This is a genomic window from Pseudomonas sp. TYF_14 (assembly GCF_043105275.1).
GTDB classification, from domain to species: Bacteria; Pseudomonadota; Gammaproteobacteria; order Pseudomonadales; family Pseudomonadaceae; genus Aquipseudomonas; species Aquipseudomonas alloputida.
Map to the genome: position 1 here is coordinate 1 of NZ_JBICLK010000057.1, position 56,868 is coordinate 56,868.

The 56,868-nt window shown below is 63.0% G+C and carries 49 protein-coding genes (1 of these 49 only partly in view); 28 read left to right on the forward strand and 21 right to left on the reverse strand.

Annotation, left to right across the window (positions count from 1 at the left end):
• The coding region (locus ACF8O8_RS15495) for a T6SS effector BTH_I2691 family protein (protein ID WP_392509942.1) at nt 1-2,327 on the forward strand (2,327 nt) is incomplete at its 5' end.
• The gene (locus tag ACF8O8_RS15500; RefSeq protein WP_392509943.1) at nt 2,327-3,457 is read left to right on the forward strand and encodes a DUF6708 domain-containing protein; all 1,131 of its coding nucleotides are present in this window, start codon (nt 2,327-2,329) and stop codon (nt 3,455-3,457) included. The genes ACF8O8_RS15495 and ACF8O8_RS15500, both read left to right, overlap by 1 nt.
• A 56-nt stretch (nt 3,458-3,513) precedes the next feature.
• Here the strand turns inward: ACF8O8_RS15500 and ACF8O8_RS15505 are convergent, their stop codons facing one another.
• Nucleotides 3,514-4,437, reverse strand: a complete 924-nt coding sequence (locus ACF8O8_RS15505; RefSeq protein ID WP_064490993.1) for a LysR family transcriptional regulator — start codon at nt 4,435-4,437, stop codon at nt 3,514-3,516.
• 269 nt (nt 4,438-4,706) lie between these two features.
• Between ACF8O8_RS15505 and ACF8O8_RS15510 the strand changes: the two genes are divergently transcribed.
• From ACF8O8_RS15510 to ACF8O8_RS15545, 8 genes are all read left to right on the forward strand, one after another.
• Complete coding sequence (locus tag ACF8O8_RS15510) at nt 4,707-5,150, forward strand: acetyltransferase (protein WP_392509944.1); 444 nt, start codon at nt 4,707-4,709, stop codon at nt 5,148-5,150.
• Nucleotides 5,151-5,169: 19 nt separating this feature from the next.
• Complete coding sequence (locus tag ACF8O8_RS15515) at nt 5,170-5,994, forward strand: AraC family transcriptional regulator (protein ID WP_010953074.1); 825 nt, start codon at nt 5,170-5,172, stop codon at nt 5,992-5,994.
• Between the two features lie 108 nt (nt 5,995-6,102).
• Nucleotides 6,103-6,489 carry a cupin domain-containing protein gene (locus tag ACF8O8_RS15520; RefSeq protein WP_010953073.1) on the forward strand — a complete coding sequence of 129 codons (387 nt, stop codon included), beginning with the start codon at nt 6,103-6,105 and terminating at the stop codon, nt 6,487-6,489.
• A 169-nt stretch (nt 6,490-6,658) separates the two neighbouring features.
• Nucleotides 6,659-7,369: an AraC family transcriptional regulator gene (locus ACF8O8_RS15525; RefSeq protein WP_392509945.1), complete on the forward strand. Its 711-nt coding sequence runs from the start codon at nt 6,659-6,661 to the stop codon at nt 7,367-7,369.
• A 103-nt stretch (nt 7,370-7,472) separates the two neighbouring features.
• Complete coding sequence (locus tag ACF8O8_RS15530) at nt 7,473-8,891, forward strand: efflux transporter outer membrane subunit (protein WP_392509946.1); 1,419 nt, start codon at nt 7,473-7,475, stop codon at nt 8,889-8,891.
• Nucleotides 8,892-9,080: 189 nt separating this feature from the next.
• Complete coding sequence (locus tag ACF8O8_RS15535; protein ID WP_392509947.1) at nt 9,081-10,226, forward strand: HlyD family secretion protein; 1,146 nt, start codon at nt 9,081-9,083, stop codon at nt 10,224-10,226.
• Nucleotides 10,216-11,730: a DHA2 family efflux MFS transporter permease subunit gene (locus ACF8O8_RS15540; protein ID WP_004577446.1), complete on the forward strand. Its 1,515-nt coding sequence runs from the start codon at nt 10,216-10,218 to the stop codon at nt 11,728-11,730. The genes ACF8O8_RS15535 and ACF8O8_RS15540 overlap by 11 nt, the downstream gene beginning before the upstream one ends.
• A gap of 81 nt (nt 11,731-11,811) precedes the next feature.
• A complete protein-coding gene (locus ACF8O8_RS15545; RefSeq protein ID WP_392509948.1) occupies nt 11,812-12,549 on the forward strand; it encodes a GntR family transcriptional regulator in 738 nt (245 codons plus the stop codon).
• Between the two features lie 53 nt (nt 12,550-12,602).
• Here the strand turns inward: ACF8O8_RS15545 and ACF8O8_RS15550 are convergent, their stop codons facing one another.
• Both ACF8O8_RS15550 and ACF8O8_RS15555 read right to left on the reverse strand, forming a co-directional pair.
• On the reverse strand, nt 12,603-15,686 hold the full coding sequence (locus ACF8O8_RS15550) for a MexW/MexI family multidrug efflux RND transporter permease subunit (RefSeq protein WP_392509949.1): 3,084 nt from the start codon (nt 15,684-15,686) through the stop codon (nt 12,603-12,605).
• The gene (locus tag ACF8O8_RS15555) at nt 15,683-16,780 is read right to left on the reverse strand and encodes an efflux RND transporter periplasmic adaptor subunit (protein ID WP_010953066.1); all 1,098 of its coding nucleotides are present in this window, start codon (nt 16,778-16,780) and stop codon (nt 15,683-15,685) included. The genes ACF8O8_RS15550 and ACF8O8_RS15555 overlap by 4 nt, the downstream gene beginning before the upstream one ends.
• Nucleotides 16,781-17,087: 307 nt before the next feature.
• Between ACF8O8_RS15555 and ACF8O8_RS15560 the strand changes: the two genes are divergently transcribed.
• The 4 genes from ACF8O8_RS15560 (at nt 17,088) to ACF8O8_RS15575 (ending at nt 20,026) form a co-directional block, all read left to right on the forward strand.
• On the forward strand, nt 17,088-17,867 hold the full coding sequence (locus ACF8O8_RS15560; protein ID WP_235436908.1) for an RHS repeat-associated core domain-containing protein: 780 nt from the start codon (nt 17,088-17,090) through the stop codon (nt 17,865-17,867).
• Between the two features lie 298 nt (nt 17,868-18,165).
• Nucleotides 18,166-19,044, forward strand: coding sequence for an RHS repeat-associated core domain-containing protein (locus tag ACF8O8_RS15565; protein WP_350297555.1), 879 nt, complete (start codon nt 18,166-18,168; stop codon nt 19,042-19,044).
• A gap of 131 nt (nt 19,045-19,175) precedes the next feature.
• Nucleotides 19,176-19,631 (forward strand): redox-sensitive transcriptional activator SoxR, encoded by a 456-nt coding sequence (soxR, locus tag ACF8O8_RS15570; protein ID WP_392509950.1) that lies wholly within the window; start codon nt 19,176-19,178, stop codon nt 19,629-19,631.
• A gap of 146 nt (nt 19,632-19,777) precedes the next feature.
• On the forward strand, nt 19,778-20,026 hold the full coding sequence (locus ACF8O8_RS15575) for a CsbD family protein (RefSeq protein ID WP_003247275.1): 249 nt from the start codon (nt 19,778-19,780) through the stop codon (nt 20,024-20,026).
• Nucleotides 20,027-20,078: 52 nt separating this feature from the next.
• Here ACF8O8_RS15575 and ACF8O8_RS15580 read toward each other — a convergent pair whose 3' ends face one another.
• From ACF8O8_RS15580 to ACF8O8_RS15595, 4 genes are all read right to left on the reverse strand, one after another.
• On the reverse strand, nt 20,079-21,332 hold the full coding sequence (locus ACF8O8_RS15580; RefSeq protein WP_010953062.1) for an OprD family porin: 1,254 nt from the start codon (nt 21,330-21,332) through the stop codon (nt 20,079-20,081).
• Between the two features lie 63 nt (nt 21,333-21,395).
• Nucleotides 21,396-22,700 (reverse strand): CitMHS family transporter, encoded by a 1,305-nt coding sequence (locus tag ACF8O8_RS15585; protein WP_010953061.1) that lies wholly within the window; start codon nt 22,698-22,700, stop codon nt 21,396-21,398.
• A gap of 114 nt (nt 22,701-22,814) precedes the next feature.
• Nucleotides 22,815-24,122: a dicarboxylate/amino acid:cation symporter gene (locus tag ACF8O8_RS15590; protein ID WP_239607974.1), complete on the reverse strand. Its 1,308-nt coding sequence runs from the start codon at nt 24,120-24,122 to the stop codon at nt 22,815-22,817.
• Between the two features lie 71 nt (nt 24,123-24,193).
• Nucleotides 24,194-25,273 carry a 4-oxalomesaconate tautomerase gene (locus tag ACF8O8_RS15595; RefSeq protein ID WP_010953059.1) on the reverse strand — a complete coding sequence of 360 codons (1,080 nt, stop codon included), beginning with the start codon at nt 25,271-25,273 and terminating at the stop codon, nt 24,194-24,196.
• Between the two features lie 147 nt (nt 25,274-25,420).
• Here ACF8O8_RS15595 and ACF8O8_RS15600 point away from each other — a divergent pair, with 147 nt between their 5' ends.
• Both ACF8O8_RS15600 and ACF8O8_RS15605 read left to right on the forward strand, forming a co-directional pair.
• On the forward strand, nt 25,421-26,314 hold the full coding sequence (locus ACF8O8_RS15600; protein ID WP_003247268.1) for a LysR family transcriptional regulator: 894 nt from the start codon (nt 25,421-25,423) through the stop codon (nt 26,312-26,314).
• Nucleotides 26,315-26,467: 153 nt separating this feature from the next.
• Entirely contained in the window at nt 26,468-27,172 is a 705-nt protein-coding gene (locus tag ACF8O8_RS15605; RefSeq protein ID WP_392509951.1) for an RHS repeat-associated core domain-containing protein, read from the forward strand.
• Nucleotides 27,173-27,264: 92 nt separating this feature from the next.
• Here the strand turns inward: ACF8O8_RS15605 and ACF8O8_RS15610 are convergent, their stop codons facing one another.
• Entirely contained in the window at nt 27,265-27,561 is a 297-nt protein-coding gene (locus tag ACF8O8_RS15610; RefSeq protein ID WP_004577437.1) for a DUF3144 domain-containing protein, read from the reverse strand.
• A 396-nt stretch (nt 27,562-27,957) separates the two neighbouring features.
• Between ACF8O8_RS15610 and mtlD the strand changes: the two genes are divergently transcribed.
• Nucleotides 27,958-30,081: a bifunctional mannitol-1-phosphate dehydrogenase/phosphatase gene (mtlD, locus tag ACF8O8_RS15615; protein WP_350297553.1), complete on the forward strand. Its 2,124-nt coding sequence runs from the start codon at nt 27,958-27,960 to the stop codon at nt 30,079-30,081.
• 79 nt (nt 30,082-30,160) lie between these two features.
• Here mtlD and ACF8O8_RS15620 read toward each other — a convergent pair whose 3' ends face one another.
• The 5 genes from ACF8O8_RS15620 to ACF8O8_RS15640 are packed head-to-tail and all read right to left on the reverse strand — an operon-like array spanning nt 30,161 to nt 36,001.
• Nucleotides 30,161-31,345, reverse strand: a complete 1,185-nt coding sequence (locus ACF8O8_RS15620) for an acetyl-CoA C-acyltransferase (protein WP_010953057.1) — start codon at nt 31,343-31,345, stop codon at nt 30,161-30,163.
• Entirely contained in the window at nt 31,342-31,794 is a 453-nt protein-coding gene (locus ACF8O8_RS15625; protein WP_010953056.1) for a thioesterase family protein, read from the reverse strand. The genes ACF8O8_RS15620 and ACF8O8_RS15625 overlap by 4 nt, the downstream gene beginning before the upstream one ends.
• The gene (locus tag ACF8O8_RS15630) at nt 31,794-32,957 is read right to left on the reverse strand and encodes an iron-containing alcohol dehydrogenase (RefSeq protein ID WP_392509952.1); all 1,164 of its coding nucleotides are present in this window, start codon (nt 32,955-32,957) and stop codon (nt 31,794-31,796) included. Before ACF8O8_RS15630 ends, ACF8O8_RS15625 begins: the two co-directional genes overlap by 1 nt.
• 33 nt (nt 32,958-32,990) lie before the next feature.
• Nucleotides 32,991-34,766 (reverse strand): acyl-CoA dehydrogenase C-terminal domain-containing protein, encoded by a 1,776-nt coding sequence (locus ACF8O8_RS15635; protein WP_392509953.1) that lies wholly within the window; start codon nt 34,764-34,766, stop codon nt 32,991-32,993.
• The gene (locus tag ACF8O8_RS15640) at nt 34,763-36,001 is read right to left on the reverse strand and encodes a 3-hydroxyacyl-CoA dehydrogenase NAD-binding domain-containing protein (protein ID WP_392509954.1); all 1,239 of its coding nucleotides are present in this window, start codon (nt 35,999-36,001) and stop codon (nt 34,763-34,765) included. The genes ACF8O8_RS15635 and ACF8O8_RS15640 overlap by 4 nt, the downstream gene beginning before the upstream one ends.
• An 84-nt stretch (nt 36,002-36,085) precedes the next feature.
• Here ACF8O8_RS15640 and ACF8O8_RS15645 point away from each other — a divergent pair, with 84 nt between their 5' ends.
• Together ACF8O8_RS15645 and ACF8O8_RS15650 are read left to right on the forward strand one after the other, a co-directional pair.
• Complete coding sequence (locus tag ACF8O8_RS15645) at nt 36,086-37,009, forward strand: LysR family transcriptional regulator (protein WP_010953052.1); 924 nt, start codon at nt 36,086-36,088, stop codon at nt 37,007-37,009.
• A 101-nt stretch (nt 37,010-37,110) separates the two neighbouring features.
• Nucleotides 37,111-39,072, forward strand: coding sequence for an alkyl/aryl-sulfatase (locus ACF8O8_RS15650; RefSeq protein ID WP_392509955.1), 1,962 nt, complete (start codon nt 37,111-37,113; stop codon nt 39,070-39,072).
• Between the two features lie 28 nt (nt 39,073-39,100).
• Here the strand turns inward: ACF8O8_RS15650 and ACF8O8_RS15655 are convergent, their stop codons facing one another.
• Genes ACF8O8_RS15655 through ACF8O8_RS15670 form a run of 4 tightly spaced genes read right to left on the reverse strand, consistent with a single transcriptional unit; the run spans nt 39,101 to nt 42,959 of the window.
• Entirely contained in the window at nt 39,101-39,394 is a 294-nt protein-coding gene (locus tag ACF8O8_RS15655; protein ID WP_392509956.1) for a DUF202 domain-containing protein, read from the reverse strand.
• Nucleotides 39,387-39,773, reverse strand: a complete 387-nt coding sequence (locus tag ACF8O8_RS15660) for a YidH family protein (protein ID WP_020191763.1) — start codon at nt 39,771-39,773, stop codon at nt 39,387-39,389. Before ACF8O8_RS15660 ends, ACF8O8_RS15655 begins: the two co-directional genes overlap by 8 nt.
• The gene (locus tag ACF8O8_RS15665; RefSeq protein ID WP_392509978.1) at nt 39,773-41,083 is read right to left on the reverse strand and encodes a DUF1329 domain-containing protein; all 1,311 of its coding nucleotides are present in this window, start codon (nt 41,081-41,083) and stop codon (nt 39,773-39,775) included. Before ACF8O8_RS15665 ends, ACF8O8_RS15660 begins: the two co-directional genes overlap by 1 nt.
• Nucleotides 41,084-41,105: 22 nt before the next feature.
• Nucleotides 41,106-42,959 (reverse strand): DUF1302 domain-containing protein, encoded by a 1,854-nt coding sequence (locus tag ACF8O8_RS15670; protein WP_392509957.1) that lies wholly within the window; start codon nt 42,957-42,959, stop codon nt 41,106-41,108.
• 214 nt (nt 42,960-43,173) lie between these two features.
• On the opposite strand from ACF8O8_RS15670, the gene ACF8O8_RS15675 reads away from it, so the two are divergent.
• On the forward strand, nt 43,174-44,118 hold the full coding sequence (locus ACF8O8_RS15675) for a LysR family transcriptional regulator (RefSeq protein ID WP_003247253.1): 945 nt from the start codon (nt 43,174-43,176) through the stop codon (nt 44,116-44,118).
• A 12-nt stretch (nt 44,119-44,130) separates the two neighbouring features.
• Here the strand turns inward: ACF8O8_RS15675 and ACF8O8_RS15680 are convergent, their stop codons facing one another.
• From ACF8O8_RS15680 to ACF8O8_RS15690, 3 genes are all read right to left on the reverse strand, one after another.
• Nucleotides 44,131-45,384 (reverse strand): MFS transporter, encoded by a 1,254-nt coding sequence (locus ACF8O8_RS15680; RefSeq protein ID WP_049586654.1) that lies wholly within the window; start codon nt 45,382-45,384, stop codon nt 44,131-44,133.
• Nucleotides 45,385-45,488: 104 nt separating this feature from the next.
• Complete coding sequence (locus ACF8O8_RS15685) at nt 45,489-46,655, reverse strand: acyl-CoA dehydrogenase family protein (RefSeq protein WP_010953046.1); 1,167 nt, start codon at nt 46,653-46,655, stop codon at nt 45,489-45,491.
• A 14-nt stretch (nt 46,656-46,669) separates the two neighbouring features.
• Nucleotides 46,670-48,217, reverse strand: a complete 1,548-nt coding sequence (locus ACF8O8_RS15690) for an AMP-binding protein (RefSeq protein WP_033725201.1) — start codon at nt 48,215-48,217, stop codon at nt 46,670-46,672.
• Between the two features lie 245 nt (nt 48,218-48,462).
• Between ACF8O8_RS15690 and ACF8O8_RS15695 the strand changes: the two genes are divergently transcribed.
• The 4 genes from ACF8O8_RS15695 (at nt 48,463) to ACF8O8_RS15710 (ending at nt 52,818) form a co-directional block, all read left to right on the forward strand.
• A complete protein-coding gene (locus ACF8O8_RS15695) occupies nt 48,463-49,245 on the forward strand; it encodes an aldolase (RefSeq protein ID WP_003247249.1) in 783 nt (260 codons plus the stop codon).
• Between the two features lie 44 nt (nt 49,246-49,289).
• Nucleotides 49,290-50,177 carry a dihydrodipicolinate synthase family protein gene (locus tag ACF8O8_RS15700; RefSeq protein WP_392509958.1) on the forward strand — a complete coding sequence of 296 codons (888 nt, stop codon included), beginning with the start codon at nt 49,290-49,292 and terminating at the stop codon, nt 50,175-50,177.
• Between the two features lie 149 nt (nt 50,178-50,326).
• A complete protein-coding gene (locus tag ACF8O8_RS15705; RefSeq protein ID WP_014591859.1) occupies nt 50,327-51,541 on the forward strand; it encodes a benzoate/H(+) symporter BenE family transporter in 1,215 nt (404 codons plus the stop codon).
• A gap of 59 nt (nt 51,542-51,600) precedes the next feature.
• Entirely contained in the window at nt 51,601-52,818 is a 1,218-nt protein-coding gene (locus ACF8O8_RS15710) for an MFS transporter (RefSeq protein ID WP_392509959.1), read from the forward strand.
• A 35-nt stretch (nt 52,819-52,853) separates the two neighbouring features.
• On the opposite strand, the gene ACF8O8_RS15715 is transcribed toward ACF8O8_RS15710, so the two are convergent.
• Nucleotides 52,854-54,164 (reverse strand): T6SS phospholipase effector Tle1-like catalytic domain-containing protein, encoded by a 1,311-nt coding sequence (locus ACF8O8_RS15715; protein WP_392509960.1) that lies wholly within the window; start codon nt 54,162-54,164, stop codon nt 52,854-52,856.
• Nucleotides 54,165-54,392: 228 nt separating this feature from the next.
• Here ACF8O8_RS15715 and ACF8O8_RS15720 point away from each other — a divergent pair, with 228 nt between their 5' ends.
• The 4 genes in view from ACF8O8_RS15720 to ACF8O8_RS15735 are tightly spaced (at most 4 nt apart) and all read left to right on the forward strand, a layout consistent with a single transcriptional unit that may run on beyond the window.
• On the forward strand, nt 54,393-55,352 hold the full coding sequence (locus tag ACF8O8_RS15720) for a MoxR family ATPase (protein ID WP_003247242.1): 960 nt from the start codon (nt 54,393-54,395) through the stop codon (nt 55,350-55,352).
• Nucleotides 55,353-55,356: 4 nt separating this feature from the next.
• Nucleotides 55,357-56,301 carry a DUF58 domain-containing protein gene (locus ACF8O8_RS15725; RefSeq protein WP_020193144.1) on the forward strand — a complete coding sequence of 315 codons (945 nt, stop codon included), beginning with the start codon at nt 55,357-55,359 and terminating at the stop codon, nt 56,299-56,301.
• The gene (locus ACF8O8_RS15730; RefSeq protein WP_010953039.1) at nt 56,298-56,792 is read left to right on the forward strand and encodes a DUF4381 domain-containing protein; all 495 of its coding nucleotides are present in this window, start codon (nt 56,298-56,300) and stop codon (nt 56,790-56,792) included. The genes ACF8O8_RS15725 and ACF8O8_RS15730 overlap by 4 nt, the downstream gene beginning before the upstream one ends.
• A protein-coding gene (locus ACF8O8_RS15735) for a vWA domain-containing protein (protein ID WP_392509961.1) crosses the window boundary here: on the forward strand, nt 56,785-56,868 show its beginning. 993 nt of this gene lie beyond the right edge of the window; the window shows 84 of its 1,077 coding nt (coding positions 1-84); it begins with the start codon at nt 56,785-56,787; its stop codon lies off the right edge, out of view. The genes ACF8O8_RS15730 and ACF8O8_RS15735 overlap by 8 nt, the downstream gene beginning before the upstream one ends.

Consider the following 56,868-nt stretch of genomic DNA (forward strand, 5'->3'; position numbering starts at 1 on the left):
GCGACGCCCCCTGGGAGCCTGCCCCCAGCGCCGGCAATCTGGATGAGATCCTTCGCGGTTTCGGCTGGACCATCACCCTCTACGACCTGGATGACATCCAGGAGCTGCGCCCATTGTTCAGCCCTTCCCCGCTAACCCCGCGCATGCTCGACAACTACCGCCTGCTCGACGACGAATACCGCAGCAGCCTGCCCACGATCGATATCGCCCGCTTCATCCAGCCCTCCGACGCCCCGCCGCAGCCCCATGTGCTCAAGCACGACCAACTGAACTGGGTAGCCGACTTCAAGGCCCAGGACGATGCCGACCTGCAGGCGCTACTGGACCTGCAGCCGTTCAACAACGACCAGATCGTCTCGCCCCACGCCTCACGCCTGGCCCTGGCGCCGCCGGTGAACCAGACCAAACCCCGTGGCGCCGCCATCGTCATCGAAGACGCCATCGGCATTACCCAGGAGCTCAACGCCTGGCGCAATGCCGCCGTCGATGATGTGAAAACGAAATGGCTGGAACGCACCGTTGAACCCGGCGTGGACAACGAGCGCAAGCTTCTGGTCGCGCAGTCGTTCCTGGAAATCGAAAAACTCTACCCGCAGATGGTGGCCGAGCAGATCGTCAAGCGCGAAGTCATGGCCGAAAAAGTCCGCAACCAGCTCCACCTGCATCCCGAGATCTACTTGTTCTCCGAACGGGCCAGTCAACAGGCCGATGCCCATGATGAACGCATGAAGCCCCACCTGGCACAGTTCGAGCGCGAGGTCCGCAGCAAAGTCCAGGCCCGCCAGGATGCCGGCGAGTTCCGCAAGCGGTTCGATCAGAAATACGGCCACCTGGTCGACCGCCAGGCCATGCACGATCAGCTCGACGGTTTCGAGCAGGCCATGCAACACGCCCAGCAAGCCGCCGAAGACCGCGCCAAGGACCATACCCGCTGGGTGGTCAGCGAACGCTTGTTGCAAGCGCTGGACCGCTACGACAACGCCGACCTCATCAACGGCCTGGCCTTTGCCGAACAGACCGGCCAGTGCGTGATCGGCATCGAGTTGAGTGAAGGGGGCACGAAGGTGCTGGACCACTGGTGGCGCAGCGACGTGGCAGACCGGGGCAACCTGGCAATACGCGGCATCACCTACAACCAGGAGGACCTGCGGGAAGAACTGGCGGCGCTGCTGGAAGCCGCCAAGGCCGAACCGCCGTCAGCGTCATCCTTCGCCCTGCCGGAAGCGCTTGCCAGGCAAGCCCATGCCGCTGCCAATGCCTTTGGGCGCATCAACACACTGTACGAACAGATGCAGGCACAGAGCAGCACGGCCAGCATCGGCCTGTATGCCTGGTACGTAGCCCTGGGGCGGCAAGTGCTGCGCACCGCGACACCCAACAGCATGGACCGCGCGCTGCACCAGGGTTTGCGGCTGACCTTGTTCGCTTCGGTGCATGAAACGGCTGTCGATATTCGCCTGAGTGAAGCTGCACGTAGCGGGCAGCCCATCAACCCACAACGCAGCGCAGGCCAGGTATCAAGGTACCTCGACCAGGCCTGGGCTGAAGGGTTGATGCAGGCTCGGAACAGTGACTTCTACAAAGTGCGTGTTTCCGGGCTAGTGTGCCTGCTGGAGGGGATGCTGATGGCCTTCAAAGCGCGCGAACTGCCTGACAGTGATGCGCGGGTGAAGACCGAACTCCTGGCGGCCGCGATGACTACGGCTGCGGCGGGCTTCGAAGTTGGAGCCAGTTATGTGGACCAGGTGGTCGCGCGGTACGGCGCGAACAGTGTGACCGGACGAGGAGCAGCGGCCGCTCTAGGGCGTTTGAAACTATGGGGCGCCAGTTTAGCTGGCACCGGGGGGTTGGTACTCGCGTGGTGGGATTTCACTGACTCGATTGAGCATTACAAAAGCAGCCAGAGTGGCGCTACCAAGCAGGTTCAAAAAAACTCCAGACTCTTGGCGGCTACTTATTTTGTAAGAGGAGTCGCTACAGTGACTCTCTCACTTGCTGAGTTAGGAACGGCCGTTGCGACTGCAAAACCTTTTTTCGACTACCTTTCTCAAAATGCCAAGACCAAGCTCGTCAGGATGCTATCCACCTCATTGGGAGCACTTGCAAAAAAGCTCGGAACGCAGGCTGCTCGGTTATTACTTACCCGCCTCGTTCTTGGGGCGTTCTGGATTGGCTTGGTCCTCACATTGATTATTTACATATTTGAAGACGACGCTTTGGAAAAGTGGTGCAAACGCAGCAGCTTTCGCTTTGCAAAAAACTCAAGACCGTTTGAAGAACAAGAAGAGCTGAAGACCCTGCACTCCGCATTCAGCGAGGTATTGTGATGTATCTGATCGAATGGGGTTTTTGGAAAATGGCTACTGAATCCGAAGCCGCGAGAAAATCATATGAAGCAGAACTGACACCGAGCGAAAAGCGTAAAGATTTGTATGAGGGTGACCTGAGTGAAGAAATCCACTTCCAATCCGTTAGTAAACAACCCTATGCAAGAGGACCTATTTTCGCATTCAGCGAAACTGTTTTAGAAATGCGCTGCGGAGGCTCAGAAGAGAAGCGTGGGCTTATTACGCTCGCAACGCTCGGCGCTGTCGCCCCGGCCATTGCTGTGGGACTAATGATCAGCACTGGATTTTTATGGATGGACATCACCGATCCTGAGGGGCGCTCCGTAATCACTATTCTTTCAACAATTATAATGCTCTCAGTCAGCTCGGCCTTAGTGTATCTTTATTCAAAGTATGGAATCCACTTAACCCGACTAGAAATGCTGACTAGCCGTCACTTGCTCATTCGATTCAATCGAGTAACCCAACAAGTTCACCTACATCGACCGAAATACTGCGGCGGCATCGTCACTTTCCCGTGGAAAACAACCGGAAGCACAGCCATCGACCCAGAAGATGACTCACTCAGCGTGGGCACGCGGCTCGGCCTGGTCTGGCACCCCAGCCGCACCGGCCTGCCTCACATGGAAATGGCCCTGCTGGGCAAACAAGGCCAAGGCGGCAGCGAACTGCGTGATGAGTGGGAATTCATCCGCCGTTACATGGAAGAAGGCCCACACGCCGTCCCCCGCCCCCGCCTGAGCACCCAGCTACCCTCACCCATACAGGCATTCAGCGCCCAGTTCGAAGGCCTTGAGCGTTTCTTCCGCAAAAGCAGCTGGCTGTTCAAAGTTGCACTGCTGTTTGTCTGGCCCGCTTTCGTCATCATCGGCACCGCCCACTGGCTCAGCCTGCTGCTGTGCTGGCGACCGCGCTGGCCGAAGGTCATCCGCGAGGCCGGCCTGCCCGGCAAGCCAGTCCCACCCGTGACTACCCTGAGCGACTACCCACCCGCAATCCAGGCACGCCTGCTCGCTAACGCCGACCGCTGGCAGCTCAAGCCCGGCAAGCGGCCGGCGAAAAAACCACGCAAGCGCTCTACACCTCAACAGGCCAACGAAAGTGACTGATCCAACTGCACCCGGCGCACTTCATCGGCAGCCAGTTGCAGCACGATGCAAATCCATCATCCCATGACCGCTTCCCGTAGTCCGCCCATGTAGTGCTCCAGGCGACTGCGCAGCCAACGCTCGGCTGGGTCGCTGTCGGTGGTGCTCAACCAGACCATGGCCAGCTCCAGTGCAGCAGTCTCGAACGGCAGCGTCTCGGCCTGCAGGTTGCCCCAGCGTTCCATACCCTGTGCGGCATAGTCCGGGCAACAGGCCAGCAGGTCGGTACCGGCCAGAATCGCCGGCAGCGAACTGAACTGCGGCACCGACAACACCACCTTGCGTTCACGGCCGATGTCTTTCAACCAGTCATCGACCACACCCTGGGTGTTGGCGGTTGGCGAAACCTGGACATGCGGACGTTGGCAAAACTCATCCAGTGAAAGCGGCGTGCTGGACTTGTCGGCCCGCACTACCCTGGCTTGCAGGGTGCGTAGCACCTTGCGTTTGGCATTGGCGGGCAGGCCCTTGGTCTGGCTGATACCCACCGTCACGTCGCCCGCCGCCAGCAGGTCCGGAATGCGCCAGTAGTCCACATGCTGCACGACCACCACCACGTTTGGCGCCTCCACCCGCAGCGCCCGCAACAGCGGCGGCAGCAGGCCCGACTCGACATCATCGGACAAGCCGATGCGGAAGGTCATCTTGCTGGTCAGCGGGTCGAAATCATGGGTCATGCTGAGGGCGACAGACATCGCATCCAAGGCTGGCGTGAGGTACTTGATCACCTCTTCGGCCCTGGCCGAGGGCTCCATGCGGTTGCCCACTCGAACCAGCAATGGGTCGTTGAACATCGCACGCAACCTGGCCAGCGCGGCGCTGACCGTGGGCTGGGCGACGAACAGCTTCTCCGCGGCACGGGTGAGGTTGCGTTCCTGCATCAGCGCTTCGAACACCACCATCAGGTTGATATCGGCTTTGCGCAGTTCGTTGCGGTTCATGGGCGCTCCCGGGCCGTGCTTGTTGTTAGGGTTCAATACCAGCATCGACATGCATCCTAGCCGAGTCGAAACCTGCACTGCACTCTATGCAATCGCCATTGCCCCCTACTGCGCGACCGGGGTAATCTTCCGCTCTCTTCCCTTCCGGCCTCCCCTGCCGTGCACCGCCCAGGCGTTGACTCGCGAAGCGGGCATTCATGATGCCGACACTTGCATGGCCGCCGCTCACTGGCGCGCCCATCCGCCATCAATACACTCAGGATGACACCATGATCATTCGCCAAGGCATCGCTGCAGACTACCCGCAGCTGCTCGACATCTGGCTGCGCGCTGTTCGCGCGACGCACCACTTCCTGCAACCCTCCGACATCGACGCACTGTTGCCACAGCTGCGCGACGTGTACTTCCCGGCCATCGAGCTGTGGGTTGCGGTAGACACCGATAACCAGCCACTGGGCTTTGTCGGCTTCAATGAAAACCATGTGGAAATGCTCTTCGTCGACCCAGCGCGCCACCGCCAGGGCATTGGCCGTGCATTGCTGGATTTCGGCCGCCAGTCACGCAGTGCGATGAGTGTCGATGTCAACGAGCAGAACCCACAGGCAACAGCGTTCTACCAGCACTATGGCTTCGTCCAGACTGGCCGTTCACCACTGGATGGCGAAGGTCGCCCGTTCCCCTTGCTGCACATGAGCCTGCCCACCCGGGCGTGAGCAGGAGGCACTGACCGCGATGGCCCGCAAAGCGAAGCCCCTACCGCCGTCCGACTGGGTCATCCGTAGTGCCCAACCGGGCGGTATCGAGCGTATCGAAGCCTGGTTCGGTAGCCACGGCTACGACCCGCATCGCCACGATACCTATTCGATCGGCCGCACGCTGGCCGGCGTGCAAAGCTTCCACTACAAGGGTTCGCTGCGCCACGGCATACCGGGCAACACGCTGGTGCTGCACCCGGACGAACTGCATGACGGCATGGCCGGCACCGACGCAGGCTTTCGCTACCGCATGGCCTACGTCGACCCGGCACTGATCCAGAACGTGCTGGGTGGTCAGCCTTTGCCCTTCATCGCTGGCGGGCTGTCCAGCGACCCGCGTCTGTACCACGCCAGCGAAGCGTTCGTACAGGCAGTGGACCACGCGCTGGAACCATTGGAAGAACAGGACGCCCTGTATGACCTGGCGATCGCCTTGCGGGCCGTCGGCGGCAAGCCGCGCGGGCGCAAGCGCCTGGATTACCAGGCAGCCGAACGCGCCCGAGCCTTCATCATGGAACACCTGCATGTGGGCATAACACTGGACATGCTGGAACAGGCCAGTGGCCGCGAACGCTGGAGCCTGTCGCGGGACTTTCGCACGCTGTACGGCACCAGCCCCTATCGCTTTGTCACCCTGCGCCGCCTCGACTGCTTGCGCCGAATGATCCTGGACGGCTTCACCTTGGTCGACGCCGCCCTTGCCGCAGGCTTTCATGACCAGAGCCACATGACTCGGCACTTCACCCGCTGCTATGGCGTACCGCCGTTACGCTGGCTGGAGCGTTTGCGAGCGTCACGCTGAGTTATCGCAGGCGCCCGCGTATCTCGTGGGAGCAGGCTTGCAGGATCGTACAAGAACCGGACTCGCCCGGAGCGATAGGCTGACCACTCCACTTTCCGAGGAACTGTCATGCCTGAATCCCGTCATCCACATCCCTCCCTGCCAGTGAACCTGGTCCACAAGGCAGCGCTAATCGAACAGCAATGGAGCCCCAGGGTCGTTGCCGAGATGAACGATTACCAGTTCAAGGTCGTGCGCATCGAAGGCGAATTCATCTGGCACGCGCACCCGGAGACCGACGAAGCATTCCTGGTGCTGGAAGGCACCCTGCGTATCGACCTGCCGGATGGCTGCGTGCATGTGAACCCCGGGGAACTCTATGTGGTGCCCCGCGGCGTCGAGCACCGGACCGCTGCGCAAGGCGAAGCGAAACTGATGATGATCGAACCGCGGGGCATTCTGAATACCGGTCATGAAGGGGGGAATCGCACAGCAGAGAGCGATGTCTGGATTTAACAACACTCACCACTTTCAAGCTGTAGTCGCTGACTTCACAGCAATAATTAACCATAAAAAATCGCTTTACAGCCATTTCTAATCATGGCAATTCGCTCGTAGCCCACACTTCGCAACCCGGCACAAGGTCGCCTCGATATAATTGGATCCAATAACGAGGATGGCCTGCATGCAAGCACTGGAAAGGGACTACGGACACGGCGATGAAGTGGCCAGCCACTGCCACGCCGAAGACCAGCTGATTTACGCCGCCAGCGGCGTGATGCGGGTCAGCAGCGAGGGCGGCAGCTGGGTGATCCCCGGCGGGCATGCCTTGTGGATGCCCGCCGGGGTCAGCCATGCCATCCGCATGGAAGGCGTGGTCTGCATGCGCACCTTGCTGCTCGATGCCCACATCGAACGCTGCCAGGTCATCGTCGTGTCCGGCCTGCTGCGCGAACTGATCCTGGCGGCGTCACGGGTGCTGAACCTGCGCGACGGCGCGCATGCTCGGGCGCTGATCCTGTACGAACTCGCCGCCGCCCGGCGCATCGATGCCTTCGTCCCGACGCCGCAGCACGCACGCCTGCGTGCCTGGTGCGAGCGCTTCCTGCAGGACCCGGCCCAGGACCTGACCCTGGAGCAATGCGGCGCACAACTGAACATGAGTGCCCGCAGTGTGGCCAGGCTGTTCCAGCGCGAGGTGGGCATGTCGTATGGCCAATGGCGCGCCCGTGCCCGGGTGATGCTCAGCCAGCAATGCCTGGCCGATGGCAAGCCGATCCTGAACGTTGCGCTGGAGCACGGCTACCAGAGCGCCAGCGCCTTTACTGCCATGTTCAAGCGCATCCTCGGCCATGCGCCGAGTGATTGGCAAAACGGTACCGCGCGCGAGTACTGAGCCTCAGGTTGTCCCGCTTGCGCGCAGGGTTGTCCCGCTTGCGACAGCGACGCCCATGCAACCCTCGTTAACCTCGCATCACGACCTTTGAGCGACAATCGTGATGCCCTTACTGCACTCATTTCCCGGCCCTGCCCGGCTTGCCACAGCCCTCGGCATGCTTGCTGCACTCGCGGCCTGCGGCCACCAACCCACACCTGCCGAACCCGCTGTAGCGCTGCAGGCAGACCCGCTGGCGAACATGCCGGCCGGCGTCAGCAAACAGCCCCTGCCCGAACGCTGGTGGGCTCTGTATCAAGACCCCCAACTCAACCGCTGGGTACAGCAAGCCCTGGCGCACAACCAAGGCCTGGCACAGGCCGAGGCCAACGTGCAGGCCATGCTGGCCGGCATCGGCGAGTTCGACGCCAGGCGCTGGCCGTCTACCGCGATGGGCGTTGCCGCTACCTATGGCAGAAGCGCCGATGACCAGACGCTGGCCGAGGCGACCGACAGCAACGCGCCGTCGCAATGGCAATTCAACCCGGGCATCGAGCTGGCCTATCAGGTGGATATCTGGGGCCAGGTACGCGCCGCCATCCAACGTGCCAGGGTGCAAGCCGAAGCCAGCGCTGCGGCGCTAGACCTGGTACGCCTGCAGGTGGTCGCCCAGACCACCCGCGCCTACATCGACCAGTGCACCTACGCGGCGCGCCTGGAGGCAGCGAAGCAGGCCTTGCAAACCCTCGACCACAGCGTGCAACTCAGCCAGCGTCAGCGCCAGGCCGGTGTGGCCACTGCCTTCGACAGCGAGCGCCTGTTGGGCTTGCGGGAACAGGTGCGTGCGCAACTGCCGATGCTCTCAGCCCGGCGGCAGATGGCGCTTTACGAACTGAGCATGCTCAGTGGCCAGGCCTCGGTGGCCGAAGACACGACCTGCGTAGCCATCCCCACGCTGTCGGCGCCGCTGCCGGCTGGCGATGGCTGGCATTTGCTCGAACGCCGGCCAGATGTGCGCCAGGCCGAACGGGAACTGCAGGCGGCCACCCTGGAGACCGACATCGTGCGGGCCGACCTTTACCCAAAGGTCAGCTTCGGCGCTTCGTTGACGTCTTCGGACCATCACCTTGCCAACCTCGGCGACAGCCGCGCGGTGATGTTCGGCATTGGCCCGCTGATCCGCTGGGAGTTTCCCAACCTGAAAGCCAACCGCGCACGGGTGAGCAAGGCCGAGGCATTGCAGCGGGCGCAGGTCGCCCGTTACCGCGGCGTAGCGCTGAGCGCGCTGAAAGACGTGCGCCAGGCACTGGCCCGCTACGACGGCGAGCGACAACGGTTGCAGGCGCTGGACGCAGCCCTGGCGCACAGCCAGCACAGCTTTGCCCTGGCCCAGGGTAACTACCGTGCCGGCACCGTGGACGGGCTGGCCCTGCTCGACAGCGAGCGCGAAATGATCAGCCTGCGGGCCAGGCACACAGAAGCCCGAGGGCGCCTGGCGCAAGCGCAGGTAAACCTGTTCCGCGCGCTGGGCGGGCGGTGGTAGCGAGAGGCAAGACCAGCAGCGAGCACCGCCCACTGTACCCGCGAAGAATACACCGCGGTGGATGGCACGGGCTTCGCCCGTGTTCGCGGGCAAGCCCGCTCCCACACGCGCCAGCTTTTAGAAATTGAGCAAGACAGTGGCTCCCACAACCGACAGCCAGCAGGCCCAATTCGAAATTGGAAACCAACCATGAATGTTGCCGTAGACAAACCCTCACCCGCCGAAACTGAACAGCGGCCGAGCGCTAAAACCCGTCGCCGCCTGGCAGTCATCGCCAGCGGCAGCCTGGCCACAATCACCCTGCTGGCCTTCACCAGCTACTGGTTCAGCACCGGCCGCTATCTGGAAACCACCGACGATGCCTATGTCCGCGCCGACTGGGTGGCGCTGAGCCCACGCGTGCCGGGCTACGTAGCCGAGGTCGAGGTGGCTGACGACCAGCCGGTGAAAGCCGGCGATGTGCTGGTGCGCCTGCAAAACCGCGACTACCGCGTCCGCCTCGACCAGGCCCGGGCTGGTGTGACCGAGGCACAGGCGGCACTGGCCGCCGCCCAGGCCAGCCAACAGGTAGCGACCGAGCGCATCGACCAGCAACAGCAAGCCATCCTGCAGGCCGAGGCCGTCGTGCGCAGCGCCACCGCCGAACAGCGTCGCAGTGAACTGGATGTCCAACGCTACCGTGGCCTGGTGCGTGACGACGCAGCGACCGTGCAGCGCCTGGAAACCGCCAGTGCCCATGCCAGCCAGGCACAAGCCGCACTGCAAGGTGCCCAGGCCGCGCTGCGCCAGCAACGCTCACAACTGGCCATGGCCAAGGCCCGGTCAGCCCAGGCCGAGGCCGAACTGCAACAACGGGCAGCGGCCCTGGCACGCGCCCAGGCCCACCAACAACTCGCCGAGCAGGACGAACAGGACACCGTGATCCGCGCGCCGATCACCGGCGTGGTCGGCCAACGTCGCGTGCGCACCGGCCAGTACGTGGTGCCGGGCCAGCCGCTGCTGGCTGTGGTGCCCCTGCAACAAGCCTATGTGGTGGCCAACTACAAGGAAACCCAACTGGCCCGCATGCGCCCCGGGCAACCGGTAGAAATACGTGTCGACAGCTTCGCCAGCCAGCCACTGCATGGCCATGTGGCCAGTTTTTCGCCAGCCTCGGGCAATGTCTTCGCCTTGCTGCCGTCGGACAACGCCACCGGCAACTTCACCAAGATCGTCCAGCGTTTCCCGGTGCGCATTCTGCTCGACAAACCGCTGGATGGCCCGCAGGTACTGCCCGGCATGTCGGTGGTCAGTACAGTCGACACACGCCCCGCAGAGGTCGCCGATGCGCACTGAGCAAACGGTCTCGCTGCGTGCCTGGGTAGCGGTGCTTGGCGGCCTGTTCGGCTGCTTCATGGCGGGCATGAACGTGCATGTCACCAGCGCCGCACTGCCGGAAATCCGCGGCTCGCTGGGTGCCAGCTTCGAGGAAGGCTCATGGATTTCCACCGCCTACCTGGTGGCGGAAATCGTGATGATTCCGCTGACGGCCTGGTTGGTGGACGTGTTCTCGCTGCGCCGGGTGATGTGGACCGGCTCGCTCATCTTTCTGATCGCCTCGGTGGCCTGCTCATGGGCGCCCAACCTGGAGGCGATGATCGTAATCCGGGTGATCCAGGGGGCTGCGGGCGCGGTGCTGATTCCCCTGTCGTTCCAGCTGATCATCACCGAACTGCCGGCCAGCAAGATGGCCATGGGCATGGCGCTGTTCAGCCTGGCCAACAGCGTGGCGCAGGCCGCCGGGCCGTCGATTGGCGGCTGGCTGACCGATGCCTATTCGTGGCGCTGGATCTTCTATCTGCAACTTTTCCCCGGCATTGCGCTGCTGCTGGCCATCGCCTGGTCGATCGAAGCCAAGCCGATGAAGCTCGAACTGTTACGCAAAGGTGATTGGCTGGGTATCGCGGCCATGGTGATCGGCCTGGGCGGCTTGCAGATCGTGCTGGAAGAAGGCGGTCGGCTGGACTGGTTCGGCTCGCCACTCATTGTCGGCATGAGCGTGGTCGCTGCCATTGCGTTGGTGGTGTTCGTGGTGACGCAGCTGTTCGGCCAGCGCGCGTTCATCAACCTGCGCTTGCTGGGGCACTACAACTTCGGTGTCGCCAGCGTGGCGATGTTCATCTTTGGCGCTGCCACGTTCGGCCTGGTGTTCCTGGTGCCCAACTACCTCTCGCAGTTGCAGGGGTTCAGCGCGCACGACGTGGGCGTGGCGCTGATCGCCTATGGCGTGGTGCAGTTGCTGCTGGCGCCGTTGATGCCCCGGCTGATGGGCTGGACCAGTGCCAAGTTCATGGTCGCCAGCGGCTTTTTGATCATGGCGCTGGGCTGCTGGCTGGGGGCTAGCCTGAGCGCCGACAGTGCCGACAACGTGATCATCCCGTCCACGGTGGTGCGTGGTATTGGCCAGCCTTTCATCATGGTTGCGTTATCGGTGCTGGCGGTGGCCGGGCTGGACAAGCGTGAAGCCGGCTCAGCCTCGGCGGTGTTCTCGATGTTGCGCAACCTGGGTGGCGCCATCGGTACGGCCGGGTTGACGCAACTGGTGGCGACCCGTGAACGCTTTCACAGTGAGCGCATTCACGAGCAGGTGACGCTGTTCGAGCCAAGCGTGCAGGCGCGTATCAACCAGACGGTGCAAAGCTGGCTGCCGCCTCAGCAGCAAATGCTGGAAGCGTTGGCGGCAACCATTCGACGAGAGGCTTACCTGATGGCCTACAGTGATGCGTTCTACCTGGCGTGCCTGGCATTGGTCGGGTGTGCCCTGGCAGCGCTGCTGCTGCGGGCCAGGCAGCAGCATTGACCTCTGCGGGCGGCCGGAGCGTTCGGCATTCGGCCGCTGTTACACTGTCAACCGATGAAACTGGCGAGCCCGAGCAAAGGTATGAACCCAACGCGCTACTCCACCGTGGCAAAGGACTTGATGCAAGCGATTGCCAGCGGCCGCTACCCGGTGGGCAGCCTGCTGCCGACCGAGTTCGAGCTGTGCGACCTTTACAATGTGAGCCGGCACACGGTGCGTGCCGCTATCGACCAGTTGCTCACCCAAGGGCTGGTGTCGCGCCGCAAGCGCGTGGGCACCCGGGTGGAGGCCAGCAGCCCGCGCGGCGGCTATTCGCAGTCGTTGGCCAGTGTGGCTGACCTGGCGCACCTGGCAGACACCCAGCAGCGGGAAATCCAGGGCGTGCGCCACTTTGTCGCCGACCTGAGCGAGGCGGCGAGGCTGGGGCTGGTGCCAGGGGAGCATTACTTCTGCGTGTCGAGCATCCGCGTCGACCGGCAGCACGATGGCGCGCCGCTGTGCTGGACCGACGTGTATGCACAGCGCGACTACACCGCGGTCATCGAGCTGGCCCGCGAGCACCCTGACCAGCTGATTGCCGGCTTGATCGAACAGCACTATGGCCGGGCAATCGCAGTGGTCGACCAGCAGGTGCGCGCGGTGTTGTTGACAGCGGAAATGGCCCGGGCGCTGAAGGCCGAGGCGGGCTCGCCGGGACTGAAGATCATCCGCCACTACCGCGAGGAAAATGGTGATTTGATGGCGGTTTCCGAGACCGTGCACCCGGATGACCGCTTTACCTTGGTCACCCAGATGCGCCGCGACCGCTCCCCCGCCTGAACCCGCTCGTACAGGGATGGTGCAACTTTCAGCCAATGAACAGACCGTTGCCCCTAAAGCGCCCCCAGTTGCCTTTCAGCTTCGACCAACTGCCTCGCCCGCGCCGTGCTCACCCGGTGATCGCGTGCCAGCCAGGCGTAGATCGTCGGTAGCACGAACAAGGTGAACAAGGTCCCCACCAGCATCCCGCACACAATCACCACCCCCAACCCGAAACGGCTGTTGGCGCCGGCGCCGCTGGCGAACAGCAGTGGCAGCACGCCAAAAGTCATCGCCGCCGTGGTCATCAGCACTGGCCGCAAGCGTATTTGCGCCGCACGAACAATGGCGGCAGCACGATCGAGGTTGTCGCGCACCTGAATCTCGTTGGCGAACGCCACCATCAGGATACCGTGCTTGCTGATCAGGCCGATCAGCGTCACCAGGCCAATCTGTGTGTAGATGTTCAGCGTGGCCCAGCCCAGCGCCAGCGGCAGCAGCGCACCGCAGATCGACAGCGGCACAGTCACCAGAATGATCAGGGGGTCGACCAGGCTTTCGTACTGCGCCGCCAGCACCAGGTAGATCGCCACCAGGGCGGCGAGAAATGCCCACATCAAGGCAAAGCCCTCCTGCACATACTGGCGCGATTCCGATTGCCAGTCGTGGCTGAAGCCCGGTGGCAGCTCGGCGGTGAGCTGTTCCAGAAATGCCACGGCGTTGCCCATCGATACACCCGGGGCCGGGATCGCCTGCAGGGTACTGGCGTTCTGCTGATCGAACTGCAACAGGCGGTTGGGTGCCACTTCGATATCCAGGCGCACCAACGTGGCCAGCGGCACCAGGCTGCCATCCTCGGCGCGCACATACTGGCGGCTCAGCGCCGCAGGCGTCAGGCGTTGGTCCTGGATACTCTGCGGGATCACGTCATAAGAACGCCCGAACAGGGCAAAGCGGTTGAGGTACTGCTCGCCCACCAGCACCCCCAGCGACTCACCAATGGCCTGCATGCTGATGCCCAGGCTCGCCGCCTTGGCCCGGTCCACGCGCACCTTGACCACTGGGTTGTTGTAGTCGAGGTCGCTGTCCACCACGGCGAACAGGCCACTGTCGCGGGCGCGTTGCTTGAGCACTTCCATGGTCTGGAACAGCTCGGGGTAATCCTGGGCGCTGCGCAGCACCATCTGCACCGGCAGGCCACCGCTGGAGCCCGGCAGCGACGCGACCTGGAAGGCGAAGATGCTGCTGCCCTCGATATCCGCAACGGCCTGCTGCAACTGCGCCTGCACCTGTGCGGCGGAACGCTCGCGCGCCTGCCAGGCGCTGAGGTTGATGCCACCGAAACTGGCGGCCGGGCCGTCGGTACCGTTGATGATCCAGGTGTCGGTGGTTTCGGCAATGGACTTCATCACCTGGTCGAGCTTCAGCGCAAAGCGTTCTGCGTATTCGAGGCTGGCATGCTGCGGCGACTTGATGGCGGTCAGCACCGCCGCCTGGTCCTCGGGCGGCGCCAGCTCGCGCTGTGGCAGCAGGTACAGCCAGGGCAGGCTCAGGCACACCAGCAACGCCACGCCGCCACTGATCCAGCGGTGTGCCAGTGTGTAGGCCAGCACCCGTCCATAGGCCCCGCTCAGCGTACCAAACAACCGATCGGCGATAGCGGCCATTGCCCCATGCTGCTGACCGGGTTGCAGCAACAGCGAGCTCATCACCGGCGACAAGGTCAGCGCCACAATGCCGGACACGATCACCGCCCCCGCCAGGGTCAAGGCAAACTCACGGAACAGCGTGCCGGTCAGCCCGCCCATCAAGCCAATGGGCGCATACACCGCCGCCAGGGTCAGGGTCATGGCGATCACCGGCCCGGCGATTTCCCGCGCCCCGGCCAATGCTGCCGCGACCGGCGACTTGCCCTCCTCGATATGCCGATGCACGTTTTCCACCACCACAATGGCATCGTCCACCACCAGGCCGATGGCCAGCACCATCGCCAGCAAGGTCAGCAGGTTGAGGCTGAAACCGAGCATCAACATCAGGCCCGCGGCCCCCAGCATCGACAGCGGAATGGCCACCACCGCAATCAGCACGCTGCGCAGCGAACCCAGGCACAGCCAGATCACCAACACCACGATCAGCATCGCCTCCACCAAGGTGCGCAGCACTTCATGGATCGACGCATCGATGAAGCGTGCGGTTTCATAGGCCAGCGCCACGTTCACGCCAGGCGGCAAGGTCTGCTGGATCTGTGGCAGCAGTTGGCGAATACCCTCGACAATCACCAGAGGGTTGCCGCTGGGCGTAGGGAACAGCCCCAAGTGCACGGCAGGTTTGCCGTCCATGGTGGCACTGGTCTGCGTGGCCGCCGCACTCAGCTCGACGGTGCCGATATCGCGCAGGCGCACCAGGTCGGTGCCATCGTTGCGGATGATCAGCTCCCGGAAGTCTTCGACCCGGGTCAGGTCGGTGTCCACCTGGATATCGGCCAGCACGTACTGCCCGCGCACCTGGCCCGGCGTTGCCTGGTAGTTGTTGGCACGTACCGCCTGCGCCACGTCCGCCGCCGTCACCCCGCGCCCAGCCATCTGCTCACTGTCCAGCCACAGGCGCATGGCCAGGCGCTGCCCACCGAACGACTGCACCTTGGCCACGCCGTCGATACCGGAGAACTGCGGTTCCACCACCCGCGACAGGTAATCGCTCAGTTCCGGTATCGACAGGCTGTCGCTGGCAAACCCCACATAGGCCACGGCAGTGGCGTCACCTGCCGACAGTTCCACCACTGGGTCGTAGGCTTTTTCCGGCAGGCGATAGCGCACCTGGTTGACCTTGGCCATGGTTTCGGCCAGCGCCTGGGTCGAATCGCGGTTGAGCACCATGCGCAAGGTGATCAGGCTGCGCCCCTGCTGCGACGACGAGGACAGGTAGTCGATGCCTTCGACCGACGACACTGCCTGGGTGATCGGCTGCGTCACGAAACCCTGCATCAACTCGGCGGAGGCACCGGGGTACTCGGTGCTGATGGTAATGGTCGAGCTTTCCAGCAACGGGTACTGGCGGATCGGCAACTTGCCCATGGCAAACAGCCCCATCAGGATGATCAGGCTGCTGACCACCAGCGCCAGCACCGGGCGGCGCACGAAGACGTCGGTAAACCTCACGACTGCCGCCCTCCCTGGCTGGCCTGCAGGCTGTCCTGCGCCACGGGCTCGACCGGCATGCCATCACTCAGTTTCAGCTGGCCGGAAACCACCACACGGTCACCGGGCGTCAGGCCGGAGGTGATTTCCACCCGCCCCTGCCAGCGCTCACCGGTGGTTACCTGCACCCGGCTCACCCGGGTGCCATGCTGCGGGTCCTGGGTCGCGACAAACACCGTCTGCCCATAGGCGGTGTAGGTGATCGCGGTTTCCGGCACGGCCAGCACGGTCGACGGCTGCGCAGCATCCAGCCGCACGCCGGCATACATACCCGGCTGCAACTGCCCTTGCGGGTTCGGCAAGGCCGCCTGTACCTGCACAAGGCGTGCTGTGCTGACCACCGGATCGACCGCCACCACCCGCGCCTGGAAGTCTTGCCCACGCACCGCGTCCACCGTCAGTGCCAGCACTTGCCCGGCGTGCACTTCGGGGGCGGCCTGCTCGCCCAAGGCGAAGTTCACATGCAACTGGCTGATGTCGGCCAGGCTGACGATGGTCTCGCCAGCGGCCAGGTACTGGCCCTGATGCACACGGCGGATGCCGAGCTTGCCGGCGAACGGAGCACGAATGGCCTTCTGCGCAATCAGCGCCTCGACATGCTGCAGCTCACCACGGGCCACGTCCACGGCCGTGGCGGCGTTGTCCAGCAGCTCTTGCGACACGGCATTCATCGCGCGCAGTTTGCGGCTGCGCTGCAACACCACGTCAGCGTTACGCAACCTGGCCTGCAACTGCACGCGCAGGGCCTGCTCGGGTGCGTCGTTGAGCTGCACCAGCAACTGCCCGGCCGCGACTGTCTGCCCCGACTCGAAGGCGATGCGGGTAATACGCCCTGGCATCTCGGCCGCCACCTGCACCTGGTTGACCGCCTCCAACTCCCCCGAAGCAAAGCGCTGCCGCGCCAGTTGCACCTGCTCGGCCGTGGCCAGCGCCACCTTGGTCGCCGGCCACACCGCCGCAGCGGGCGGCGCCGAGCCGCTTCCCACCAGCGCATAGGCAGCGGCCAGCGCACCGGCAACAGCGCCAGCCCAGGCCAGTAACGTCCGTTTGTTCATGCACAGCTCCGATCACAGGGAAAGCGGTTGCAGGGAAGATCGGGCAGGACTATAAAAGCTCAACTTTACTTTAGGTCAACAGGCATGGCAGCGGAATGTTGATGGCACCCCCTGGCTGCTGATAGACGTTGAAGTGGTAGTGCGAGGCAATCACGACATCATTGAACTGGAATCACCTGACAATTTTATCAGTATCGAACCTTTGGCATGTGAGGCACACTCATACCTCCTTCAGCTTGGGTTCTTCAAGACCATGTCTACAGGCACTTACTCCACGCATACATCAAGACGCGTGCCAAGCAACTACATGCCCTATGGCTATCGAAACGCCGAAAAGCAGCCGATCGGAATCTTAGGCTACAATGGCGAGCCTCTATTTACCCTAAGGGAATGCTACGCCCTCGGTAATGGACATCGAGTCTATAGCCCCCGTTTGAGCCCCCGTTTGATGCGATTCATAAGCGCAGACACACTGAGCCCTTTCGATCGTGGCGGTCTAAATTGCTATGCCTACTGCCTGAACGACCCAATCAACGCAACCGACCCTAGCGGAAAATCCCGATTCAAGACGGCAGGCACTGTAGCCTTGGCAGCGGTCAAATTTAAGAAAAATCTTTCATCGAGGACAGAAAATACCAATCACTGGAAAGCACTTGGCAACTGGTATGCCGATGAGTTGAGTGAGGACGTAAAGCTCGCAATCCAATCAATAAAAAATCAAACAACCCACATCACCCTGGTCAAAAATCCCGCCAGCTTATTCAGACTTAACGATTCTCAATTCAAACATAAATTTGTCTTTACACGCGATAGAAATTTCTTCATAGGCAGTTACAGCGCAGATGAACCCAGCCATCCAAGCATCGCCCATCTTGGTCAAGGGATAACCGGAACCAAGAGTGAAGTTGTCAGTGCAGGGGGCATCATAAAAGACGGCAACGGTTATACGTTAGACACCCATTCCGGACACTATAAACCTTCGGTTGAGCAGTTGAAACCCGCGAAAGCCCATCTTGAGTCGCTCGGTATAGCAGTAACGAGCTTGAGGGAGAATACGCCTTCTAAAGGCTATGCAGCACGTCTCTAACGTATTCGTGCCCGGCAGCAAACCTAATATCGGAGGCAGCGTATCCCGCGAACGATTAAGTCTCACCAATCTGCTCTTGTGCGTACGTTGCGCCTTCGCGCACTAAAAATTCGCTTGCGCCTTGGGGACTTCATCGGAATGTCCGCCTTGATCCCTGGCAGTGAAAGATCGGGCAGGACTACAGGAACTCACCTTCCTTTGAAGCCTGCAGGCCTGGCAGCGAAAAGACGTCGAAACAGCACGAATGGCTAATGGGTAATCACTGATGCCAAGTGCCAGATCTGACGGAGTCAGATATATGTCAACGCATAAAACTTCGACACCCCGTAAAAAACACGATCCGACCATTGCACCCCGTTTGGAAAGCCAGGCCCGTGACCAACATGGCGCCGCACGAACATCCACGGCCCCAACAACAGGCCAGCCAGCAAACTACACACCCTATGGGTTTCGAAACGCCAACGCGGAGCCGACCGGAGCAGTGGGGTTCAATGGTGAATTTTACATTTCTGCGCTGAACGGTTACGCACTCGGAAACGGGTACCGAATATTCATCCCATGCTTGATGCGATTCATCAGCCCAGACCACCAGAGCCCTTTCCTCAAAGGCGGCATCAACGCCTATGCCTACTGCCTGAACGACCCAGTCAACGCACAAGACCCTAGCGGAAAAAACGCAATCAATACATTTGTTCAGACCGCCATCAAGATAGGCAAGACTTATAGCAAACGATTCAAACCCTCCCATACGGGACACCTACTTTCTAACAACCAAGCCAAACACCTTAAAACCGAACTCAAGGATGCCAAAAGCTTTATAAGCAAGGGCATCGTAGACATCAATATTATCAACGACAACAATAGCGCAAAAAAAATCAGCCCATCACTGATTTACAAATACACACTCATAAATGAAGGCGACGAAACGACCCTGGTCGTCTTCGGCGCCTCTACTGACGCCCTCTTGAATACTCACGCCAGCGGCGCTGAAATGTGGAATTTCAATGCCAGCAATAACGTTAGCGCTGCGGGTTATATCGCCTATGAGAACGGGGTATTTATTGTCGACGACTGGTCCGGACACTATCAGCCTGAGCCCTGGCGCACAGCGCTCGTAAAGGCCTACCTGGAAGGGTTGGGCTATGAAGTGAGAACCGTGCGTCGTGGCTTTGGGTAACGTGCCAACAACTGGAAAGTGATGGGCAAAGGCGAATGCCGTCATGCCATACCCCAATGACCCGGAAAAACCGTTGCACCGCCGACCGGGCCGGCTTATAAAAGCTCAACTTAACTTTAGGTCGAACATATATGGCAGCGGACAACACACGGATGCTCACAGTGGGTGAAGTGGCCAAGCGCAGCGGCGTGGCGGTGTCTGCGCTGCACTTCTACGAAACCAAGGGGCTGATCGCCAGCGTCCGCACGGCTGGCAACCAGCGCCGCTATCCCTCGCTGGTGCTGCGTACCCTGGCGATCATCAAGGTAGCCCAGCGCACGGGAATTCCGCTTGAGGAAATCAAACAAGCCTTCAGCCGTTATGCCCCCAACAGCAAGCTCACGGCCGCACAATGGAGCGAGATGTCCACGGCCTGGCGCGAAGACCTGAATGCCCGCATTCGCACACTGGAAGCACTGCGCGACAGCCTCGACAACTGCATTGGCTGCGGTTGCCTGTCGCTGGAGGACTGCCCGCTGCGCAACCCCGAGGGTGTGCTGGGCAAGGAAGGGACCGGGGCGCGGATCCTCGAAAAGAAGGCACGCTAACCTCGCACGCTCATGCTAGGTGCGACTCTATGCCGGCGCGCATGACCTGCAGGTGACAAACAGTCGCTTTGAACCATTGCGACGATTCACCGCCCTAACCCTGTGCTGTTAACCCAAAGCCGCTCACAGGAAGGAACTAAGCCATCATGAAACGCGAACAGATCGAAGGTGTAGCAGAAGACCTGGCTGGCAAGGCGCAAAGCGCCGTAGGTCGCCTGGTCGAAGACCCGGCGCTGGAAGCCGAAGGCGATGCGCGTCAGGCCGCAGGCCAGGTGACCAAGACCTACGGCGACACCCTGGACACGGTGTCCTCGTTCGTCAAGGAAAAGCCCTTCGCCGCACTGGCCATCACCGCCGCCGTCACACTGGTGGTCTCTCGCCTGCTGCGCCGCTGAACCACGGCGCCTCAGGCGGTTCAGGGCCGGATATCTTGTCCGGCCTGCGCCATCACCAGATGGCGATATCGTAGGTCAGGTAAAGGCGATTGCTGTCTCGGCCGCGGGCGAAATCTGATCGATACACATAGTTTCGCAGCTTTACGCCCAGCCCTTTCAGCGGCCCGCCCTGCACCACGTAGGCAATTTCGGCGTCACGCTCCCATTCTTTGATGCCCTCGCCACCTGAACGGCCATTGTCGCCACTCAGGTAGCGCGTCATGAAGGTCAGCCCCGGCACCCCGGCGGCAGCGAAATTGTAGGCATAGCTGGCCATCCAGGTCTTCTCTTCTTCCTCGATGAACTTGCCGATGCCGACGTTGCTGAACGAATAGACCGTGGCCCCACTGATATACGGCAGCCCCGCTTCACCATCGAGCACCTGGTAACCTGCGCCGACGGTATGCCCGGAATGGGCGTACGACAGTTGGCCGCTGAACATGTCGTTGTCGATGCCACCGCCATACGCCGTACCGCTGTCGCGGCTTTTGAAGTAACGCAGGTCGGTGGTCAGCACGCCGCCGCCCAGCGGCAGGTCGTGCACCAGCCCGGCGAAGTCCTGGCGGTAGAAATGCTCGAGCTCGCCATGGAAATAACTCAGGCGCAGTTGCTTGCTGACGGCATAGTCAGCACCGGCGAAGCTGAAATCGCCAGACGCTGGGCCGCCATACCCGTCCAGGTACAGCCCGGTGCTATCGGATGAATCGCGTTGTTTGAAGCGATCCAGGTGGCCGGCGGTAAGGGTGAGGTTGTCGATGTCGGTGCTGGTCAGCTGAGTGCCCTGATAGGTCTGCGGCAGCAGGCGCGCATCGTTGTACACCAGTACCGGCGTCTTGGGCAGCAAGGTGCCATGCTTGACCACGGTGCTGCCCAGGCGGGCTTTGGCCGTGATACCGGCGCTGGCGAATTCGTCGGCCGCGCGACCATCGTCATGCACCGGCAACAGTCCGGTGCCGCTGCGCCCACGGCCGGAGTCAAGGCGTACGCCCAGCAGGCCCATGGCGTCGACGCCCAAGCCCAGGGTGCCTTGGGTAAAACCCGACTGGTAGTCGAGCAGAAAGCCTTGAGCCCATTCCACCCGTTCGCTTTTGGCAGTGGCGGCGGCGCGGGCGCTCATACCCTGCTCGTCACGGAAATTCTCGTTGAAATACACGTTGCGCAACTGCAGCTTGAGCTTGCTGTCTTCGATGAAACCGGCGGCACCGGCCACAGGCAGCCAGCCGCACAGCAGGCCACAAGTGGCCCCACGGAAAAGAAATCGGGACATGATGGTTACTCTGTTGTTGTTCTTGGGTGAGTCAGCGGGGCGCCGAGCGGCGCCATGGGTGCTTCAAACCATGAAGGACAAGGCGCCCGTCAGCAGTGCCAGCGCAGTGATCACCAGAGAGGTGAGCACGGCCCATTTCACGGTGGCTTTCTGGAAATCACCGATATCGCGGTCGACCATGCCCACCAGCAGCAGGGTCGAGGCCACCAGCGGGCTCATCAGGTGAACCGGCTGGCCAAGCACCGAGGCGCGGGCAATTTCCACCGGGTCGATGCCGTACGCGGCCGCGGCATTGGCCAGGATCGGCACAACGCCGAAGTAGTAAGCGTCGTTGGACAGCACGAAGGTCAGCGGCATGCTGGTCAGCGCCACCACCAGCGGGAACCAGTGGCTCCACGCTTCCGGAATCCAGTCCACCAGCGTCTGGGCCAATGCATCGACCATCTTGGTACCCGAGAAAATACCGGCAAAGATGCCCGCGGCGAACACCAGCAGCACCACGGTCATGGCGTTGCCCGAGTGGGCGAGAATGCGCTCTTTCTGCAGGTCCAGCTGCGGGTAGTTGATCATCAGTGCGGCGACGAAACCAATCATGAACAGGATGGCCGCGTGCATCAGCCCCAGCACCAGCGCGGTCATCACGGCGATCACCAGCACCAGGTTCACATAGGCAAGGCGCGGGCGCTTGTGCGGGTTGTCGCCGAGGATTTCCTTGATGTAGCAGTTGCCGCCACCGGACTCCAGGGCAATATTGCCGATACGCCGGCGCTCGGCACGGCCCAGCAGGTAGGCGGTGAACACGACCCACGCCGCCCCACCGATGACGGTGGGCAACATCGGAATGAAGTATTCGGTCGCATCCAGGCCGAGCGCGGCAATGGCACGGGTGGCGGGACCACCCCACGGGCTCATGCCGCTCATGATGCTCAATGACAGCATCGATACGGTCGCCAGGATCATCGGGTTCATGCCGATGCGCTTGTACAGCGGCAGCATGGCAGCGCAGGTAATCATGTAAGTCGTGGTGCCGTCACCGTCCAGCGCCACCAGCAGCGACAGCAAGGCGGTGCCGATGGCGATCTTGATCGGGTCGCCATTCACCCGCTTGAGGATCTTGCGGATCAGCGGGTCGAACAGGCCGGCGTCGATCATCAGGCCGAAGAACAGGATGGCGAACAGCAGCAGCGCGGCAGACGGTGCGACCATTTTCAGCCCATCGAGCATCATCTTGCCCAGGTCTGGCGCGAAACCGCCAACAAGGGCGAAAACAATCGGCACGATGGTCAGCGCGACGATCGGTGACAGGCGTTTACTCATGATCAGGTAGGTGAAGGTCACCACCATGATCAGGCCCAGAAGTGCGAGCATGGTTTGTTCTCTTGTTTTTATTGTCTATGTGGCCACCTGCAGCGCAGACGGCCCCCTGACCCCCACCCGGCAACGCCTGGTGGGGGCCTGCAAAAAGCTTGAGGGTGTCGGGGCTCAGCCGTGGCGGTGTGGTTCGGCGACCCAGTCGGCTGTTTCAGCGACGGGGGTGACCACCGGCTCGCCGTTCAGACGGCTGTGCAGCGTCTGGCGGTCACAGGCGTTCTCCGACAACGAAACCACCACCGTCGCCACTGCGTTGCTGGCAAGACTCGTCAGCGCACGGGCTTCCGACATGAAGCGGTCGACCCCGATCAACAGGGCCAGGCCGGCCAGGGGTATGTCGTGGATCACGGTAAGGGTCGAGGCCAAGGCCACGAAACCGCTGCCGGTGACACCTGCCGCGCCCTTGGAGGACAGCAGCATGATCGCCAGCATGGTGACCACCTGGCCCAGGCTCAGGTCGATGTTGCAGGCCTGCGCGATGAACACGGCTGCCAACGACAGATAGATGGCAGTACCGTCCAGGTTGAACGAGTAGCCAGTGGGCAGCACCAGGCCAACCACGCCTTTCTTGCACCCAAGCTTCTCGAGTTTCTCGAGCATGCGCGGCAGCACCGGCTCGGTGGAGGAAGTACCCAGCACCACGAGGAACTCTTCGCGGAAATAGCGCAGCAACTTCCACAGGCTGAAGCCATGGGCGCGGCAGATGCCACCGAGCACCACCAGCACGAAGAAGGCGCAGGCGATGTACAACGTCCCCACCAGCTTGGCCAGCGCACCAAGGGACGTAATCCCGTACTGGCCCACGGTGAATGCCAGTGCGCCGAAAGCGCCGACCGGGGCAAAGCGCATCAGGTAGCCGAAGATGCGGAACACCATGGTCGAGGCCGACTCCAGCACATCCAGTACCGGCTTGCCCTTTTCGCCCATCGACGAGAGGGCGAAACCGCTGAGTACGGCGATGAACAGCACCGGCAAGACCTCACCCTTGTTGAAGGCACCGATGAAGGTGTCCGGGATGATGTGCATGAAGAAGTCCACCACGCTCAGCTTGGCGGCCGACGCGGTGTACTGGCTCAGGCCCGCTGTGCTCAAGGTAGCAGGATCGATGTTCATGCCGGCACCTGGCTTGAACAGGTAAACCGCCGCCAGTCCGATCACCAGGCTGACCACCGTCAGGCCCAGGAACAGCAGCAGGGTCTTGCTCATCAAGCGCCCCAGGGAACGCTTGTCGGTCATGCCGGCGATGCCGGTGACGATGGTGCAGAACACCACCGGCGCGATCATCATCTTGATCAGCTTGATGAACGCATCACCCAGCGGCTTGAGGGCCACGGCCTGTTGCGCCCAGAAGTGTCCGACCACCACGCCCAGCAGGACGGCGCAGAGAATCTGGAAATACAGCGATTTGGCGAGTCTCATGGCATCACCCATTGTTGAAATTGTGCGGATGCGCTTGTTACGAATGTGCAGGTCTGGATTGGTGCCTGGAACTACCCGGCCAACCTGCGGAATGTAGGGGCGTAGACGAACCCTGAGAAGAGCCGCCGGGCGGTTCGCACCACCGAAGCCTGGATCGTCTGGCCCTCGGCACCGCTGCGCGTCAGCGCAACATCGATGCCGCCACTTGGGTGCTCCAGGCGGACCTGGGCCAGTTGCTGCGCGCCTTCGCCCAACAGGTCGGCAATCACGGTGCCAGGGCTGACGCAGGCAGTCGCCAGCCCCACCGCTCCAGTGATCGCCAAGGCACGATGGCAGTTGTGCGGCATGAAATAGCGAACCTGCAGCGTGCCGTCGTAGCGCGGCTTGGACACCAGCACTGGCTTGGGGATGACCATGCCACTGACATCGCCCAGGCCCATGGCCTTTCCGGCCTTCAGCCGCAACGCTTCCAGGCGTTCGAGCAGCGCGCTGTTGGCGTCCAGCTGAGCCGGGGTTTCCGAGCCGCTGACACCCAACTGGCTGGCCTCCACCACCATCATCGGCATGGCCATGTCGATGCAAGTCACCGGCACGCCATCAATCACGTCCTGGGCCTTGCCCGTGGGGAACAGCTTGCCGGTCTTGCTGCCGACCGCGTCGAGGAAGGTCAGGTGCACCGGGGCGGCAGTGCCCGGCACCCCATCGATCGCCGTACGGCCTTCGTAGCGCACGATACCGCCGGGCGTTTCGACCAACGAATTGACGAAGGTGCCAGTGTTGAGGTTACGGATGCGCACCAAGGTCTTGCCTTCCTGGCCTTTTACCAACCCCTGTTCGATGGCGAATGGCCCAACCGCACACAGCATGTTGCCGCAGTTGGGGGCCGTATCGACCCGGCGCTGTGCGACCATCACCTGCACGAACAGGTAGTCGACGTCGGCGTCGGCGTGCAATGACGGGCTGATGATCGCCACCTTGCTGGTCTGCGGGCTGCCGCCACCGATGCCGTCGATTTCCAGCTCATGGCCAGAGCCCATGAGGTTGATCAGCAACTCGTCGCGCTCGACCACATTGGCAGGCAGGTCCCAGGCGTGGAAGAACGGCCCTTTGGAGGTACCGCCGCGCATGAGTACGCAAGGAATTCGTTGCATGATTTCGCACTCTTGTTGATCAATGGACATCATTGATGCTGTGAGCAAAAGAGTGACAGGGATGGATAAATCAATCCAATGCAAATATCGTAGCTATTATTGCGATTCAAACATAAATAACGCGCCAGGCCAGTCGAAGGTTTTCTTATGGAATATGAGCTGCAAGACATCAGATCTTTCGTGAAAATCGCCGAACTTGGCAGTTTCCATGAGGCCGCAGAAGCGCTTCACCTGTCCCAGCCGGCCCTGAGCCGGCGGATCAAGAAACTGGAGGAAGGTCTGGGCACCTCGCTGCTGGAACGCACCACTCGCCGGGTCAGCCTGACCAGCGTGGGCCGCGACTTCCTGCCCAAGGCCAGGCGCCTGCTGGATGATTTTGAAGACTCGATCCTCAGCATCCGCGAGCTGGCCGAGCGCCAGACCGGTCAGGTTACCCTCGCCTGCATTCCTACCGCGGCGTTCTACTTCCTGCCGTCGGTGATCCGCGATTACAACGAGCAATACCCGAAAATCCGCATTCGCCTGCTGGACCTTAGCGCCAACGACGGGCTCGAAGCCGTGCTGCGCGGCGAGGCCGACTTCGGCATCAACATGATGAGTGGCCAGCACCCGGACATCGAGTTTGTCTCGCTGGTGCAGGAGCACTTTGTACTGGCCTGCCGGCGTGACCACCCACTGGCGAATCGCGCCTCCGTTACCTGGACAGAGCTGGCTGATTACCGCCTGATCGGCGTCGGCCGCCTAAGTGGCAACCGCATGCTGCTGGACCATGCGTTGTCCGGGCTCAACCTGCGGCCCAAGTGGTTCTACGAAGTGCAACACCTGTCCACGTCGCTGGGCATGGTCGAGGCCGGGCTGGGCGTGTCGGCCATGCCCAGCCTGGCCATGCCCAATGCCGACCACCCCACGCTGGTGAGCGTGCCGTTGATCGAGCCGCAAGTCACCCGCACGCTAGGGCTGGTGTACCGGCGCGGCGCATCGCTGTCGCCGGCTGCGGAAAAATTCGTTTCGATCCTGCTGCAGAAATGGCCAAATCGCTGAAGACATCGGCGCGCACAAAACCTAGTAAAACTGCCAGTTGCTAATAAAGGCGGTCTGCAGCAGGTTATGTGCAGGCGCACTGTTTGGAAGCATTCTGACATGAAACACGCAGGTGAACACTTCAATTACCGAATATTTGTCGACGAGAGGCGAATGAAGAAACAGCCGCTGTCGTATACAGCTTACGGGGAACTGTGGGCCCGGCCAGACGCGTGCCTAGGGTACAATGGCGAGTGGAAAGACGAGATTTTACAATCGTATAGTCTTGGCCAGGGACATCGCTACTATAGTCCTGCCTTGATGCGATTCCTCAGTCCAGACGCGTTGAGCCCGTTTGGGCAGGGTGGAGTAAATACATACTGTTATTGCCTGGGCGATCCGGTAAACAGGTTTGACCCATCAGGTCGGACAAGCATCATTAAGTTACTGATGCCTTGGCGTAGAACAGGTCTTACTCAATTTCTGAAACAACATGGGATACCTAAGGAGCCACTCAAACCATTTTTAAAAACCTGGGGAAAAAGCTTATCAGTGTACAAGAAGCAGGAAGATGGGACCTACAATCACTTCTTGATAAAGGAAAAAGGCAAAAACGGGACATACGACGCTCTTCCCCACCCTGTCCTGCGCGATGATCTTGCGGGCAAGACTGTTTTCAAGAAAGATGATTTAAGAATCGACCTATGGCTGGATGACGGTCGCAACAGAAACCATGACCGTACTGATGCCCACTTTAAAAAGTATGGTTTTGAAAGGGTTACCTACCGTCGTAAATGGTTCATAAGCGCCGCCCCTGCGCAGCCACAACAGAGCGAATCCGCTGAATCATTGGTTCCCGCTCTACGTGGAGCTCCATAAGGCACAAAGCAAAAGTAACGCATCAAATTGGCATCATGCGGCGATAATTTACGCGGTTCATTGGATGAAACTTTCGAGATCTTGCACAGAACCTAGTCGTTCTTACCCAGCATGTACCGGTCAAAATGCTCGATATGCTCATCGAGGTTGTCCTCGAGCATCATCCGGTACTGATCGCAGAAGTACTTCAGAATCTCTTCCCGTGCCGCACCCAGCTCCGCGCCGCTCTTGAAGCTGCGGGCGCTCATCCAGGCGCTGAAGCGCGCGGCACCGAAGGTCAGCGAGGCGCTTACCTTGCCCAGGTCCTCGAACTTTTCGATCTGCTGGTTCGCCAGTTCGATGTGCGCATCGGCACGATCGTAAAAGGCCTGGTCGGTAGCTTGGGTCATTGGGGTTCACCTTGTTGCGTAATGCGAGCGGGAGGCCAAGCCTTGCATGTCGCGGCGCATACGTGCAAGGCTGAAAAAGGATCACCCATGACGAAAAGGAAGCAAAGCACCTCATGCTTGGAATCACACGTATCCATCGCTATTTGCGCCCACTGCCTGCGAAACCGACTGCAGCCAGTGGGCGTGACCTCAAGGCCAAACGCGCCACCCGCCTCGCCTCAACGGTTGCCAACCTCCTCTGCACGCCCCGCTCCGCCCCGCCTTACCTCTGCGTCACTCCTGAGCGTCCCCCTGTCGAACGTGTGCCCCCGACCTGACTGCCCCCACTGCAGCTCACACACCGTTCTCGCCTGTTGCAGGCGAGATGCCTGACGCAACGACAAGGGGCAACAGCCAATGCTTTTCTTTCACGGTAAACAGATTTTCAGCGCCATCTTCGATATGGATGGCACCCTCTTCGACACCGAGCGCCTGCGCTTCAGGACACTCAAGCAAGCTTCTCTGGAAATCTTCGGCAAAGCGCTGAGCGAGCAGACCCTGATTGGCTCGCTGGGCCTGAGCGCAAAAAAGGCCGAAGCCCTCGCCAAGGCGCATAACGGCGAAGACTTCCCTTACGCACAAATCCGCCAACGCGCGGATGAACTTGAACTGGAGTATGTGCGCAATCACGGCGTACCGATCAAGGCCGGCCTGCTGGAGGTGCTGGAGCGCCTGCGCAAATCAGGCCTGACCATGGCGGTGGCCACGTCCAGCCGCCGTGCCATCGCCGAGGAATACCTGATCAACGCCAACGTGCTGAAGTACTTCGACATCACCGTTTGTGGCGATGAAGTGGGCCAAGGCAAACCCCACCCCGAGATTTTCCTGAAAGCCGCCCGCGCGCTCAATTGCGAGCCAGGCCAGTGCTTCATGGTCGAGGACTCGGAAAACGGCATGCTGTCAGCGATGCGCGCCGAAGGGCAGGCGATCCTGATCGAGGACATCAAGCCGCCTGCGCCGGAAATCAAGGCAGGCGCGCTCAAAGCCTACCGCAGCATGCATGAATTTCTCGCCGACCTGAGCGAGTGCGTACCCGACCTGGGCATGCCTGCATTGAGCGAGCCGTTCCCGGCCTCGATGAACCAGTTCAGCGTGGGCATTCATGGTTTCGGCGCCATCGGCGGCGGTTACCTGACGCAGGTATTTTCCCATTGGGACGGCTACACCCGACCGCGTGAAATCATTGCCGCAACCCGCTCGCGCATGCTGCGCGAAAGCGTCAGCGCCTTCGGCCGCTACAGCGTGCGCTACGGTGCCACATCGTTCGACCAGACCATCGACAACGTGCGCATGATCGACATGGACGATGACGACGCCGTGATCGGCATGTACACCACTGCCGAAATCATCGGCCTGAGCCTGCCCGAGCAGGCCATCAGAAGCCAGGCCAGGGTGATCGCCCAAGGCCTGCTGCAACGCTTCGAGCGCCGAGGCCGCGAGCTGACCCTGCTGATCGTGCTGAACAAGGTTGGCGGTGCAGCGTTCGTGCGGCGTCATGTGCAAGCCGAGTTGTCGCTACTGTGCCCGCCTGCGATCAGCGAGCAGGTTTTGCAGAAGACCCATTTCGCCGAAACGGTGGTCAGCCGCATCGTGTCCAAACTGGGCAATGACGCGCTGGTACGGCAGCTGCGCATCAAGTCGCAGATGTTCCAGAACAGCCTGGAAGACGAGCCCGCAAGCACGCGCAAACCTTCAGCGCCGCTACCGGAGTACGAACGGCTGATCGGCCACTTCAGGCCTTTTGCACAGCCCAGCAGCGCCATGAGCCAGCTGCATCTGGTGCTGTTCAACAGTGAAGCCGACATGCCGCTTTACGCGGAGCGCGGCAGCGATCTGCTCGAACGCCTGCGCCAGGTGAAGACAGTGCCAGACATTGCCCAGATCCAGATCATCAAGAACCGACTGTGGAACGGCCCGCATGCCATCGTGGCCTGGTACGCCAGCCTGCTGGGCCATGCCTGGGTCGGCCAGGGCATGGGCGATGCGCGGGTGAGTGAACTGGCCGAGCGCCTGATTCGCCAGGAGGTCGCGCCCGCACTGGTGGCCGAATACCCACAGATGGCCGAGGTGGTCAGCCGCTTTGCCGAGGCATTTCTCGAGCGCTGCAAAACCTCGTTCAAAGACCCCTGCGCCCGGGTAGGCCGCGACCCCTTGCGCAAGCTGCAACGCAACGAACGCATCCTCAGCAGCATCGACCTTGCCCGCAAGCACGGTATTGCAACCCCGGCCCTGGCGTTTGGCGCCGGGCTCGCCATTCACCACGCCCTGAACTGCAGCAACAGCAAGGACCTGGAAAGCCAGGCAATCAGGCAGGTTTACCTGGATAACCAGGAAAGCGTCGAAGCCGTGCTCACCCATGCCAACAAACCTTTCCCCGGGTTGTGCCCCGTCAAGGACGCGGAACTGATCGCTGCCATCCGTGAAGGCTTCCGCCAATTGCCACAGCCGGCTCCGCGTCACGCGGTTGCTGTAGGCTCATAACCAGCCCTGGCCGGGACACTGTGGGCGCGAGTTGCGCCTGCGTCCCGGTCAGCGCCATGGGCTGGCCTTGGGTACCGGCCTAAAGCACTTCGAACAGGCCCGCTGCGCCCATGCCGCCGCCCACGCACATCGTCACGACCACGTACTTCACCTTACGTCGCTTGCCCTCCAGCAAGGCATGGCCGACCATCCGCGCGCCGCTCATGCCATAGGGGTGGCCGATAGCAATGGCGCCGCCGTTGACGTTCAGTTTCGCCGGGTCGATCTGCAACTGCTGGGCGCAATACAGCACCTGGCAGGCAAACGCCTCATTCAGCTCCCATAGCCCGATATCGTCTACCGTCAGGCCCTGCTGGCGCAGTAGCTTGGGCACCGCCAACACCGGGCCGATGCCCATTTCCTCGGGGGCCAGGCCAGCCACGGCGATACCGCGGTAAAGCCCCAGGGCCGCGATGCCCGAGCGCGCCGCCAGCGCACCTTCCATCAGCACGCAGGCACTGGCGCCATCGGACAGCTGACTGGCATTGCCGGCCGTGACACAACCGCCTTCGACCACGGGCTTGAGCCCCTGCAGATCGGCCAGGGTCGTCGCCGGCCGGTTCCCTTCGTCCTGGGTCAGGCGCACCTCTTCATGGCTGACGACACCTGTCAGCTTGTCCACCACCTTCTTGCGTGCGATCACCGGCACGATTTCAGCGGCGAACAACCCCGCCGCCTGCGCCGCCGCCGTGCGCTGCTGAGACTGCAGGGCGTAGACATCCTGTGCTTCGCGGCTTATGCCATAACGCCGGGCCACCCGTTCGGCCGTTTGCAGCATCGGCATGTAGGCATGCTCGCTCATGCGCAATACCGCGGGGTCATAAGCCTCACTGGCCAGCTGGTTGTGCACCTGCTGCACCAGGCTGATCTGCTCCTGACCTGCGCCAATGGTCACCTGCATGCCATCAACCATGATCTGCTTCGCCGCCGTGGCAATGGCCATCAGGCCTGAAGCACACTGGCGGTCGACGGTCTGACCGCTGACCGATTGGGGCAGGCCGGCGGCCAGCGCCGACAGCCGACCCGGGTTGATCGCGGCAGTGCCGCTCTGCATGGCAGTCCCCAGCACCAGGTCATCGACCTGCGCCGGTTCGATGCCAGCACGTTCTACTGCGGCGCGGATAGCGACAGCCGTCATGCTGGGGGTTTTCAGGTCGTTGAAGGCGCCACGCATGGCTTTGCCGATAGGGGTGCGAGCAGTGGCGACGATCACGGCATCTTTCATGATGGCTGTTCCTCAGAGGATAGGGGCTGCAGTTCGCTCAACACATGCCGTAGGCAGTCAGGCACCGGCACCGGACGCCGCCCTTCGCGGTCGACGAATACATGGACGAAGCGGCCGGTGGCACAGGCCAGTGGCTGGCCGGAGAGGAACACCGCCAACTGATAGTGCACCGAGGTGTTGCCCAACCGGCTCACCGCAAGGCCCACTTCGATGTCATGCGGGAAGGCCACCGGCGCCTGGTAGTCGCAGGCGGAGCTGACCACCAGCGCGATCACCCTCCCCTGGTCGATATCCAACCCGCCCTCCCGCACCAGCAGGCGGTTCACGGCGCTGTCGAAAAAGCTGTAATAGACCACGTTGTTCACGTGGCCATAGACATCGTTGTCGTGCCACCGAGTGGTTATGGGCGTGTAGTGCCGATAGTGTTCACGTCGCCGGAGGTGGTTCATCAGTAGGCTGCCTCATAGATGGCCAACGCATCGGCCTGGGTGACTTCACGCGGGTTATTGACCAAAAGGCGCTGCTGTTGCATCGCGTCTTCGGCCAGCTGGCCAAGCCGATGACGCGGTACATCGGCGTCGCGCAGGCGGTCAGGTAACCCGCAGCGGCTGCTCAGCGCGGCCAGCTCGGCCACGAATTGTTCTGCCTGCTGGCGCTGATCACCGGGCTGCAAACGGGCCCCCAACAGCGGCACGGCCAATTCGGCGTAGTCCACTGCCGCCACCGGCAGGTTGAAGCGCAGCACATGCGGCAACACCAGCGCGTTGGCCAGGCCATGGGGAACATGAAAGTGCCCACCCAGCGGATAGGCCAGGGCATGCACCGCCGCCACCGGTGCATTGGCAAAGGCCTGGCCGGCCAGGCAAGCCCCCAGCAGCATGGCCTGGCGGGCCTGCAGGTTGCCGCCGTTGTGCACAGCCTGGTCAAGGTTATCCGCCAGCAGCCGCAGCGCCTCACGGGCCAGCAGGCTGGACAGCGGGTTACGTTTGAGGCGGCTGGTATAGGCTTCGATGGCATGCACCATGGCATCGATACCGGTAGCAGCAGTCACCGCCGATGGCAGGCCGAGGGTGCAGACGGCGTCGAGCACTGCCAGGTCTGGCAACAGCAGCGGCGAAACAATGCCCATCTTGGTGGTGGCGCCGGTGGTGACGATGGCGATCGGCGTCACCTCCGAACCGGTACCTGCCGTGGTGGGCACCTGGATCAACGGCAGCCGGCGGCCCTTGGCCCTGTCGATGCCGTACAGCTCGGCGATGGGCTGCGAACAATCGCGGTGGGCCAGCAGCGCAACCAGCTTGGCCACATCCATCGAGCTGCCGCCGCCGAACCCCACCACCAGGTCGGCGCCGATATGCCGGGCGCGCTGGGCGGCCGCCAGCACGCATGCCTCGCTGGGGTCGGCCCTAACCTCACTGAAGATCGCCACACCGACCTTGGCTGCCGTGAACCCCGGCAGCAGGTCATCGAGCATGCCAAGGCGGGCGATACCCGGGTCACTGATAATCAAAACACGCTTGGCACCGCGCTCGCGGCACAGACCTGCAAGGCGCTGCACCGCGCCGGGTTCGCAGAGGATCTGCGCAGTGGTGGCAAAGCTGAAAGGCTGCATCGCACTCTCCTTGTTCGTGTGGTTTGCCGTGCGCTAGAACGCGAAATCGCTCGCCGGTAGCGCCATCAGGCAATCTGCGCCACCCAGCAGGGCCTCGCGGTGAGCAGTGGCGCGGGGCAGGAGCCGCCGCCAGTAGAACGTTGCGGCGTCAAGCTTGGCCCTGTAGAAGGCTGTTTCCGCGCTGCCGGCGACAAGCGTTGCTTGAGCGCACACAGCCGCTTGCAACCACATCGCCGCCAACAGCACGTAGGCCGAGTAGGCAAGAAAATCAACCGACACTGCCCCTGACTCCTGAGGGTCACGTTCACAGGCCTCGACCACGTGGGCGGACAAGGCGCGCCACTCCTCCAAACGTTGACCCACAGCCGTCGCCATGGACTGCAGGCCGTCGAGCGCATTGGCAGCCCTGACGTGCAACGCCATTTCGTCGATCAGCAGATTGAGCTCGGCCCCGCCGTCCCCGAGGACCTTGCGTCGTATCAGGTCGAGGGCCTGTATGCCGTTGGTGCCTTCATAAAGCTGGGTGATGCGGCTATCGCGCATCAACTGCTCCATGCCCCACTCGCGGATGTAGCCGTGACCGCCGTACACCTGCACCCCAAGACTTGCGACTTCCTGACCGACGTCGGTGAAGAACGCCTTGACGATAGGGATCAGCAACGCCGCCCGCCGAGCTGCGGCCTGGCGCGCCGGTGCACTTTTCGCAGCATGCTCCAGGTCCAGTTGCCGAGCGGTGTAGATGCCCAGCATGCGACAGCCCTCGGTAAGGGACTTCTGGGTCAGCAGCATACGCCGCACGTCTGGATGGACGATGATCGGATCGGCAGGCTTTTCCGCTGCCACCGGCCCGGCAAGCGAGCGCGACTGCAGACGCTCCCGGGCGTAGGCCAGCCCTCCCTGAAAAGCGGCCTCGGCAATACCAAGCCCCTGCAGGCCGACCTGGAAGCGGGCATCGTTCATCATGGTGAACATGCAGGCCAGGCCCTGGTTGGCCTCCCCCACCAGCCAGCCCTGGGCACCGTCGAAGTTCATCACGCAGGTCGAGGCCCCCTTGATGCCCATCTTGTGCTCCAGCGCCCCGCAGCACAGCGCATTGCGCTCGCCACCGGGCAGCAGCTTGGGCACCAGGAACAGGCTGATGCCCCTGACACCGGCCGGCGCATCAGGCAGGCGCGCGAGTACCAGATGAACAATGTTGTCGGTCAGGTCCTGCTCGCCACCACTGATGAATATCTTGCTGCCGGTAATGCGGTAGCTGCCGTCCGCTTCCGGATGGGCGCGGGTACGCAGCAACGCCAGGTCGGTGCCGGCCTGCGGCTCGGTCAGGCACATGGTGCCGGCCCACTCGCCACTGACCATACGGCTCAGGTAGGCCTGCTTGAGTGGCTCGCTGCCATGGCGATGCAACGCCAGGACCGCGCCCTCGGTCAGGCCGGAGTAGATGCGGAACGACAACGACGCCGCCATCAGCATTTCATGGAAGCTGGCCGATGCCATCTGCGGCAGACCCTGCCCACCATAGGCCTGCGGCCCGGTCATGCTGGCCCAGCCATGTTCGACGTATTGCCGATAGGCGTCCCGCATGCCGTCCGGGGTGGTGACCTCACCGCCCACCCACTGACAGCCCTGTTCGTCACTGTTGCGATTGAGCGGTGCGATGATTTGGCCAGTGAAGCGTGCGGCCTCCTCAAGGATGCCGTCGAGGGTGTCGCGATCCAGTTCGATACCGAGTTGCTGGCAATGTCCGCTCAGGTCGAACAGTTCATGCAGCACGAAACGCATGTCGCGAAGGGGCGCCTGGTAGTTCATGCCTGAACCTCCCCACGCGGCTCGAAACGCTTGCCACCGGCCACGAGTGAGTAGAGCAGCCCTGCCGGGCGCCAATGCTCGCCAAGCACGCCCTGTAGGTATTCCAGCCGGGCCAGGATAAACGGCGCCCCCTGCTCGTCAGCCCAGCGCATGGGCCCGCCAGTGGCAGCCGGGAAGCCATAGCCGTGGAGCCAGACCCGGTCGATGTCGCTGCTGCTGGCGGCGATACCTTCCTGGAGAACCTTCGCCCCTTCGTTGACCAGTGCCAGCAGGCAACGTTCGAGGATTTCCTCGGCACTGATGCCCCGACGTCGGTAGCCAAGGTTCTGGGACACCTGCAGCACCAACGCGTCGACCTGCGGGTCATGCTCGGCCTGCCGGCTGCCGGGGGCATAGCGGTAATAGCCCTGCCCGGTCTTCTGCCCAAGGCGGCCGAGCTCGCACAGCGCATTATCGACCTGCACCAGCGGGTCGTGCATGCCTTGCCCGGCCAACTGCCGGGCGCGCCACTCCAGGTCGATGCCCACCACGTCGTACATGCGGAACGGCCCCATGGCGAAGCCGAACTGCTGCAGTACCGCATCCACCTGGTGAGGCAACGCCCCTTCAAGCAGCAACTTGCGCGCTTCGCCCACATAGCTGCGCAACATGCGATTGCCAATGAAACCAGGGCAGTTGCCTGCCACGATCGCCACCTTGCCCATGCGCTCGCCCAGCGCTTTGGCGGCATCGAGCACCTTCTGATCGGTGTGCGTCCCACGCACGATTTCGAGCAGCTTCATGACATGCGCAGGGCTGAAGAAATGCAGCCCCAGGACCTGGGACGGCCGCTGGGTGACGGCGGCAATCGCGTCGATGTCCAGCGCCGAGGTGTTGCTGGCCAGGATCGCCCGTGGCTTGAGGTGTGCATCCAGTGCACGGAAGATTTCCTGCTTGAGCGCCAGGTTTTCATACACCGCTTCAATCACCAGGTCGGCCTCCGCCAACGCCGGATAGCCGTCCACTGCCTGCACACGCGCCAGGCAGGCGTCGGCCTGGGCCTGGGTGATGCGCTGCTTGTCCACCTGCTGGGCCCAGGCCTGGCTGACCATGCCCAGCCCGGCTTCGAGCGCTGCCGCGTTGCAGTCCAGCCACAGCACCGACAGCCCGGCGTTGGCCAGGCTGATGACGATGCCGCGGCCCATGGTGCCTGCACCTATCACAGCCACCTGATTGATCGGGAAGGGAGTATTCACGCGCAACGCTCCTGCTTTCTTGTAGGTATGAGGACTGTGATCACCCTAAGCAGGCCGAAGGTATTTTTGAAATTTCCATTTCGTATGCCATATATTTTCAGCATGAATATTTCGAACTTCGACCTGAACCTGCTGCGCGTCTTCGACATGTTGCTGCGTGAACAGAATGTATCCCGGGCAGCCGAGCGTCTGGCCCTGACCCAGCCGACCGTGAGCAATGCCCTGGCGCGCCTGCGTGACCAGCTGGGTGACCCGCTGCTGGTCCGCGTGGGCCGGCGCATGCGCCCGACGCCACGGGCCTTGGCACTGGAGGGGCCGATACGTGCGGCGTTACAGCAGATCGAGCAGACGCTGGGCACCGGCGATGGTTTCGAGCCTCAGCGCAGCCATCGCCAGCTGCGCATCGCCCTCACCGATTTCGTCGAACAGCTGTGCATGCCGCCACTCCTGGCGCGGCTGGAGCTACTGGCACCCAACGTGCGCATCGACGTGGTGCACCTGGCCCCCAACCTGCCGGCCGAGGCGCTGGACCGGGGCGACCTCGACCTGGTACTGGGCCGTTTCGACGAGGTGCCGGCGCGCTTCACCCGCCACCCCTGGCGCCGTGAAACCCTGCAGATCGCGCTGCGCCAGCAGCACCCGCACCTGGCGCCGGGCCAGGCACTGGACCTCGACGCATTCCTGGGCTTGCGGCACATCTGGGTGCACGGCGGCCAGACCCGGGGCATGGTCGACCAGTGGCTGGCCGAGCAAGGCCTGACCCGGCAAATCGCCTATACCACGCCCAACTACCTGCAGGCCGCCCATCTGGCCGCAGCCACCGACATGTGTGTGGTGCTGCCGCGGCAACTGGCGCAGCAGTTTGCGCACCTGCTGCCATTGGCGGTGCACGAACTGCCATTTGCCCTGGAGCCTTTCGAATTGGAAGTGGTGCACCTGAGCCACCGTCAGCACGACCCCGCCCTGGCCTGGCTGGTCGAACAGATCCTCACGCTCCCCCCCGCCTGAAGCCATCAGGAAACGCGATAGCGGCCATGCCGCTCTGGTATTGGCTGGTGCGCAAGCCCCTCCCCTAGAGTGTTCTGCCCCAATAACAACAAGGACATCCCATGCGCTTTTCACTGTCGATGCTGGCGCTTGCCCTGCTGGCCCCCCTTCCGAGCCTGGCCGCAACAGCGGCCAAGGATGCCACCCCGGCCACTCAGGCCAGCAACCAGCAGTGGCTGCAACGGTTGCCCTTCGAGGATCGCGTCGATTACGAAACAGCCCGGCGTGGGCTGGTCGAGCGGTTCGACGGGCCAGTCGCGACGGCCGATGGCAAGACCGTGTGGAACCTGGCCCAGTATGCTTTTCTGGAACCGGCGCAATTCCCTGCCACGGTAAACCCGAGCTTGTGGCGCATCGCTCAGTTGAACAACATCGCCGGGCTGTTCAAGGTCACCGAGGGCATCTACCAGCTTCGCGGTCTGGACCTGGCCAACATGACCATCGTCGAAGGGAAGGACGGGCTGATTGTGCTTGACCCGCTGCTTGCCGTGGAGACCGCCAAGGCGGGCCTCGAACTTTACTTCAAGCACCGTCCGCGCAAGCCGGTCACCACGGTGATCTACACCCACCCGCACGTCGACCATTTCGGCGGCGTGCGCGGGGTGATCAACGAGGCGGACGTCAAGGCTGGCAAAGTCCAGGTCATCGCGCCCGAGGGGTTCTTCGAACATGCCATCGGCGAAAACGTGCTGGCCGGACCGGCCATGAAACGCCGCGCCCAGTACATGTACGGCGCCCCCCTGCCCCGTGGGTCGCGAGGCCAGGTGGATGCCGGACTGGGCAAGGGCGTGCCGGCCAATGCCACTGTCAGCCTCATCGCGCCGACGCTCGAAATCAGCCAACCGCTGCAACGCATGACCCTGAGCGGCGTGGAGGTGGAGTTCCAGCTGACCCCGGGCACCGAGGCGCCGGCGGAAATGAACATTTATTTCCCGGCGCTCAGGGCACTGTGCATGGCCGAGAACGCCACCCATGTGCAGCACAACGTACTGACGCTGCGCGGGGCCCTGGTGCGCGATCCGAAAGTGTGGGCCCATTACCTGGACCAATCGCTGGTGCGCTACGGCGAGCAGGCCGAGGTGGTGTTCGCCCAGCATCACTGGCCCACTTGGGGTGGTGCGGCCATCCGCGACTACCTGGCCGACCAGCGCGATATGTATGCCTTCATCGACAGCCAGACCTTGCGCCTGATCAATCAGGGCCAGACCCCCATGGAAATTGCCCAGACCCTGGCCAGCCTGCCGCCGCGCCTGGCAAGCAAATGGTACAGCCGCGACTACTACGGCTCGCTCAGCCATAACGTCAGGGCCGTCTATCAACGCTACATGGGGTTCTACGACGGCAACCCGGCCAACCTCGACCCATTGCCACCGCAAGCGGCCGGCAAGCGTTACGTGGCGGCGATGGGGGGTGCCGATCAGGTGCTGACCCAGGCCCGCCAGGCCTTCGCCGAGGGCGACTATCGCTGGGTGGCGCAATTGGTCAACCACCTGGTATTCGCCGAGCCAGACAACACCGAGGCCCGCGAACTGCAGGCCGACGCGCTGGAGCAACTGGGTTACCAGAGTGAGAACGCCACCTGGCGCAATGCCTACCTCAGTGGCGCGCAGGAATTGCGCTCAGGCGTTGCCGCCGGTGCGGGTAGCGGCGGCAACGCCGATGACATGGTGCGGGCCCTGACACCCAGCCTGTTTTTCGACTACCTGGGCGTGCGGGTGAATGCCTACAAGGCTGCCGATAGCAACCTGACCATCAACTGGCGGTTTTCCGACCTGGACGAAGACTACGCCCTCACCCTGCGCAACGGCGTCCTCACCCACCGCGACCTGGCGCGCCACGCCAAGGCCGATGTAGAGGTCATCATGCGCAAACAGACACTGGACAGCATTGCCTTGAAGCAGACAGGCTTTCTCAAGGAAGCCACAGCAGGGGCAATCGAAATCAAAGGCGAGCGGGTGAAGTTCCTGCAATTCATGGGGGGGCTGGAAGAGGCTGATTCGCGCTTCAGTATCGTCACGCCCTGAGCGGCAGCGGGCGGCGCCGGCACTGTGCTCAGCCGCCCTTCGCCAACCGGCACAAGCCTGCCAATGCCATGAGCCACACCACGCTACCCAGTGCCAGCACTCCCCACGGCGCAGGCTGGCCGCGTTCGGCCTGCAACATCGCCAGGCCCCGTTCGTAACGCCGCCCTTGGCGGGCCTGCAGCGCCAGCGCGGCCACGCCCGCCAATGCCAGCACGTACGCATCGCCCTGACGACAGGCCAACCCCGCCACCACCACCAGCGCCAGCACAGTGCGCCGCCAGGCCAACTCGGTGCGTTCTGCCTGCAGGCCCGGATCACCCATGCCAGCGTGGCCACAGGACGAGACCTGCCAGCAGTACAGCGACCAGGCAGCCCAGCGCCAACAAGGGCACCAGTGCCGGCAACGGCAACGGACGTCGCTGACGCAATGCCCGCTCTACCCGCAGCCAGCGCAGGCAGGCGCCAGCGCTCAGCAATGCACTCAGCAGCATCAGGCCAGCGACCAGCCACAGCCGCAGGGGTGTCTCGAGGACGTGGCCGGCGAAAGTTTCGATGGCGATTGCGCCACCCAGCAGCGCCAGCGCGGTCCGGACCCAGGCCAGGAAGGTACGTTCGTTGGCCAGCGTGAAGCGCGGATCAGGCGCCTCACCCTGCCCCAACAGCCGCCGCGACCAGTCAGGCCGTGGTTCAGGCACGCCCATCAGCGCACACCAAAGCTGCGCAGGGCGCCGGGCGAGAAGTACGAAAGGCTGGTGCGCACATTGAAGGCAAAGGGCCGACGCTGCTCGTTGATCAAGCCCGATGCATGGTAGCGGCCGCTCTTGAGGTCGTAGGTGATCTCCATGGCGTTGACCGCCACCTGGCCGCTGGGGTGAAAGAAACCATGGGCCTGTGAGGTGCGCCACAGCTCGCCACGCGCGTCGTAGCTGTCTGTTTCGAGAATGGCCCAGGTGTCTTCATCCAGGTAGAACCGGCGCTTGGCATAGATATGCTGCGCCCCGGGCTTCAACGTCGCCTCCACGACCCATACCCGGTGCAGTTCGTAGCGGGTTGGTGCCGGGTCGATGTGGCCTGGCTTGATCAGGTCCGCATAGCGCAGCTCAGGCGATGCCAAGCGGTAGCTGTTGTAGGGCACGTGCAGCGTCTGCTTGCCCAGCAGCTTCCAGTCATACCGGTCAGGCGCGCCATTGAACATGTCGCGACTGTCGGCGGTCCGCAGGCCGGCGGTGCCAGGGCCAGTGGTGTCATAGGCGATGTTCGGCGCCCGTCGTACCCGCCGCTGGCTGGCGCTGTACACCCAGGACAAACGCGGTTCGGCGACCTGGTCCAGTGTCTCATGCACCACCATCGCATCGCCGGCAAGCCGCGAGGGCGCCGTCATGCGGTAGGTGAAGTAATAAAGTACATTGCCCGCCCCCAGGTTGGCCAAACCTTCGGGCCGGGCCACTTCCTGACGCGCGCTCATCAGCACGAAGCGGCCATTCTTCAGCGGCGTGACGCTGTCGGAGCTCAGGCTGTAACTCACGTTGCGATGCCGGGTCAGGTGGTTCCAGATCACCTCCAGGCCGTTGGTTGGCTGCGCAAAGGCGATAACGCCAGTGAAACCGCGCACACCGTTGCCCTGGTCATCCAGCTGCGCCTGCTCGGCGTTGCGGGCGGCCGATGCCGCGACCGCGTCGGGTACCGCAACACTGCGGTGGGTGGGATACACCGGCAAGCTCAGGCTGGCTGGGAAGCGTTTGAGCAAGGCCACCTGGCCGTCGGTAAGCTGACCTCGGTACTGCCGGTAGTTGGCGGCCGTGATCCGGTACAGAGGCTGCTCATCGGCAAACGGGTCCAGCGGCGTGCCGTTGTCGCCCAGGCGTTGCTGGGCTGTACTCAACCCACCTTGCCAGGCCGGTATGCGCCCGTCGGGGCTGGCAGCACGCTCGGCTCCCACCGGGGTCAGGTTGTCGGGCAGGCCGGCTGCTGCCAGCGTGCCACTCGCCCAGAACAGGCCAATCATCACCATGCGCATTTTCATTGTCATGCCCTCAGAAAGTGACGCCCAGGCTCAGCGAGATGAAGTCCCGGTCGCCGCGGGTGCCATAGTCGCCGTCGATAAAGTCGGTGTACGACACACTCAGGCTGTAGGTGCTGGCGAGCGTCGCATCCAACCCGACACTGATGGCCCTGGAGCCTTCGCTGAACGCCGACCCCTCCACCGGGCCGGTGCCGTGCACGTCATGTGCCCAGGACAGGTTCGGCCGCAGGTCGAAACCGGCAATCACGTTGGGGTAGGCCCAGGTGGCACGCAGCCGGTAGCCCCAGGAAAACGGGGTCATGAAGCCTTCGTCGTTGCAATGCTCAGGGGTTTTGGAAATGGCCACGCACACGCTGTTGTCCGCCAGTTCGCCGCTGTTGAACGTGCCCGAGCGCCCGTAACGGGGGCCATAGGCGCCCTCCAGACCGCCGACATAGGTGGCGCCCGCCTCGCCTATCAACAGCAACTGGTTGGCCCCCATCACCTGGCTGAAAGCGTGAACAGCGGTTACCTGCAACTGGGTCATCTCTTTACGGCGGTAGCCGTCGAACAACGTACTGGCGCTGTCTGGCCGCAGGCCGTCACCCAGCAAGGGCGAGCGGCCATCGACGTTCAACAGCGACTGGATGATGTCGGTACCGTTGAGCTGCATGGGCATGTTCGGCCGGTAGCTCAGCTCCCCCTGCAGCGCCGTGCCGGTGCGCAGGGTGGTGGAGAACGAAAGGCCGTAGAGGCGAATGTCCTCGGGGTATTGCACCCGGTACTGCGAGGTGCCCAGGCGTAGCGCGCCGACCAGCGACTGGCCTGCGCTGGAGCCCAGGAAAGCGGCACAGTCTGCAAGCCCGATAGCGAGGTTGGCGCACAACTGCGGGGCGAAACGGCGGTTGTCGAAATACGGGCTGCTGACCGTACCCAGGTAAGGCGTGCGGCTGTGGTAGTTCGCCGCGTAAGCGCCAAACTCGGTGTCCAGCGCCGCCACGTACCAGCGCAGCGAAACGCCCCACTGCCCGCTGTTGCGGGCATCCTGGTCGCTGCCGCGAGGTATGCGCACGCCTTCGCGGGTAAGGTTCACACCGAACGGCGCAAGCCCCGCCACGGCTGTGGGGTTGCCGAGCAATTTGGCGCCCACGTCGAGGCCATCGCACCCATCGGGCAAAAAGTCGTTGTTCGAAAAGAACGTGCCACAGTTGTCGAGCTGGGTCTGTTCCCAGTCCAGCTGATAGAAACCGTCGACCGACAGCGCTTCGGTGAGGTTCTGGGTGAAGTAGAACAGGTTCACCGGCACCAGCGCGTCCTTCACTTCCGAGCCGGGGCGGCGCAAGGCCGCCAGGTTGAAGGGGTTGATGACGTTCAGTCCGCCCTGGATGAAGGTGCTCTCACCCCAGTTGACCACCTGCTTGCCCAGCCTGAGCGAACCCGGTTGGCCGTCGATGTCGTACAGGTAGTAACCGAAGGCATCGAGCAGCTGGCTACCTGCGGTCTTGGCCGAGCGCTTGCGGTTGTTGTCCTCGACCTGCTTGAAGCGCTGATCGTGATCACGCAGGGCCGTGTCGTACCAGTAGGTACCGCGCAGGAACACCCCCAGGTTGTCGTGCTTGAGCTCCAGGTCATGGGTGCCTTTGAACACCGCTGAAAACACATCGCCAGAGGCAAAGTTCAGGCGGCCGTCATCGCTGTTGGCGCTGTTGTGCAGGGCCGGGTCAGGGTTGGCAGTCGCAATGCTGGTACCAAAGGAAAGCGCCGAGTCGAATTGCCCCTCAAGTTCACCCCAGTGAAACTGAGCGGCACCGGCAGACGCAGAAAAAAGTACTGATGAGGCAAGTACCGACAACGGTCCCGAGCGACCGAAAATACGAGATGCCATCACTCTTAACCTCTTATTGTGTTTATTAGAGAGTGAATTGCGAGTTAATGCTTAAGTACGGCGCAAAGGCCTGCAGGCAAGGGCTTGGGTAATTATTCGAACGTTTCTGTTATCCTCGTTTTGCTGCTTACCGATACTAAGTAGGCCACCGGGGCTGAACAAATAGCGTCTCCCGATGGTTGCCATATCACTTCGGCATAGCCTGAGAACCACAATGACTTTGAAACAGCTGCGTTATTTGATCGCCATTGTCGAAGCCGGCAGTTTTTCCAATGCCGCACGCCAGGCGTTCATCGCCCAACCGGCCTTGAGCCGACAGATAGGCCTGCTGGAGAGCGAACTGGAAATGCAACTGCTGGCGCGCCAGCATGACGGTATCGAACTGACCGATGCCGGGCGGCAGTTGTACGAAGTGGCCCGATCGGTCGTGCAGCAGCTCGATTCGGTGAAAGACGAGCTGAAATCCAGCCGCGGCAACCCCAAGGGGCACGTGGCCATCTCGATTCCCGCCACTGCCTCGGCACTGTTGTTGCCGGCCATCATTACCCAGGCCCAGGCACGCTTCCCGGGGATCAAGCTCACCGTTTGGGATGGCCTGAGCCGCGAAGGTGGCCAGGCGATTGAGCTGGGCAAGGTGGATTTCGGCGTGGTGCCCAACGCCGAAGAGCTTGTCCATGTGGTCGCCGAGCCCGTGTTTTCCGAAGACCTGTACTGGGTCGGCCTGCCTGGGCACGGGCCTGACGAGTCGCCCATCACCTTGGCTGAGGCCGCGGCGAGCCGCCTGGTTATGCCACCCCGTAGCCTGCACTTGCGCAGGCGCATCGAGCAGGCTGCCATGGAAACCGGTGTGACACTGGACTCCAGCTACGAACAGCAGTCGGCCCCCGGTATCACCAGCCTGGTCCGTGCTGGCCTGGCGGCCACCATCAGCAACTGGCCGCCGCTGCTGGATCTGGCCGCGCCTGCCAGCGCGCGGCTGATAGTGGAACCGCGCATCACCCGCACCATCGCCTTGGCCCACTCGCAGCACAAGCCGCTGTCGTTCGCCGCCGCCTGCATGCGCGATCTGGTGCGCGCACTGCTGGTGGATGCAGTGCGCAGCGAGCGCTGGAAAGGCACCTTGATCGAGCGCGAGGCCCTGGCGGAGCAGAGCCTCTGAGCGCTGTGAACATCACGCTTGGGCTGGCGCAGCCGTGCCCACCTGCACCAGACGTTGCCGGGTTTTCTGCGGGTCCATCCAGGCCAGCCCGATCAGCCCGGCAATCACCAGCACCGCGCCGCACACCAGAAAACCCTGGCCAAACCCTGCCGTGTGCCCGGCCCCGGCGCCCTGCACCAGCAAACCGGTGACCACCGGTGCCGACAGCCCGGCCAACGAGGCGATACCGTTGCCGATCGCCAGAATGCCGCCGCGCTGCCCGCTGGGCGTGAACTCCGCCAGCATGGCAGGCCCCACGGAGTACATCACCAGCGCCAGCCCGCCGCTGAACGTGAGGCTGACGATCCGCTCGACGTTGCTCAGACCGGGCAGAAACAATGCCGCCGACAGCAGCCCGCTGGCGATCAGGCACACGGAAACGAACGCACCGCGCGACCAGCGTGTGGCCAACCCGGCACGCATCATTCGCTGGGACAGCCAGGCCATGAACAGGCTCAGCGGCGTGGTAACCACCACGAACAGGACGAACACCTGGCCGGTCATGATCGGGTCGATACCCAGCCCGGTTTCCAGGTAGCTCGGTACCCAGGTCAGGGTCAATGCCAGGGACCAATTGGCGGCGAAGTGGCACAAGTAGTTGCCCAATACCGTGCGGTCACCGAGCAGTCGACGATAGGGAACAGGGGCCTGCCCTTCTTCAAGCTGGCCCGGGCGAATGCGGTCGAGGTTGCCCTCGCTGCCAAGCCGCCACCACAGCACGCACCACACCGCGCCGATCACCGCCAGCACGATGAAGTTCATGCGCCAGCCGTAGTGCACACTGATCCATGGGATCATGGCACCCGCTACCAGCAGCCCCAGCGCACTGCCGGTATGCAACAGCGCCACGGGAAGGTTGCGACGGTCATTGGGGAACCACTTGTACAAGGCATGTGTAGCCACCGGTGAGGCCGGTCCCTCGCCAATACCCAGCAGCACCCGGCAGGCGACGATCGCCCACAGCGAGCTGACGAACAACATGGGCAACTGGATAAGCGCCCAGAACGCGCCCATGCCCAGCAGCAGGGTGCGGGTTGGCCGGCGATTGGCCATGAAGCCGCCTATCACCGCCGAGATGGCGAAGAACCAGTGCAGTGCGCCCCCTACCAGGCCGAACTCGGCGGGGGACAAGCCCAGTTCCCTGGACATCGGCACCGCCACCAGGCCGATGACCACCTTGTCCAGGAAGTTCACCAGCATCAACAGCGCCAGCAGTACCGCAATCATCCAGGCCGTGCCTGCACGTGCGGGGGTGTCATTATGAGTCATGATGATCTCTCGTTATTGTTCTTGTCTGGAGAACCCGGCCACCACGGGCCGGGCATACCGCGTCATTGCTCAGGCATGAGCACGCCCTTGGCGATGGTGTTGCGCTGGATCTCGCTGGTTCCCGTGAGAATGCGCATCATACGTGTCGCACGGAATATCCACTCCACCGGGTTGCCACGCAGCAGCCCGGCACCGCCGTGTATCTGCACGGCGCGATCGGCGATGCGGAAGGCCGTCTCCGAAACGAACAGCTTGCACATCGGGGCCTGGGTGCGGATATTGCCGCCGGCGTCATTCACCGCTGCCGTGGCGTAGACCATGCTGCGTGCAGCATGCAGCTCGGTGGCCATGTCGGCGATCATATGGTTGATCGACTGGAACATGGCGATAGGCTGGCCGAACTGCTTGCGCGTGCGGGCATAGTCGATCGAGAGGTTCAGTGCCAGGCCGGCCAGCCCCAGCAAGGTGGGGCAATGCAGCAGGCGGTTGAGGGTGATACGCCCCATCGCCAGCTTGAAACCCTGCCCCTGCTCACCAATGCGATTGGCCGCCGGCACCCGAACGTCATCAAGCATGATGTCGCCATGCGCACCACCGCCGGACATGACCGAATAATCACTTTCAACCCTTACCCCCGGCGCGCTCAGGTCGACGAAGAATGCCGAAATCCCTTGGGCACCGCGTCCAGGATCCGTCACTGCAAGCAGCACCGCAATGTCGGCATAGGGCGCACCCGAAATGTAACGCTTGGCGCCGTTCAGCACATAGTGTTCACCTTCCCGCCGTGCGGAGGTCTTGATCGCCGTTGCATCAGAGCCGGCTTCGCTTTCAGTCAGGGCGAAGCACACGGCCTTTTCGGCACGGCACACCGGCTGCAGGAACGCCTCGATCTGGGTCGGGCTCGCCACCTTGAACAGATGGCCGATACGGGGCGGCCCGGAAAGCTCGCCGAGAATATGCGGCGCCAGCATCGAGCCGGTGAGCACCGTGGCTTCCTTGACCGCACACAGGTCTGACACGCTCAACCCGGCGCCACCTATCGCCTCGGGCAGCATGATGTTGTAGAAGCCCTGCTCGCACGAGCGCTGCCATACCTGCTGCAGCACCGCCCGCGGGTGCGGCTCTGCCCAACTGAGACCGGCTTGCTGTTCCAGGGGCAGGATTTCGTTGCGAACGAAGCCACTGATGGCCTCGATGATCTGCTGGGCCTTTTCGCTTGGCTGATACATGGTCGTTCCTCGTGTCAGATACGGCGTTCGCTGTTTTGCCAGTAGGCGTCACGGATCAACCGGCGCACCACCTTGCCGTTGGGGTTTTTCGGCAGCTCGCTGACGAAGTCCACGGCACGTGGTTTCTTGAAACCGGCCAGGGCCTGGGCGCAATGTTCGATGACGTCCTGCTCCTGCAGCGCCATGCCCGGCTTGAGCACGATCACCGCCCGCACCGCTTCGCCCCACTGCTCGTCAGGCACCCCCACCACCGCCGCCTCGAACACCTGCGGCATGCTGTAGAGCACCTGCTCGACCTCGCTGGGGTAAATGTTGAAACCACCGGAAATGATCATTTCTTTCTTGCGGTCGACGATGAACACATACCCCTGCTCATCCACCGTGGCCAGGTCGCCAGTCAGGTAGTAGCCGTCGCGCATCACCTCGGCGGTGAGGTGGGGTGCGCGCCAGTAGCCCTGCATGATGTCCGGGCCCTTGACTACGATTTCGCCCACCTCTCCCGGCTGGACGTCCTGGAAGTGGTCGTTCACCACGCGCAGGTCGGTTTCGAAGTAGCAACGCCCGCATGAGGCCAGGCGCCGGTAGTCGCCGCCCTCGCACAAATGGTCCTGTTCGGTCAGGACGGTTACCAGCGAGCAGGTCTCGCCAGCACCGTAACCCTGGGCCAGGATCGGCCCGAAGACCTCGATGGCCCGCTTCACCAGCGCTGGTGCCATCGGCGCGGCACCGTACATCACCAGGCGCAAGCTGCTCAGGTCGTAGCGCTCGACATCGGGGAAGTTGACCAGGCGATTGATCATGGCAGGCACCAGGAACAAGCGGGTTACGCCTTCGCGCTGGATGGTCTCGAGCAACAGCTGGTCGTCGTAGCGCTCCAGCAGCAGGTTGCAGGCACCGACCGCCAGCAGTGGCATCAGCTGCATGCCGCTGGCATGGGTGATAGGCCCGACGTGAGCCATGACATCGCCCGGGGCGGCGCGACGGGTAGGGCTGGCGAGGCTCTTGCGGATAAGCGCCTTGCGGTTGCCCACGCTGAGCATCGCAGCCTTGAGCACACCAGAGCTGCCAGAGGTGTAATGCAAAACGGCGAGGGCGTCGTCAGGCAGGTCGCAGCTGATTGGCTGGCTACTGCCTTGGGCCAGCAGTGCGGCATAGGTGATGTCACCGCCCCGCTCACCCAAGGTCACGATCAAGCGTAACGCAGGTACCTCCTGCCTGCGGGCCAGCAACGCCTGGGCGAGTTGCGCATCGGCGATCAGCGCGACACTGCAGGCGTCGTTGAGCACCTGAATCACTTCATCCGGTGCCAGGCGCGCATTGACCGGTACCTTGACCAGGCCGGCCTTGTAGAAAGCCACCTCTGCTTCCACCAGTTCGGCGCGGTTGGGCGCCAGGATGGCGACATGCTCGCCCGTGGCGATGCCCTGTGCCAGCAAGGCCGAGGCCAGCTGGTTGGCCCGTTGTTCGAGCTGAGCGAAGGTCAGCCGGGTGTGGCGGTCGATCACCGCCAGACGTTCAGGCCAGTATCTGGCACTTCGACTGGATAGGGTTCCAAGATTCACGTTGTTGTTCTCGTCGACGGTTAAGACCCGATCGATGCTAAACAGCGTGAAGCCGGGGCAAGTAATACCAGTTGCGTATGCACGCCATAACAGATTGCGCTGGCACTGATGGGTTGACGCCCTGAGGCAAGGATGACACATCGCTTGCATATGACACTTTGTGTCATTATGATCAACGCCGTGTCCTGGCGTCGCCTCCACGCCGATCAGCCATTCCTAGTCTCAACCCCCTGCAGGTACCGCCTATGACGACCACCATGCACACCCCCAAGGACCAGCTTGTCAAACTCGCCCAGCAACAGATGCTGACGGCGCTGACCGACAACACCTACACCGTGCGACAAAAACTCGCCCTCACCTGCCGTATCCTGTTCGACGGCGGCCACGACTCTGGCCTGGCCGGGCAGATCACTGCGCGTGCGCAGGAGCCTGGCACCTACTACACCCAACAACTGGGGCTTGGCTTCGACGAAATCGCCGCTTCCAACCTGCTGGTGGTGGACGAAGACCTGACGGTGCTGCAAGGCCATGGCATGGCCAACCCGGCCAACCGCTTCCACAGCTGGCTGTACCGCGCCCGCCCCGACGTCAACTGCATCATCCACACCCACCCGCTGCACAGCGCCGCCTTGTCGATGCTGGAAGTTCCGCTGGCCATCTCGCACATGGACCTGTGCCCCCTGTTCGACGACTGTGCATTCCTCAAGGAATGGCCCGGTGTACCGGTGGGCAACGAAGAAGGCGAAATCATCGCGAACGCGATTGGCGACAAGCGCGCAATCCTGCTTTCCCATCATGGCCTGCTGATCGCTGGGCGTTCGATCGAGGAAGCCTGCGTGCTCGCTCTGCTGTTCGAGCGCGCAGCAAAGATGCAACTGCTGGCCATGGGCGCCGGTGACATCCGCCCCATCCCCGAAGCACTGGGCAAAGAGGCCCACGACTGGATTTCCACCCCCAAACGTCACGGTGCTGCCTTCAGCTACTACGCGCGCCGTGCCTTGCGTGCCCATGGCGACTGCCTGGGCTGATCGAAGCTGTACTCTTTCCTCAACAACGGCAAAGGTGCCTGGTCATGTCTACACCTGTAATTCGCGGCGTTATCGGCTACACCATCACTCCCTTCACGGCAGACGGCACACTCGACCTGGATGCCTTGGGCACGTCCATCGATAGCCTGATTGCAGGCGGCGTGCACGCCATCGCGCCGCTGGGCAGCACCGGCGAAGGGGCTTACCTGTCCGACAGCGAATGGGAAACCGTGGTGCGCTTCAGCCAGGCACGCATTGCCGGGCGCGTACCCAGCGTGGTCAGCGTCTCCGACCTGACCACCGCCCGCACCGTGCAGCGTGCCCGCCTGGCACAGGCCTGCGGTGCTACGGCAGTAATGGTGCTGCCCATCTCTTACTGGAAGCTCACCGAAGCCGAAGTGGTCGCCCACTACAAGGCGGTCGGCGCCGCCATCGACATTCCGATCATGCTCTACAACAACCCGGGCACCAGCGGCACCGACCTGTCGGTGGAGCTGATCCTGCGTATCCTCGGCGAGGTGCCCAATGTGACCATGGTCAAGGAAAGCACCGGTGACATCCAGCGCATGCACCGCCTGTTCACGGCTACAGATGGGCAGGTGGCGTTCTACAACGGTTGCAACCCGCTGACCCTGGAAGCCTTGGTGGCCGGCGCCACGGGCTGGTGTACCGCCGCGCCCAACCTGATCCCGGCACTCAACCTGGCGCTGTGGGACGCCGTACAACAAGGCGATCTGGCCGAAGCCCGTGCGTTGTTCTACCGCCAGTACGAGCTGCTGGAGTACATCACCCGCCGTGGCCTGCCGACCACCATCAAGGCCGGCCTGAAAATGCTCGGCCAGGATGTCGGCGCCCCACGCCTGCCCCTGCAGCCGCTGGATGCGCAAGGCAGCAACCACCTGAAAAACCTGCTGGTGGCGCTGACCAACTGATGCACAAACCTGCCCGGCAGCCTGTCGCTGTCGGGCAGTCTTTTTCTTCAGGAACAGCCTTGGGCTGCGAAAGGGCCAATGACGCTGCAGTCGGATTACCCCTTCGCCGCACAAAACTGCTCCTCATCTGACCATTACCAGAGGCAACCATGGACGCGCCTGCTCAAAGCTCTGCAACCCCGCTCAGGCTGACAGACATCCTTCACCCGGTGATTGCCGGACTCGTTTCGGTGATCGTCAACTACGGCGGCACGTTCATCCTGGTGTTCCAGGCGGCCAAAGTGGCCGGGCTGAGCCCGGAGCTGACGTCATCGTGGGTCTGGGCGGTGTCGATCGGCGTCGGCCTCAGCGGCCTGGCATTGTCCTGGTACAGCCGCGAGCCGGTCATCACAGCCTGGTCCACGCCAGCCGCCGCGTTCCTGGTCACCGCCCTGGCCAGCGTGCCCTACAGCGAGGCCATAGGTGCCTACCTGCTGTCGGCCGCCGGCTTCGTGGTGCTGGGGCTGAGCGGGTGCTTCGAGCGGCTGGTGCGCGTCGTGCCCGGCGGCATTGCCGCCGGCCTGCTGGCCGGCATCCTGCTGCAGTTCGGCATCGGTGCCTTTGCCAGCCTGTCGGTCGACCCCACCCTCGCCGGGTTGCTGATTGCAGCGTATGTGGCCTTCAAACGCTTCACCGCCCGTTACGCCGTGGTCGCCATACTGCTGCTGGGCCTGGGGTACCTGTTGCTGCAGGGGCAAGTGGGCCTGACCACGTTGCGGCTGGAATTTGCCTCACCGGTTTTCACCGCGCCCACCTTCTCCCTCAACGCGGCCCTCAGCGTGGCCCTGCCCTTGTTCCTGATCACCCTCACCGGCCAGTACATGCCCGGCATGCTGGTGCTGCGCAACGATGGATTCAAGACCAGCGCCAACCCGATTGTCGCCGTCACCGGCATGGGTTCGTTGCTGATGGCGCCCTTCGGTTCACACGCGTTCAACATCGCGGCCATCACCGCGGCCATCTGCACCGGCAAGGAAGCCCATGAAAACCCGGACAAGCGCTGGGTGGCGGGTATCGCCGCCGGTGTCTGTTACATCCTCGTCGGGGTGTTCGGGGTCACGCTGGCGAGTGTCTTCATGGCCCTGCCGGGCACCTTTATCACCACCCTGGCGGGCCTTGCCCTGCTGGGCACCATCGGCGCCAGCCTGGCCAGCGCCCTGGCCGATGCCCGTTCACGCGAGTCAGCACTGATCACCTTCCTGGCGGCGGCGGCCAACATCAGCCTGTTGGGTATTGGCGGGGCTTTCTGGGGCCTGGTCATTGGTCTGCTGGCCCACGTTGTCCTGAACGGTCGCCTGCCCGGTTTGCGCGGCGCCTCCCGCTAAGCGAGCTTTCCACCACCTTGCCGTGCGCCAGGGGCGCACGCTGCTCAACAGGTATCGACATGCCCCACGCTGGCCCCAAGCTGCTGACCCAAATTGCTGCCGTGCACTTCGTCAGCCATGTGCACATCATGCTGATCCCGGCGCTACTGCCCGTGCTGCCCGGCCTGCTGGGCGTAGGCTTCGTAGAGCTGGGCGTAGCCCTGGCGGTGTTCAACATCGTCTCCGCGCTGGTACAGGCCCCGCTGGGTTATGCCGTCGACCACTATGGCGCACGTAAAGTGCTCAAGGCCGGGCTGTTGCTGGGCAGCCTCAGCTTCGTGCTGCTGGCGGCCAGCCCCGGGTATGCGGTATTGCTGGTGGCGATGGCCATGGCTGGCCTGGCCAATGGTGTGTACCACCCGGCCGACTATGCGCTGCTGGCCAACGGCATCGAGCCCGCACGCCTGGGGCGGTCGTTCTCTATACATACCTTTGCCGGTTTCCTCGGTTCGGCCGTTACCCCAGCCGTATTTCTCGGCATCGCCGCAGCGTTCGGCACGCGGGCAGCCCTGGCGGCGGGCGCGGTATTCGGGGTGGCCGCGCTACTGCTGATATCGATACCCGGCAGTGGCGTGTACCGGGTCGCCAGGCCTGCCAACCCACAAGGCGCAGGCCCGGCCGCAGCAACAGGCCGGGCACGCTTGTTCACCCCCATGATCGGCGTGCTGACAGTGCTGTTCATCCTGCTCAACCTGAGCACCAGCGCCATCGAGAAGTTCTCCGTAGCCGCCCTGGTCCAGGGCCAAGGCCTGACACTGGCCTGGGCCAACGCCGCGCTCACCGCTTTCCTGCTGAGCAGCGCAGCCGGCGTGCTGTGCGGAGGCGCTTTGGCCGACCGTACCCGGCGCCATGGCCTGGTGGCGGCACTGGCCTTCGCGCTGGCGGCTGCGCTGACTGCACTGGTGGCGCTGGGGCTGCTGCAGGGCTGGGCATTGGTGGTCGTACTGGGTGCCATCGGCTTGCTCACCGGGGTCATCGCCCCATCACGGGACATGCTGGTCAAGGCGGCAGCGCCACCCGGGGCCGAGGGCAAAACCTTCGGCCTGGTGTCGACCGGGTTCAACGTCGGCGGTGCCATCGGGCCGGTGGCGTTCGGCTGGATGCTCGATCAGCGCCTGCCCAACGGGATTTTCGTCGCATCGGTGGTGTTCATGCTGCTGACGGTGCTGCTGACCCTGGCACAGGAGATGTATTCAGCCAGAAGGCGCGCGACTGAACAGCTGGCGCGCGCCCTGTAGGCCCGGTGCAACATTGCCAGGCCAGGATCAGTCATTCATTGCGCCGGGTTGGCATGCACCACGCGCCCGCCTGCCCCCGGCCGATTGACGAACAGCACATCAAGCACACTGTTGCGCAAGCCCTTCAGGGCGTTCCAGTTCGCTGACGCATGCACGTATCTGTCGCGCAGCAGCCGCTGTTCTTCCTCGCTCAACCCCACCTGGCCAGTTTCCCCCAAGGCGAACGCATGCAATTTGCGGCTGATGCCCGACAACTCATCCGGCAGCCGATGCTCAGCCTGCGCCCCCAACGGCGCAAAGGGCACGCCAGCGCGCACCGCCAACGCCCGCATCACGCTCAAGTACACCCGGGACAAGTGCCCCGCCACGTGCCGCTCCCGGTACACCGCCGCATAGACCTGCTTTTGCGCCTCGTCCCGCCGCCCACCGGCAATCGGCTCCTCCCAGGTCATCACGCGCGGCCTGGGTTCGCCCATATCGGCAAACGCCGAAGCCAGCAAGGCACTCACCTTGGCATGTACGCGACACTGCTCGACACGCGTGCCTACAGGCACGCACTGGGACTGCGGCTTGCACAGCAACACCTGCTCCAGAAGGGTCTCCGGGTAACCACCCCCAATATTCGAGTGCACGCCCGGCAGCACGATGTCGTGGCCACTGCGCACCAGCGGGAAGTTATGCCGCCGCTCGTCCTCGGCCACCAGCTGCACCACGTGCCGGGCAATATCCGCACCCAGGCCCAGGCGCAGGCCACCGTGGCGGCCGTCTGCAGGGTCGAAGTCACCCTGTAAGGGCGCAATGATCGCCGCCACGGTGTCGAACAGGCCGATAAAGTTGATTGAGGTTTCGCACGCCACCGACAACAGCCCGCCCGCGTCATCGTGCAGCAGGTTGGCCAGATGCCGCACCGCTGCCGCGCCGCGGCTGAAACCGAAAAGATCGAACTCGACCCCTTCCAGCGTCGCCTGCGGATGCGCCTGGCGCCATGCCCGCAGTTGCTCGGCCATTCCCTGCAACGCCTCGACAACCCGGGCCTCTGCCCCTGTGCGCCCATGCCCGGTGGCCGAGGCGTAGACATGGTCGGCTTCACCCGCCAGCGTGCCCACGCCTTCCACATAGCGCTTCAAGAACGCCTGCGGCCCGTCGGCACAGGCCGCATCAGCCGGATACAACGCATGCAACAGGGCCACATTGCTCAAGGCGTTGCCATAGCTTCCGCCCTTGTCACCCTGCTCACCCTCCGCCGTGGCATTGTGCAGGTTGTTTCCGGTGCCATCGAAGAACACGCCAAAACGCAGGGTGACCGGCGTAAGGTTTGCCGTGCTGGCGCTGCTCATTTTCATCATCGTGTCTCCTGCTTGTCCGAAAAGCACAAGCAGGCGCCAGCACGCCGTCACGGACCATCAGGCAAAGGCCAGCCATGCGTGGGACATTTCTTTGCCCGCAGGCCCGTCTGCAACGATAAATTTACCCGCCGCCATTGGTGGTCGCCCCCCCGGATAGATTAAAGTATCCCCCCTTGCCAAGGCTGCTGCCTCGCGCCGCCTCAGGCCCCCTACCAGGAACCGTCGCCGATGGAACACCGTGAAGCGCTGATCGCGCTGCGCACTTTTCTTTCTACCCAGATCCTAGGCCAGGAGAAACTGGTCGAACGGCTGTTGATCGTGCTGCTGGCCGACGGCCACATGCTGGTCGAAGGGGCACCGGGCCTGGCCAAGACCAAAGCCATCAAAGAACTCGCAGAAGGCATCGAAGCGCAGTTCCATCGCATCCAGTTCACCCCCGACCTGCTCCCGGCCGACATCACCGGCACGGAGATTTACCGCCCGGAAACCGGCAGCTTCGTGTTCCAGCAGGGGCCTATCTTCCATAACCTGGTGCTGGCCGACGAAATCAACCGCGCACCGGCCAAGGTTCAGTCGGCACTGCTCGAAGCCATGGCCGAGCGCCAGGTCAGCGTGGGCCGCAGCACCTACGACCTGTCGCCGCTGTTTCTGGTCATGGCCACGCAAAACCCGATCGAGCAGGAAGGCACCTACCCGCTGCCCGAAGCCCAGCTCGACCGCTTCCTGATGCATGTAAAAATCGGCTTCCCCGACGCCGCCGTAGAGCGGCGCATCCTGGCGCAGGCCCGGGGTGAAGCCCTGGGCGGCGAGACCAAGCCTGAACGCCGGGTCAGCCAACAGGCCATCTTCGCCGCGCGCAAGGAAATCCTTGGCCTGTACATGGCCGACGCAGTGGAGGAATACCTGGTGCAGCTGGTCATGGCCACCCGCACCCCGGCCAAGTTCGACACCGAGCTGGCCGACTGGATCGCCTACGGCGCCAGCCCGCGTGGCTCCATCTCGCTGGACCGCTGCGCGCGTGCCCATGCCTGGCTGGCCGGGCGCGACTTCGTCAGCCCCGAAGACATCCAGGCCGTGCTGTTCGACGTACTGCGCCACCGCATCATCCTCTCGTTCGAGGCCGAGGCGGCAGGGATCGACCAGGACCGCGTGGTCCAGCGCATCCTCGACGTCGTCGCCGTTGCCTGAACCCATGCCCACTGCGCAGCTGGCCGAACACGGCATCCGCATTGGCCTTGCCGAGCTGATCGACATGCGCCACCGCGTGCGCGAAATCCAGCTGTTTTCCAAGCCCGGCCAGCGCAGCCCACTGGTGGGCCTGCACCATTCCAAGCTGCGCGGGCGCGGCGTGGACTTCGACCAGGTGCGCGTTTACCAGGCCGGCGATGATGTGCGCAACATCGACTGGCGTGTCACTGCGCGTACCCAGGAGCCGCACACCAAGCTGTTCCACGAAGAACGCGAGCGGCCGATCTTCATCCTCGTCGAGCAAAGCCAACGGCTTTTCTTCGGCTCAGGGCTGATGTTCAAGTCCGTGCTGGCGGCCCAGGCTGCGGCGCTGTTCGGCTGGGCAGCGCTGGGCCACAACGACCGCATCGGCGGCCTGGTGTTCGGCGACAACGAACACCACGAAATCAAGCCCCGACGCAGCAAGCAAAGCCTGCTGCAACTGCTCAACCGCTTGGCAAAGGTCAACCAGTCACTGCACACCGAAGCCATACCCGGGGCCGACAGCCTCGGCCTGGCCCTGCGCCGCGCCCGCGAAGTGCTGCGCCCCGGCAGCCTGGCCATCGTGATCTGCGATGAACGCTCGCTCAGCGCCCAGGTGGAACAGCACCTGGCCATGCTCTCACGGCATTGCGACCTGCTGTTGCTGCCGGTATCCGACCCGCTCGACCACGCGTTGCCCGCCGCCGGCCTGCTGCGCTTCGCCCAGCGCAGTGCCCAGCTGGAGCTCGATACCCTCGACGCCAACCTGCGCCAGGCCTACCGCCAGCAGGCCGAAGCCCGCATCGAGCGCTGGGAGCTGATGGCGCAAAAGCTGAGGGTGGTGCTGATGCCACTGAGCACGCAAAGTGAAATGGTCGAACAACTGCGCGAGTACCTGAACGCCCAGCGGCCACGGAGCGCGTCATGAACCCGCTCGACCAGTTGCACCCACTGATTGCCCCGGCACCGGTCAGCCTGTGGCCACCCGCACCGGGTTGGTGGCTGCTGCTGGCCGTCCTGCCACTCCTGGGCTGGGGCCTGTGGCGGCTGCGCCGCTGGCGCCCGGGCAAACGCCGCATCGTGCGCGCCGAACAACCCCTGGACCCGGTGCGCCTGGAGGCCTTGGCCGAGCTGGCCCGCCTGCCACGCCCGTATGACGGCGCCCCGGCCGGCGCCTGGCTGCAACAGATCAACGCCCTGCTCAAGCGCCTGTGCCGCAACCACTACCCAGGCGCCAACAGCCACACCCTCAACGGCCGCGAGTGGCTGGCCTTTCTGGATAACCGCTGCCCGGCCGCCGGCCTGACCCGCTGGATGGTACTGGTAGAAGGCGCCTATAAACCCGAGTGCAAGCTCGACGACAAGGCCATCGCCGGGCTCAGCCAAGCCGTCGAAATCTGGATCCGCAAGCATGTTTGAACTGGCCTGGCCGTGGGTCTTCGCCCTGTTGCCGCTGCCATGGCTGGCGCGCCTGCTGCTGCCCGCTGCCGACAGT

What these genes read in the sequence shown, in the direction of transcription:
- ACF8O8_RS15645 (WP_010953052.1), top strand. Translation starts at nt 36,086, where the DNA reads ATGCCATATATTTTCAGCATGAATATTTCGAACTTCGACCTGAACCTG.
- ACF8O8_RS15575 (WP_003247275.1), top strand. Translation starts at nt 19,778, where the DNA reads ATGAAACGCGAACAGATCGAAGGTGTAGCAGAAGACCTGGCTGGCAAG.
- ACF8O8_RS15710 (WP_392509959.1), top strand. Translation starts at nt 51,601, where the DNA reads ATGCCCCACGCTGGCCCCAAGCTGCTGACCCAAATTGCTGCCGTGCAC.
- ACF8O8_RS15625 (WP_010953056.1), bottom strand. Translation starts at nt 31,794, where the DNA reads ATGAACCACCTCCGGCGACGTGAACACTATCGGCACTACACGCCCATA.
- ACF8O8_RS15660 (WP_020191763.1), bottom strand. Translation starts at nt 39,773, where the DNA reads ATGGGCGTGCCTGAACCACGGCCTGACTGGTCGCGGCGGCTGTTGGGG.
- ACF8O8_RS15590 (WP_239607974.1), bottom strand. Translation starts at nt 24,122, where the DNA reads ATGAGACTCGCCAAATCGCTGTATTTCCAGATTCTCTGCGCCGTCCTG.
- ACF8O8_RS15725 (WP_020193144.1), top strand. Translation starts at nt 55,357, where the DNA reads ATGCCCACTGCGCAGCTGGCCGAACACGGCATCCGCATTGGCCTTGCC.
- ACF8O8_RS15560 (WP_235436908.1), top strand. Translation starts at nt 17,088, where the DNA reads ATGCCCTATGGCTATCGAAACGCCGAAAAGCAGCCGATCGGAATCTTA.
- ACF8O8_RS15650 (WP_392509955.1), top strand. Translation starts at nt 37,111, where the DNA reads ATGCGCTTTTCACTGTCGATGCTGGCGCTTGCCCTGCTGGCCCCCCTT.
- ACF8O8_RS15525 (WP_392509945.1), top strand. Translation starts at nt 6,659, where the DNA reads ATGCAAGCACTGGAAAGGGACTACGGACACGGCGATGAAGTGGCCAGC.
- mtlD (WP_350297553.1), top strand. Translation starts at nt 27,958, where the DNA reads ATGCTTTTCTTTCACGGTAAACAGATTTTCAGCGCCATCTTCGATATG.
- ACF8O8_RS15515 (WP_010953074.1), top strand. Translation starts at nt 5,170, where the DNA reads ATGGCCCGCAAAGCGAAGCCCCTACCGCCGTCCGACTGGGTCATCCGT.
- ACF8O8_RS15595 (WP_010953059.1), bottom strand. Translation starts at nt 25,273, where the DNA reads ATGCAACGAATTCCTTGCGTACTCATGCGCGGCGGTACCTCCAAAGGG.
- ACF8O8_RS15675 (WP_003247253.1), top strand. Translation starts at nt 43,174, where the DNA reads ATGACTTTGAAACAGCTGCGTTATTTGATCGCCATTGTCGAAGCCGGC.
- ACF8O8_RS15700 (WP_392509958.1), top strand. Translation starts at nt 49,290, where the DNA reads ATGTCTACACCTGTAATTCGCGGCGTTATCGGCTACACCATCACTCCC.
- ACF8O8_RS15730 (WP_010953039.1), top strand. Translation starts at nt 56,298, where the DNA reads ATGAACCCGCTCGACCAGTTGCACCCACTGATTGCCCCGGCACCGGTC.
- ACF8O8_RS15535 (WP_392509947.1), top strand. Translation starts at nt 9,081, where the DNA reads ATGAATGTTGCCGTAGACAAACCCTCACCCGCCGAAACTGAACAGCGG.
- ACF8O8_RS15520 (WP_010953073.1), top strand. Translation starts at nt 6,103, where the DNA reads ATGCCTGAATCCCGTCATCCACATCCCTCCCTGCCAGTGAACCTGGTC.
- ACF8O8_RS15555 (WP_010953066.1), bottom strand. Translation starts at nt 16,780, where the DNA reads ATGAACAAACGGACGTTACTGGCCTGGGCTGGCGCTGTTGCCGGTGCG.
- ACF8O8_RS15610 (WP_004577437.1), bottom strand. Translation starts at nt 27,561, where the DNA reads ATGACCCAAGCTACCGACCAGGCCTTTTACGATCGTGCCGATGCGCAC.
- soxR (WP_392509950.1), top strand. Translation starts at nt 19,176, where the DNA reads ATGGCAGCGGACAACACACGGATGCTCACAGTGGGTGAAGTGGCCAAG.
- ACF8O8_RS15605 (WP_392509951.1), top strand. Translation starts at nt 26,468, where the DNA reads ATGAAGAAACAGCCGCTGTCGTATACAGCTTACGGGGAACTGTGGGCC.
- ACF8O8_RS15720 (WP_003247242.1), top strand. Translation starts at nt 54,393, where the DNA reads ATGGAACACCGTGAAGCGCTGATCGCGCTGCGCACTTTTCTTTCTACC.
- ACF8O8_RS15530 (WP_392509946.1), top strand. Translation starts at nt 7,473, where the DNA reads ATGCCCTTACTGCACTCATTTCCCGGCCCTGCCCGGCTTGCCACAGCC.
- ACF8O8_RS15540 (WP_004577446.1), top strand. Translation starts at nt 10,216, where the DNA reads ATGCGCACTGAGCAAACGGTCTCGCTGCGTGCCTGGGTAGCGGTGCTT.
- ACF8O8_RS15670 (WP_392509957.1), bottom strand. Translation starts at nt 42,959, where the DNA reads ATGGCATCTCGTATTTTCGGTCGCTCGGGACCGTTGTCGGTACTTGCC.
- ACF8O8_RS15585 (WP_010953061.1), bottom strand. Translation starts at nt 22,700, where the DNA reads ATGCTCGCACTTCTGGGCCTGATCATGGTGGTGACCTTCACCTACCTG.
- ACF8O8_RS15580 (WP_010953062.1), bottom strand. Translation starts at nt 21,332, where the DNA reads ATGTCCCGATTTCTTTTCCGTGGGGCCACTTGTGGCCTGCTGTGCGGC.
- ACF8O8_RS15500 (WP_392509943.1), top strand. Translation starts at nt 2,327, where the DNA reads ATGTATCTGATCGAATGGGGTTTTTGGAAAATGGCTACTGAATCCGAA.
- ACF8O8_RS15695 (WP_003247249.1), top strand. Translation starts at nt 48,463, where the DNA reads ATGACGACCACCATGCACACCCCCAAGGACCAGCTTGTCAAACTCGCC.
- ACF8O8_RS15600 (WP_003247268.1), top strand. Translation starts at nt 25,421, where the DNA reads ATGGAATATGAGCTGCAAGACATCAGATCTTTCGTGAAAATCGCCGAA.
- ACF8O8_RS15705 (WP_014591859.1), top strand. Translation starts at nt 50,327, where the DNA reads ATGGACGCGCCTGCTCAAAGCTCTGCAACCCCGCTCAGGCTGACAGAC.
- ACF8O8_RS15680 (WP_049586654.1), bottom strand. Translation starts at nt 45,384, where the DNA reads ATGATTGCGGTACTGCTGGCGCTGTTGATGCTGGTGAACTTCCTGGAC.
- ACF8O8_RS15635 (WP_392509953.1), bottom strand. Translation starts at nt 34,766, where the DNA reads ATGAACTACCAGGCGCCCCTTCGCGACATGCGTTTCGTGCTGCATGAA.
- ACF8O8_RS15565 (WP_350297555.1), top strand. Translation starts at nt 18,166, where the DNA reads ATGTCAACGCATAAAACTTCGACACCCCGTAAAAAACACGATCCGACC.
- ACF8O8_RS15545 (WP_392509948.1), top strand. Translation starts at nt 11,812, where the DNA reads ATGAACCCAACGCGCTACTCCACCGTGGCAAAGGACTTGATGCAAGCG.
- ACF8O8_RS15685 (WP_010953046.1), bottom strand. Translation starts at nt 46,655, where the DNA reads ATGTATCAGCCAAGCGAAAAGGCCCAGCAGATCATCGAGGCCATCAGT.
- ACF8O8_RS15665 (WP_392509978.1), bottom strand. Translation starts at nt 41,083, where the DNA reads ATGGTGATGATTGGCCTGTTCTGGGCGAGTGGCACGCTGGCAGCAGCC.
- ACF8O8_RS15620 (WP_010953057.1), bottom strand. Translation starts at nt 31,345, where the DNA reads ATGAAAGATGCCGTGATCGTCGCCACTGCTCGCACCCCTATCGGCAAA.
- ACF8O8_RS15715 (WP_392509960.1), bottom strand. Translation starts at nt 54,164, where the DNA reads ATGATGAAAATGAGCAGCGCCAGCACGGCAAACCTTACGCCGGTCACC.
- ACF8O8_RS15510 (WP_392509944.1), top strand. Translation starts at nt 4,707, where the DNA reads ATGATCATTCGCCAAGGCATCGCTGCAGACTACCCGCAGCTGCTCGAC.
- ACF8O8_RS15655 (WP_392509956.1), bottom strand. Translation starts at nt 39,394, where the DNA reads ATGGGTGATCCGGGCCTGCAGGCAGAACGCACCGAGTTGGCCTGGCGG.
- ACF8O8_RS15630 (WP_392509952.1), bottom strand. Translation starts at nt 32,957, where the DNA reads ATGCAGCCTTTCAGCTTTGCCACCACTGCGCAGATCCTCTGCGAACCC.
- ACF8O8_RS15505 (WP_064490993.1), bottom strand. Translation starts at nt 4,437, where the DNA reads ATGAACCGCAACGAACTGCGCAAAGCCGATATCAACCTGATGGTGGTG.